Annotated in this window: 51 protein-coding genes, 1 tRNA gene and 1 pseudogene; 40 read left to right on the forward strand and 13 right to left on the reverse strand. The window is 76.3% G+C overall.

Annotated elements, in window-relative coordinates; genetic code table 11:
- The 7 genes and pseudogenes from WDZ17_RS05300 to WDZ17_RS05330 all read left to right on the forward strand — a co-directional run.
- On the forward strand, positions 1 to 633 hold a 633-nt coding region (locus tag WDZ17_RS05300), incomplete at its 5' end, for a methionyl-tRNA formyltransferase (protein ID WP_339574092.1).
- A 413-nt stretch (positions 634 to 1,046) separates the two neighbouring features.
- Positions 1,047 to 2,639, forward strand: a pseudogene (locus WDZ17_RS05305) (RsmB/NOP family class I SAM-dependent RNA methyltransferase); the annotation flags it as partial.
- A gap of 106 nt (positions 2,640 to 2,745) precedes the next feature.
- Positions 2,746 to 3,486, forward strand: a complete 741-nt coding sequence (rpe, locus tag WDZ17_RS05310; RefSeq protein ID WP_339574094.1) for a ribulose-phosphate 3-epimerase — start codon at positions 2,746 to 2,748, stop codon at positions 3,484 to 3,486.
- Entirely contained in the window at positions 3,483 to 4,202 is a 720-nt protein-coding gene (pnuC, locus tag WDZ17_RS05315) for a nicotinamide riboside transporter PnuC (protein ID WP_339574095.1), read from the forward strand. Before rpe ends, pnuC begins: the two co-directional genes overlap by 4 nt.
- Before the next feature lie 62 nt (positions 4,203 to 4,264).
- Entirely contained in the window at positions 4,265 to 4,528 is a 264-nt protein-coding gene (locus WDZ17_RS05320) for a phosphoribosyl-ATP diphosphatase (RefSeq protein ID WP_339574096.1), read from the forward strand.
- Positions 4,529 to 4,681: 153 nt separating this feature from the next.
- A complete protein-coding gene (gene hisG, locus WDZ17_RS05325) occupies positions 4,682 to 5,530 on the forward strand; it encodes an ATP phosphoribosyltransferase (RefSeq protein ID WP_339574097.1) in 849 nt (282 codons plus the stop codon).
- 2 nt (positions 5,531 to 5,532) lie between these two features.
- On the forward strand, positions 5,533 to 6,060 hold the full coding sequence (locus WDZ17_RS05330) for a PH domain-containing protein (RefSeq protein WP_339574098.1): 528 nt from the start codon (positions 5,533 to 5,535) through the stop codon (positions 6,058 to 6,060).
- A 36-nt stretch (positions 6,061 to 6,096) separates the two neighbouring features.
- On the opposite strand, the gene WDZ17_RS05335 is transcribed toward WDZ17_RS05330, so the two are convergent.
- Together WDZ17_RS05335 and WDZ17_RS05340 are read right to left on the reverse strand one after the other, a co-directional pair.
- Complete coding sequence (locus tag WDZ17_RS05335; protein ID WP_339574099.1) at positions 6,097 to 7,233, reverse strand: FUSC family protein; 1,137 nt, start codon at positions 7,231 to 7,233, stop codon at positions 6,097 to 6,099.
- An 86-nt stretch (positions 7,234 to 7,319) separates the two neighbouring features.
- Positions 7,320 to 7,802: a nucleoside/nucleotide kinase family protein gene (locus WDZ17_RS05340; RefSeq protein WP_339574100.1), complete on the reverse strand. Its 483-nt coding sequence runs from the start codon at positions 7,800 to 7,802 to the stop codon at positions 7,320 to 7,322.
- A 69-nt stretch (positions 7,803 to 7,871) separates the two neighbouring features.
- On the opposite strand from WDZ17_RS05340, the gene hisF reads away from it, so the two are divergent.
- A complete protein-coding gene (gene hisF, locus WDZ17_RS05345; protein WP_339574101.1) occupies positions 7,872 to 8,723 on the forward strand; it encodes an imidazole glycerol phosphate synthase subunit HisF in 852 nt (283 codons plus the stop codon).
- 9 nt (positions 8,724 to 8,732) lie between these two features.
- Here hisF and WDZ17_RS05350 read toward each other — a convergent pair whose 3' ends face one another.
- Positions 8,733 to 9,371: a TIGR03085 family metal-binding protein gene (locus WDZ17_RS05350; protein WP_339574102.1), complete on the reverse strand. Its 639-nt coding sequence runs from the start codon at positions 9,369 to 9,371 to the stop codon at positions 8,733 to 8,735.
- 355 nt (positions 9,372 to 9,726) lie between these two features.
- Here WDZ17_RS05350 and WDZ17_RS05355 point away from each other — a divergent pair, with 355 nt between their 5' ends.
- From WDZ17_RS05355 to WDZ17_RS05400, 10 genes are all read left to right on the forward strand, one after another.
- Positions 9,727 to 11,736: an ABC transporter ATP-binding protein gene (locus tag WDZ17_RS05355; RefSeq protein WP_339574103.1), complete on the forward strand. Its 2,010-nt coding sequence runs from the start codon at positions 9,727 to 9,729 to the stop codon at positions 11,734 to 11,736.
- A gap of 245 nt (positions 11,737 to 11,981) precedes the next feature.
- Entirely contained in the window at positions 11,982 to 13,691 is a 1,710-nt protein-coding gene (locus WDZ17_RS05360; RefSeq protein ID WP_422631838.1) for an ABC transporter ATP-binding protein, read from the forward strand.
- A gap of 64 nt (positions 13,692 to 13,755) precedes the next feature.
- A complete protein-coding gene (hisI, locus tag WDZ17_RS05365) occupies positions 13,756 to 14,220 on the forward strand; it encodes a phosphoribosyl-AMP cyclohydrolase (RefSeq protein WP_339574105.1) in 465 nt (154 codons plus the stop codon).
- Entirely contained in the window at positions 14,217 to 15,785 is a 1,569-nt protein-coding gene (locus WDZ17_RS05370) for an anthranilate synthase component I (protein WP_339574106.1), read from the forward strand. The genes hisI and WDZ17_RS05370 overlap by 4 nt, the downstream gene beginning before the upstream one ends.
- Positions 15,782 to 16,555, forward strand: coding sequence for a Trp biosynthesis-associated membrane protein (locus WDZ17_RS05375; protein ID WP_339574107.1), 774 nt, complete (start codon positions 15,782 to 15,784; stop codon positions 16,553 to 16,555). The genes WDZ17_RS05370 and WDZ17_RS05375 overlap by 4 nt, the downstream gene beginning before the upstream one ends.
- Positions 16,556 to 16,721: 166 nt before the next feature.
- Positions 16,722 to 17,129 (forward strand): HGxxPAAW family protein, encoded by a 408-nt coding sequence (locus WDZ17_RS05380; RefSeq protein WP_339574108.1) that lies wholly within the window; start codon positions 16,722 to 16,724, stop codon positions 17,127 to 17,129.
- A gap of 170 nt (positions 17,130 to 17,299) precedes the next feature.
- Positions 17,300 to 17,539, forward strand: a complete 240-nt coding sequence (locus WDZ17_RS05385; protein ID WP_422631821.1) for a hypothetical protein — start codon at positions 17,300 to 17,302, stop codon at positions 17,537 to 17,539.
- A gap of 621 nt (positions 17,540 to 18,160) precedes the next feature.
- Complete coding sequence (locus WDZ17_RS05390; protein WP_339574109.1) at positions 18,161 to 18,793, forward strand: RNA polymerase sigma factor; 633 nt, start codon at positions 18,161 to 18,163, stop codon at positions 18,791 to 18,793.
- A gap of 11 nt (positions 18,794 to 18,804) precedes the next feature.
- Positions 18,805 to 19,593 carry a hypothetical protein gene (locus WDZ17_RS05395; protein WP_339574110.1) on the forward strand — a complete coding sequence of 263 codons (789 nt, stop codon included), beginning with the start codon at positions 18,805 to 18,807 and terminating at the stop codon, positions 19,591 to 19,593.
- Positions 19,594 to 19,847: 254 nt separating this feature from the next.
- The gene (locus tag WDZ17_RS05400) at positions 19,848 to 20,480 is read left to right on the forward strand and encodes a hypothetical protein (protein WP_339574111.1); all 633 of its coding nucleotides are present in this window, start codon (positions 19,848 to 19,850) and stop codon (positions 20,478 to 20,480) included.
- A 184-nt stretch (positions 20,481 to 20,664) separates the two neighbouring features.
- Here WDZ17_RS05400 and WDZ17_RS05405 read toward each other — a convergent pair whose 3' ends face one another.
- Positions 20,665 to 20,790 carry a hypothetical protein gene (locus tag WDZ17_RS05405; protein WP_339574112.1) on the reverse strand — a complete coding sequence of 42 codons (126 nt, stop codon included), beginning with the start codon at positions 20,788 to 20,790 and terminating at the stop codon, positions 20,665 to 20,667.
- A gap of 145 nt (positions 20,791 to 20,935) precedes the next feature.
- Positions 20,936 to 21,109 carry a KOW domain-containing RNA-binding protein gene (locus tag WDZ17_RS05410; RefSeq protein WP_339574113.1) on the reverse strand — a complete coding sequence of 58 codons (174 nt, stop codon included), beginning with the start codon at positions 21,107 to 21,109 and terminating at the stop codon, positions 20,936 to 20,938.
- Positions 21,110 to 21,188: 79 nt separating this feature from the next.
- Here WDZ17_RS05410 and WDZ17_RS05415 point away from each other — a divergent pair, with 79 nt between their 5' ends.
- The 9 genes from WDZ17_RS05415 to WDZ17_RS05455 all read left to right on the forward strand — a co-directional run bounded on the left by WDZ17_RS05415 (position 21,189) and on the right by WDZ17_RS05455 (position 28,685).
- Positions 21,189 to 21,794: a TetR/AcrR family transcriptional regulator gene (locus WDZ17_RS05415; RefSeq protein WP_339574169.1), complete on the forward strand. Its 606-nt coding sequence runs from the start codon at positions 21,189 to 21,191 to the stop codon at positions 21,792 to 21,794.
- 327 nt (positions 21,795 to 22,121) lie between these two features.
- The gene (locus tag WDZ17_RS05420; protein WP_339574114.1) at positions 22,122 to 22,385 is read left to right on the forward strand and encodes a hypothetical protein; all 264 of its coding nucleotides are present in this window, start codon (positions 22,122 to 22,124) and stop codon (positions 22,383 to 22,385) included.
- Positions 22,386 to 22,510: 125 nt separating this feature from the next.
- A complete protein-coding gene (locus WDZ17_RS05425; RefSeq protein ID WP_339574115.1) occupies positions 22,511 to 23,131 on the forward strand; it encodes a TetR family transcriptional regulator in 621 nt (206 codons plus the stop codon).
- A 49-nt stretch (positions 23,132 to 23,180) separates the two neighbouring features.
- On the forward strand, positions 23,181 to 24,167 hold the full coding sequence (locus WDZ17_RS05430; RefSeq protein WP_339574116.1) for an ABC transporter ATP-binding protein: 987 nt from the start codon (positions 23,181 to 23,183) through the stop codon (positions 24,165 to 24,167).
- Positions 24,164 to 25,030, forward strand: a complete 867-nt coding sequence (locus tag WDZ17_RS05435) for an ABC transporter permease subunit (RefSeq protein ID WP_339574117.1) — start codon at positions 24,164 to 24,166, stop codon at positions 25,028 to 25,030. Before WDZ17_RS05430 ends, WDZ17_RS05435 begins: the two co-directional genes overlap by 4 nt.
- An 89-nt stretch (positions 25,031 to 25,119) precedes the next feature.
- Complete coding sequence (locus tag WDZ17_RS05440) at positions 25,120 to 25,488, forward strand: SpoIIAA family protein (RefSeq protein ID WP_339574118.1); 369 nt, start codon at positions 25,120 to 25,122, stop codon at positions 25,486 to 25,488.
- A 110-nt stretch (positions 25,489 to 25,598) separates the two neighbouring features.
- Positions 25,599 to 26,333, forward strand: coding sequence for a heliorhodopsin HeR (gene heR, locus WDZ17_RS05445; protein WP_422631839.1), 735 nt, complete (start codon positions 25,599 to 25,601; stop codon positions 26,331 to 26,333).
- A 334-nt stretch (positions 26,334 to 26,667) separates the two neighbouring features.
- The gene (locus WDZ17_RS05450; RefSeq protein WP_339574170.1) at positions 26,668 to 28,068 is read left to right on the forward strand and encodes a DUF2207 family protein; all 1,401 of its coding nucleotides are present in this window, start codon (positions 26,668 to 26,670) and stop codon (positions 28,066 to 28,068) included.
- 209 nt (positions 28,069 to 28,277) lie between these two features.
- On the forward strand, positions 28,278 to 28,685 hold the full coding sequence (locus tag WDZ17_RS05455; RefSeq protein ID WP_339574120.1) for a hypothetical protein: 408 nt from the start codon (positions 28,278 to 28,280) through the stop codon (positions 28,683 to 28,685).
- A 269-nt stretch (positions 28,686 to 28,954) separates the two neighbouring features.
- On the opposite strand, the gene WDZ17_RS05460 is transcribed toward WDZ17_RS05455, so the two are convergent.
- Complete coding sequence (locus WDZ17_RS05460; protein ID WP_339574121.1) at positions 28,955 to 29,554, reverse strand: hypothetical protein; 600 nt, start codon at positions 29,552 to 29,554, stop codon at positions 28,955 to 28,957.
- A 411-nt stretch (positions 29,555 to 29,965) separates the two neighbouring features.
- On the opposite strand from WDZ17_RS05460, the gene trpC reads away from it, so the two are divergent.
- The 7 genes from trpC to pyk all read left to right on the forward strand — a co-directional run bounded on the left by trpC (position 29,966) and on the right by pyk (position 41,945).
- Positions 29,966 to 30,796, forward strand: coding sequence for an indole-3-glycerol phosphate synthase TrpC (trpC, locus tag WDZ17_RS05465; protein WP_339574122.1), 831 nt, complete (start codon positions 29,966 to 29,968; stop codon positions 30,794 to 30,796).
- Positions 30,793 to 32,226 carry a tryptophan synthase subunit beta gene (trpB, locus tag WDZ17_RS05470; protein ID WP_422631822.1) on the forward strand — a complete coding sequence of 478 codons (1,434 nt, stop codon included), beginning with the start codon at positions 30,793 to 30,795 and terminating at the stop codon, positions 32,224 to 32,226. Before trpC ends, trpB begins: the two co-directional genes overlap by 4 nt.
- A complete protein-coding gene (trpA, locus tag WDZ17_RS05475; protein WP_339574123.1) occupies positions 32,223 to 33,038 on the forward strand; it encodes a tryptophan synthase subunit alpha in 816 nt (271 codons plus the stop codon). Before trpB ends, trpA begins: the two co-directional genes overlap by 4 nt.
- Entirely contained in the window at positions 33,035 to 34,066 is a 1,032-nt protein-coding gene (gene lgt / locus WDZ17_RS05480) for a prolipoprotein diacylglyceryl transferase (protein ID WP_339574124.1), read from the forward strand. Before trpA ends, lgt begins: the two co-directional genes overlap by 4 nt.
- 201 nt (positions 34,067 to 34,267) lie before the next feature.
- Positions 34,268 to 38,866 (forward strand): glutamate synthase large subunit, encoded by a 4,599-nt coding sequence (gltB, locus tag WDZ17_RS05485; protein WP_339574125.1) that lies wholly within the window; start codon positions 34,268 to 34,270, stop codon positions 38,864 to 38,866.
- Positions 38,859 to 40,352, forward strand: coding sequence for a glutamate synthase subunit beta (locus WDZ17_RS05490; RefSeq protein ID WP_339574126.1), 1,494 nt, complete (start codon positions 38,859 to 38,861; stop codon positions 40,350 to 40,352). The genes gltB and WDZ17_RS05490 overlap by 8 nt, the downstream gene beginning before the upstream one ends.
- A 114-nt stretch (positions 40,353 to 40,466) precedes the next feature.
- Positions 40,467 to 41,945, forward strand: coding sequence for a pyruvate kinase (pyk, locus tag WDZ17_RS05495; RefSeq protein WP_339574127.1), 1,479 nt, complete (start codon positions 40,467 to 40,469; stop codon positions 41,943 to 41,945).
- A gap of 229 nt (positions 41,946 to 42,174) precedes the next feature.
- On the opposite strand, the gene WDZ17_RS05500 is transcribed toward pyk, so the two are convergent.
- Positions 42,175 to 42,251: transfer RNA gene (locus tag WDZ17_RS05500), tRNA-Leu, on the reverse strand.
- A 94-nt stretch (positions 42,252 to 42,345) separates the two neighbouring features.
- On the opposite strand from WDZ17_RS05500, the gene WDZ17_RS05505 reads away from it, so the two are divergent.
- On the forward strand, positions 42,346 to 42,981 hold the full coding sequence (locus WDZ17_RS05505; protein ID WP_339574128.1) for an ANTAR domain-containing response regulator: 636 nt from the start codon (positions 42,346 to 42,348) through the stop codon (positions 42,979 to 42,981).
- Positions 42,982 to 43,141: 160 nt separating this feature from the next.
- Complete coding sequence (locus WDZ17_RS05510) at positions 43,142 to 44,494, forward strand: ABC transporter substrate-binding protein (RefSeq protein ID WP_339574129.1); 1,353 nt, start codon at positions 43,142 to 43,144, stop codon at positions 44,492 to 44,494.
- Between the two features lie 129 nt (positions 44,495 to 44,623).
- Here the strand turns inward: WDZ17_RS05510 and WDZ17_RS05515 are convergent, their stop codons facing one another.
- The 4 genes from WDZ17_RS05515 to WDZ17_RS05530 are packed head-to-tail and all read right to left on the reverse strand — an operon-like array spanning position 44,624 to position 48,871.
- A complete protein-coding gene (locus WDZ17_RS05515) occupies positions 44,624 to 45,400 on the reverse strand; it encodes an ABC transporter ATP-binding protein (RefSeq protein WP_339574130.1) in 777 nt (258 codons plus the stop codon).
- A complete protein-coding gene (locus WDZ17_RS05520; protein WP_339574131.1) occupies positions 45,400 to 46,488 on the reverse strand; it encodes an ABC transporter ATP-binding protein in 1,089 nt (362 codons plus the stop codon). The genes WDZ17_RS05515 and WDZ17_RS05520 overlap by 1 nt, the downstream gene beginning before the upstream one ends.
- The gene (locus WDZ17_RS05525) at positions 46,478 to 47,473 is read right to left on the reverse strand and encodes a branched-chain amino acid ABC transporter permease (RefSeq protein WP_339574132.1); all 996 of its coding nucleotides are present in this window, start codon (positions 47,471 to 47,473) and stop codon (positions 46,478 to 46,480) included. Before WDZ17_RS05525 ends, WDZ17_RS05520 begins: the two co-directional genes overlap by 11 nt.
- A gap of 12 nt (positions 47,474 to 47,485) precedes the next feature.
- Positions 47,486 to 48,871 (reverse strand): branched-chain amino acid ABC transporter permease, encoded by a 1,386-nt coding sequence (locus tag WDZ17_RS05530; RefSeq protein ID WP_339574133.1) that lies wholly within the window; start codon positions 48,869 to 48,871, stop codon positions 47,486 to 47,488.
- A 276-nt stretch (positions 48,872 to 49,147) separates the two neighbouring features.
- Between WDZ17_RS05530 and WDZ17_RS05535 the strand changes: the two genes are divergently transcribed.
- Positions 49,148 to 49,828 (forward strand): GNAT family N-acetyltransferase, encoded by a 681-nt coding sequence (locus tag WDZ17_RS05535; RefSeq protein WP_339574134.1) that lies wholly within the window; start codon positions 49,148 to 49,150, stop codon positions 49,826 to 49,828.
- Positions 49,829 to 49,949: 121 nt separating this feature from the next.
- Here WDZ17_RS05535 and WDZ17_RS05540 read toward each other — a convergent pair whose 3' ends face one another.
- Positions 49,950 to 50,393 (reverse strand): hotdog fold thioesterase, encoded by a 444-nt coding sequence (locus WDZ17_RS05540; protein WP_422631840.1) that lies wholly within the window; start codon positions 50,391 to 50,393, stop codon positions 49,950 to 49,952.
- Between the two features lie 277 nt (positions 50,394 to 50,670).
- On the opposite strand from WDZ17_RS05540, the gene polA reads away from it, so the two are divergent.
- Positions 50,671 to 53,475, forward strand: coding sequence for a DNA polymerase I (gene polA, locus WDZ17_RS05545; RefSeq protein WP_422631841.1), 2,805 nt, complete (start codon positions 50,671 to 50,673; stop codon positions 53,473 to 53,475).
- A 3-nt stretch (positions 53,476 to 53,478) separates the two neighbouring features.
- Positions 53,479 to 53,883: a hypothetical protein gene (locus WDZ17_RS05550; protein WP_339574137.1), complete on the forward strand. Its 405-nt coding sequence runs from the start codon at positions 53,479 to 53,481 to the stop codon at positions 53,881 to 53,883.
- 44 nt (positions 53,884 to 53,927) lie between these two features.
- Here the strand turns inward: WDZ17_RS05550 and WDZ17_RS05555 are convergent, their stop codons facing one another.
- Entirely contained in the window at positions 53,928 to 54,782 is an 855-nt protein-coding gene (locus tag WDZ17_RS05555) for a class I SAM-dependent methyltransferase (RefSeq protein WP_422631823.1), read from the reverse strand.
- Positions 54,783 to 55,021: 239 nt separating this feature from the next.
- Here WDZ17_RS05555 and rpsA point away from each other — a divergent pair, with 239 nt between their 5' ends.
- The gene (rpsA, locus tag WDZ17_RS05560; RefSeq protein WP_339574139.1) at positions 55,022 to 56,584 is read left to right on the forward strand and encodes a 30S ribosomal protein S1; all 1,563 of its coding nucleotides are present in this window, start codon (positions 55,022 to 55,024) and stop codon (positions 56,582 to 56,584) included.
- The last annotated feature ends 74 nt before the right edge of the window (positions 56,585 to 56,658 follow it).

The raw sequence follows: 56,658 nt of genomic DNA on the forward strand, positions 1-56,658 counted from the left end.
TGGCGCGGCGCCGCGCCCGTCCAGCACGCGCTGATCGCCGGGGACGCGACGACGGGGGCCTGCGTCTTCCGGCTCGAGGAGGGGCTGGACACCGGGCCCGTGCTCGGGCGGCTCACCGAGCGGGTGGGACCGCGGGACACCGCGGGGGACCTGCTGGAGCGGCTCGCCCCGGCGGGCGCCGACCTGCTCGTCGAGACCCTCGACGCGCTGGAGGACGGCCGTGGCGACGCGGTCCCGCAGCCGGCCGACGGCGTCGTCCTGGCGCCCAAGCTGCGCACCGAGGACGCGCGGGTGCGCTGGGAGGTGCCGGCGGACGACGTCGACCGCCGGGTGCGCGGCTGCACGCCCGCGCCGGGCGCCTGGACGACCGTCCGCGGCGAGCGGCTGCGCCTGCAGCCCGTCGAGCCCGCGGCCGCCGACGTGGCCCCCCTGCCGCCGGGGCGGCTCGCGGTGACCCGGGACGCCGTCCTGGTCGGGACCGGCACGACCCCCGTCCGCCTCACGACGGTGCAGCCCGCGGGCAGGCGCCCCATGGCGGCGCGGGACTGGGCCCGGGGGCTCCGGCCCACCGACGACGAGCAGCTGGGCGACGAGCAGCCGGGTGACGACGAGCGGCCGGGAGGCGGCGCATGAGCGACGAGGGTGCGGGGGACGGGCCGCAGGACCGCGGCGACCGGGGCGGGCAGCGGCGGCCCGGCGTGCGCGGCGGCGCGGGACGGGGACCGGGACGCCACGGTGCCGGCCGACCGCCGGCGGCCGGCCGACGGGCCGACCCGGCCGACGGCGACGGCCACCGGGGGGCCTCCGGACGTCCCCGGTCGTCCGGACGGCCCGGCGCCGACGGGGGGCCCGGGGCGGCGTCCGGGGGTCCCCGGTCGTCAGGGGGCTCCGGGGCGTCCGGAGGTCCCGGCCACGCGCGGCGTCCTGGGGCGGAGGGCGGGCGTGGTGGCGCCGCCGGACGAGGCTCCGGCGCTCCTCGGCGGGGCCCGTCGAGCACCGACCCACGACGTCCCGACCGGGGCGCCGACCGCGCGGCCCCGCCCGCGCGTCCCGACGGCAGCAGCAGGACCGGCAGCACGGGCGGTGCCGGTAGCGAGGGCACCGGGGCGGGGGCCGGCGCACCGGCTCCCCGGAGCGGTCCCGCGCGCCAGCGCTGGTCCACCGCGAAGCCGTCGCAGCGCTCGCGCGGCGGCGGCCCGGCGCGCGAGGTCGCCCTCGACGTGCTCACCGCCGTCCGCGAGGACGACGCGTACGCCAACCTCGTGCTGCCCGGCCTGCTGCGCCGGGCCCGGCTGGACGCGCGCGACGCGGCGCTGGCCACGGAGCTCGCCTACGGCACGCTGCGCGGCCGGGGCCTGTACGACGCCGTCCTGGCGACCTGCTCCGGCCGGCCGCTGGCCCAGGTCGACCCGCCGCTGCTGGACGCCCTGCGGCTCGGCGTCCACCAGCTGCTGGCGACGCGCGTCCCCGCGCACGCGGCCGTGAGCCAGACCGTCGGCCTCGTGCGCACGCGCATCGGCGCGGGACCGGGCGGCTTCGCCAACGCGGTCCTGCGCCGCGTGGCCGAGCGAGACCGGGACGCCTGGCTCGCCGAGGTCGCCCCGGAGGAGGGTGGGCCGGACGGCGGCGACACGACCGAGCGGCTGGCCGTCGCGCACAGCCACCCGGCGTGGGTCGTCCGGGCGCTGCGCGAGGCGCTCGTCGCCCACGGGCGCGACGTCGGCGAGCTCGAGGCGCTGCTGCGCGCGGACAACGCCGCCCCCGAGGTCGTCCTCGCGGCCCGGCCGGGGCTGGCGACGCCGGACGAGCTCGTCGCGCAGGCGCGCGACGTCGTGCTGCGGAGCACCCCCGGCGCCTGGTCGCCGGTCGCGGTGCGGCTCGACGAGGGCGATCCCGGCGCGCTGCCCGCCGTGCGCGAGGGGCGTGCGCGGGTGCAGGACGAGGGCAGCCAGCTCGCGGCGCTCGCCCTCGCCGCGGCGCCGCTGGAGGGCCGCGACGAGCGGTGGCTCGACCTGGCGGCGGGTCCCGGCGGCAAGGCCGCCCTCCTGGCGGCCGTCGGTGCCGGCCGTGGCGCCTCGCTCGTCGCCGTGGAGGTCAGCGAGCACCGTGCCCGGCTCGTGGAGCAGGCGGTCGCGGCGGTCGCGCCGGGCGGTACGGCCGTCGAGGTGCGCACCGCCGACGGCCGGGAGGTCGGCGACGACGAGCCCGGCGCCTACGACCGGGTGCTCGTCGACGCGCCGTGCACCGGCCTGGGGGCGCTGCGCCGGCGCCCGGAGGCGCGCTGGCGTCGTCAGCCGTCCGACCTCGCCGGCCTCGGCCCGCTCCAGCGGGGGCTGCTCGACTCCGCCCTGGCCGCCGTCCGGGTCGGCGGGGTCGTCGCCTACGTGACGTGCTCGCCGCACCCGGCGGAGACCCTCGCCGTCGTCGGGGACGCCGTCCGGCGCCGCTGCGGGACGGTCGAGCTCCTCGACGCCCCCGCGGCGCTCGACGCCGCCGCGGGGTCACCCGTCCCGGGCACGGCGTCCGGCGGGCCGGACGCCACCGGCCCCGAGGGGACGCGCGGCCGCACCGCGCAGCTGTGGCCGCACGCCCACGGCACCGACGCGATGTTCGTCGCCCTGCTCCGCCGGGTCTCCTGACCGCTCGCCCCGACGTGACCGCGCGTCGGGGCGTCGGGGCTCGACCCCGACGTGGCCGATGATCGGGGTGGTGGGCGGGTGCGGGCGGGCTCGTAGGCTCGCCGCCGTGCCCGACCAGCCCGTCCGCCGCCCGCGCGTCCACCCGAGCATCCTGTCGGCGGACTTCACCGACCTGGCGGCGGAGGTGGCGCGGATCAGCACCGCCGACGCCGTCCACGTCGACGTGATGGACAACCACTTCGTCCCGAACCTGACGCTGGGGCTGCCGGTCGTCGAGCGACTGGCCCAGGTGAGCCCGCTGCCGCTGGACTGCCACCTCATGGTCGAGGCGCCCGACCGCTGGGCGCCGGCCTACGCGGAGGCGGGCGCGCAGGGCGTCACCTTCCACGCCGAGGCCGCCGCCGCGCCGGTGCGGCTGGCGCGCGAGCTGCGGCGCCTCGGCGCCCGGGCGGGGGTCGCCCTCAACCCGGCGACGCCGGTCGAGCCGTGGGTCGACCTGCTCGGCGAGGTCGACCTCGTCCTCGTCATGACCGTCGAGCCGGGCTTCGGCGGCCAGTCGTTCCTCGACGTCGTCCTGCCGAAGGTCCGCCGGCTGCGGGCGGCGGTCTCCGCCGCCGGCCTCGACGTGGCCGTGCAGGTGGACGGCGGGGTGAGCGCCGCGACGGTCGAGCGCGCCGCCGAGGCCGGCGCCGACGTCTTCGTGGCCGGCTCGGCCGTCTACGGCGCGGACGACGCGGCGGCCGCGGTCGAGGAGCTGCGCGCGCTCGCGGCAGCGGCGACCCCTGGGTCCGTGCCGGCCGACCCCACCGGTGCCCCCGGCGCCGGCCGTACGAGCCCGCCGGCGTGAGCGACCTCGTCGACGGCCTCGCGTCCGTCCTGGACGCGGCCGTCGTCATCGGCGGCGTCCCGCTGCTGCTGCGCGAGGTCGTCGGCAACCTCTTCGGCCTGGCCTCCGCCGTCGGCGGGATGCGACGGAGGGTGTGGGCCTGGCCCGTGGGCGTGGTCGGCAACGCGCTGCTGTTCACGGTCTTCCTCGGCGGCGTCTTCGCGACCCCGCAGGCCGTCGACCTCTACGGCCAGGCCGGCCGGCAGGTCTTCTTCCTCCTCGTCAGCGTCTACGGCTGGGTCCGCTGGCGCCGCACCCGCCGCACGGGCGGGCCCGACGCCCCCGCCGTCCGGCCGCGGTGGGCGACGGGACGGGAGCGGGCGGTCCTCGTCGCGGCCATGGTGCTCGGGACGCTGCTCATGGCGCAGGTCTTCGCCGCCCTCGACAGCTTCGGGCCCTACCCGGACGCGTGGATCTTCACCGGCTCGCTCCTCGCGACGTACGGGATGGCCCGCGGGTGGACGGACTTCTGGCTCGTGTGGATCGCCGTCGACGTCGTGGGCGTGCCCCTGCTCGTGGCGGCCGGGTACTACCCGTCCGCCGTCCTGTACCTGGTCTACGCGGGCTTCGTGCTGTGGGGCGCCCGGACGTGGGTGCGGGCCCAGCGCCGCGAGCGCCGCACCGACGCGGGGGCGACGGGCGGCCCGGACGACCCGGCCGTCACCGCGCTGGGGTGAGCCCGCCCCGCTGCGGCGCCGGCGCACGGCCGGCCGGCGACGACCACCTAGCCTGGGCGCCCGTGAAGACCTTCGACGCCCTCTTCGCCGAGCTCGCCGCGAAGGCGCAGGAGCGACCCGAGGGCTCGCGCACCGTGGCCGAGCTGGACGCCGGCGTCCACGCCATCGGCAAGAAGGTCGTCGAGGAGGCCGCCGAGGTCTGGATGGCCGCCGAGCACGAGGGCCCCGAGCGCACGGCGGAGGAGGTCTCCCAGCTGCTGTACCACCTGCAGGTGCTGCTCCTCGCCCGCGGCCTCACGCTGGACGACGTGTACGCGCACCTCTGACGCCGCCGACCGCCGACGTCGCGCCGTCCTCGCGGCCCACCCGCACCGCCCCCTGCCTTGCCCCCGCCCGCACCGCCCCCTGCCCTGTCCCCGCTCGCACCGCCCCCTGCCTTGCCCCCGCCCCCTCGGGGCGCCACTCCCGGAGGCCTCCCCGTGCTGCGCATCGCCGTCCCCAACAAGGGCGCCCTGTCCGAGCCCGCCACCACCCTGCTGCGCGAGGCGGGCTACGCCGAGCGGCGGACCGGCCGCGAGCTCGTGCTCGTCGACGCCGACAACGACGTCGAGCTGTACTTCCTGCGGCCCCGCGACATCGCCGTCTACGTCGGCGCGGGTACGCTGGACGCCGGCATCACGGGCCGGGACCTCCTCCTGGACTCCGGGGCCGACGCCGACGAGGTCCTGGAGCTCGGGTTCGCCTCGTCGACCTTCCGGTTCGCCGCGCGCACGGGGGAGGCGCCCGCCGACCTCTCCGGGCTCGCCGGCCGTCGGGTCGCGACGAGCTACGACGGCCTCGTCCGCGCGCACCTCGCCGAGCGCGGCGTCGACGCGCCCGTCGTGCGTCTGGACGGTGCGGTCGAGATCTCCGTGGCCCTCGGCGTCGCCGACGTCATCGCCGACGTCGTGGAGACGGGCTCGACGTTGCGCGCCGCGGGGCTGGAGGTCTTCGGCGACCCGATCCTGCAGTCGCAGGCCGTCCTCGTCGCTCGGCGCGGGGTCCCGTCGCCGCCCGCGCTCGACGTGCTCGTGCGGCGCGTGCAGGGCGTCCTCGTGGCCCGCGACTACGTGATGGTCGACTACGACGTGCACGTCGACCACCTCGACGAGGCCTCGGCCCTGACGCCCGGGCTCGAGTCACCGACGGTCTCCCCGCTGCGGGACGCGAGCTACGTCGCCGTCCGGTCCATGGTGCGGCGCGCCGAGGTGAACGCGGTGATGGACCGGCTCCACGACGTGGGCGCCCGCGCCATCCTCGTGACGACGATCCACGCCTGCCGGATCTGACCGTGGCGCGCGCACGGCCGGGGACGCCGGCGGACGGGCACGACGGGCGGGGGGACGACGGTCGGGGGGACGCCGGTCGGGGGGACGACGGGCGGCGGCAGGAGCGCGAGCGCCTGCACCGGCCCTTCGCCCCGCGCCGAGCCCGCGCCGTGGCCTGGGTGGTCGCCGTCCTCGCCGTCGTCGGCGCGCTGCTGCTCACCGTCCTGGTCCCCGACGTGGCGGCCGGCGACCGGGTCGGGTTCCTCGTCGTCGGTGCCCTCGTCGCCGCCTTCATGGCGCGTCAGGCCGGGGTCCGCGCCGTCCCGGACGAGGAGGGGCTCGCCGTCCGGAACCTCTTCCTGAGCCGCCGGCTCGCGTGGGCGGAGGTCGTCGAGGTCCGGCTCGGGGACGGCCAGCCGTGGGTCCAGCTCGACCTCTCGGACGGCGACGTGCTCGCCGTCATGGCGGTGCAGCGCGCCGACGGGGCCTCCGCGGACGCCGAGGCACGGCGGCTCGCCACGCTCGTCGCACTGCACTCGCCCAGGGGCTGAGGAGCGCGAGGACGTCCCGGGACCGGCGACGGCCGGTCAGCGGACGGGCGGGACGGCGGCCAGCGACTGGGCGTCCGACCAGCCCCCGACCTGCAGCAGGTCGACGACCGTGCTGCGGACCTGCCCGACGCAGACGGCCGCGGACAGGCCGAGCGGGCCGTCCGCCAGGGCACCCGCCCGACGGCCGACCTCGGCGAGGTCGAGGAGGACGTCGTCGTCGCGCCGGGCCTCCAGCACGGCCTCGGACAGCTGCGTGGTCAGCACGGCGAGGTCGTCCAGGAGGCCGCCGAGCTCGGCGGGCAGCGCCTCGCCGGACTGCGCCGCGACGGACAGGCGCCGCAGCAGGACCCGCACGTTGCGCACCCCCCGGTCCAGGGGGACGGCGAGGTCGCGCACCCGCACGAGGCCCGGTCGGTGCCGGTGCCGGAACGGCGACAGGCGCAGCCCGGCGAGGGCCTCGTCGGCCGCGGGCCCCAGCGCCTCGTAGGCGCCCTGGTCCGTGCGCGCGCGCTCCAGCGCTGCCCGGGCGCGCCGGCCGTCGGCGTCGCGGGCGGCGAGCGAGGCCTCGGCCAGCAGCTCGGCGAGCTCGGCCGTCGCCGACGCGGCGAGGCGCCGGGGGCGCTGCAGCGGCGCCGTCGGCAGCAGCGCCGCGACGGCGAGCGCCACGGACCCGCCGACGAGCGCGTCGACCCAGCGGTCGACCCCTGTCGTGACCGGGGCCGCCAGCGCCGTGACGATGGCCGCCTGCACCCCCGCCTGCGTGACGAGCAGCTGCCCGGCGTCGAGCAGGACGGCGAGCGACATGGACAGCGCCACCACGAGCGCCAGCTGCCACACGCCGCTGCCGAGCTGCGAGACGAGCAGCTCGCCGACGCCCACCCCGACCGCGACGCCGACGACGACCTCGGCCGTCCGCCGCAGCCGCCCCTCGTAGGCCTGCCCGAGCGCGACGACGGCCGCCACCGGGGCGAAGAACGGCTGCTCGTGACCGAGCGCGTACCGCGCCAGCGCCCACGCGAGCGTCCCGGCCAGCGCGCACTGGAGGATGTTCGGGCCCCGACGGCGCAGGCGGGCGACCCGGTCGCGCGCGGACCGGCGGCCCCGCGCCCCGACGCGCACCTGCCAGCCCAGCGGCCACGCGTGCGCCACGGCGCGGGGGCGGGGGACGGCCACGCCGGATGCTCCCAGACGCACGGGCCTTGCGGTGGGGACGCCGGCCGGTGGGGGCGCCGGTCGGTGGGGACCTCGGCCGGGGGACGTCAGCCGGTGCGGACGACGACGTCGGCGCGCCCGCGCGGGTCGTGGGCGGCCAGGTGCCGCTCCTCCTGGGCCGCCCACCGCTCCCAGTGCGGCGCGTAGGCGTCGCCGTCGCGGTCCAGCGCACGCCGTCGTCGGACGGCCTCCGGTGCCTGCAGCCACAGCAGGACGTCCCCGGGGCGCGTCGCCCCCCGGGTGCCGGCCCCGACGCCCTCGACGACGAGCAGCGGGGCGGGCGGGACGACGAGCGGGGCCGCGGCGGGCGGGCACCACCGGCCGCGGGCCCAGCTCCAGCGCCGCAGGCGCACCGGCGCGCCGCGCCGGAAGCGGGGGAGCACCTCCTCCTCGAGCCGGCGGGAGCCGGCGGAGAGCCCGTCCCAGCCGGGGTAGAGGTCGTCCATGCGCAGCACGGGGGCGGCCAGCGCCGCCCCGAGCAGGTCGGCCAGCGTCGACTTGCCCGCGCCGCTGCGGCCCTCGACGACCACGAGGCGGGGCGGCCGGGCGTCCCCCGGCGGCCCCGCGCCCGCGGTGAGGGTCCCCCTACGCTGGCCGCCGTGAGCCTCGCCGTCCGTGTCGTGCCCTGCCTCGACGTCGACGCCGGGCGGGTCGTCAAGGGCGTCAACTTCGCCGGGCTCCGCGACGCCGGGGACCCCGTTGAGCTCGCGCGCCAGTACGGCGACGACGGCGCCGACGAGCTCGTGTTCCTCGACGTCACGGCGAGCTCGGACGCGCGGGAGACGACCTACGACGTCGTCGCGCGCACGGCCGAGCAGGTCTTCGTCCCGCTGACGGTCGGCGGCGGCGTCCGCGGCGTCGCGGACGTCGACCGGCTCCTGCGGGCCGGTGCCGACAAGGTCGGCGTCAACACCGCCGCCGTCGCGCGCCCGAGGCTCGTCACCGAGATCGCCGACCGCTTCGGCGCGCAGGTGCTCGTGCTCTCCGTCGACGCCCGGCGCTGCCCGCCGGGCACGCCGCCGTCCGAGCGCACGCCGTCGGGGTTCGAGGTCACGACCCACGGCGGGCGGCGCGGCACCGGCGTCGACGCGCTCGCGTGGGCCGCCGAGGCCGCGCGCCTCGGGGCCGGCGAGATCCTGCTGAACTCGGTCGACGCCGACGGCACGACGGCCGGGTTCGACCTGGAGATGCTGCGGGCCGTCCGCGCCGAGGTGGGCGTGCCGGTCGTCGCGAGCGGCGGCGCCGGGCGGCTGGCGGACTTCGCGCCCGCCGTCGAGGCCGGGGCGGACGCCGTCCTCGCCGCGTCGGTCTTCCACTTCGGCGTCCTGTCGGTCGGCCAGGTCAAGGACGCGCTCGCCGCCGCCGGGCACCCGGTGCGGCGGGCGGGCGCGGCCGTCCACGCGGGCGAGGGCGTCGCCGGGAGGCACGAGGAGCTCGCCCCGCCGCTGTGAGGGCACCGCTCAGACGCTGCGGCGCACGCCCGTGACGACGGCGACGTCCTGGGGCGAGCCGTCCAGCTCGACGTGGGCCACGGCGCCGCGGCCGAACGTGAAGAGGACCACCTCGCCCGCGTCGCCCCGGACGACGACCGTGCCCGCCCCCTCCGGCGCGCGCCGGACGACGGACCGGCCCTCGGGGGTCGCGAGCTCGACGCCGACGGCGGCGCCGCGGTAGAGCCCCCGCGCGCGCAGCCGCACGGTCGCCCAGAGGGCGGAGCGGACGGCGGGGGAGAGGTCGCGCGGCCCGACCGGCGCGTCCCCGGCGCGGCGGACGTCCTCCGCGTGGACGAAGTGCTCGGCGCTGTTGACCGCGGCGTCCAGGGGCGGCACCCGGAACGGGGACAGGCGCGGCGGTCCGTCCGCGAACGAGGCGACGAGGTCGTCGTACGGCTGCCGGCGCACCCGTCGGGTCACGCGCGCGGCGTGCCCTGCGAGCGGGGGGAGCACCATCCCGAGCGCGACGTCGGGGCGGCCCTCCCGGACGACGAGGTGCGCGGCGAGGTCCCGCGTCGTCCACCCCTCGCACAGGGTGGGGGCGTCGGGGCCGGCGGCGGCCAGCGCGGCGGCCAGGACGGCGCGCTCGTCGGAGGAGGCGGTCATCACCCCATCGTGCCCCCTCCCGGTGCGGTGACGTCCCGGTGCGGTGACGTCCCGGTGCGGCGACGTCCCGGTGCGGCGGTCGGGCGCCCACCGCGGTGACGGCCTCGCCACCGCCGCCCCCGGGACGCCGCCCGAGGGCCGCCCGCCGCCCGGGGGCCGCCCGCCGCCCGAAGGCCGGCCGCCGTCGGACCGGCCGCCGGTCGGAGCCGCTGTCGGTGCGCCGTGAGAACGTGACGCGTCCACCCCCGTGGGCCCGCTCGAGAGGACGCCCGTGCACCGCCGCCCCGAACCGACCGACGCGTCGACCCGTACCACCACCCCACCCCGGGGGTCGGGGCCGGAGGTGTCGCCGGAGGTGTCGCAGGGGGTCCCGCGGCAGGCGGACCGCCGCCGGCGGCCCTCGTCCCCGCCGGGGGCGACGCGCCGCGGCGTGCGCGTCGTCGTCCGGGGCGCGAAGGACGAGCCGCGCGTCCTCGGCCTCGCGGTGGCCGTCTCCGCCGTGTACGGCGCCGGCACCGCGGCGGCGGGGTGGCTGCTCGGCCGCACGACCGACGAGGTCCTCGTCCCGCTGTTCGCGGGCGAGCCGGGCGTGAGCCGGGTGGACGCCCTGCTCGCCGGCCTGGCGCTCGCCGGGGTGGCCGTCGTGACCGCCGTCGCCGTGGCCCTGCGCCGCATCGTCGCGGGCCGCGTCTTCGCGAACCTCCAGGCGCGGTACCGGCGCCGGCTGGCGCACCAGTACCTGCGCCTGCCGCTGGCGTGGCACCACCGCCACCCGGCGGGGCAGCTGCTCGCCAACGCCAGCAGCGACGTCGAGGCGAGCTTCGCCATCTTCAACCCGCTCCCGATGGCCCTCGGCGTCGTCGTCATGGCGGTCGTGGCGGCGGTCGCGATGGTGGCGGCCGACCCGGTGCTCGCCGTCGTCGGGCTGCTGACCATCCCCGCGATGGCGGTCGCGAACATCGCCTACCAGAGGGCGATGTCGCCACGGGTCGTGCGGGCGCAGGCGCTGCGCGGCGAGGTGTCCGCGACGGCGCACGAGAGCTTCGACGGCGCCGTGGTCGTCAAGACCCTCGGCCGCGAGGGGGCCGAGACGCGGCGCTTCGGCGGGGCCGCCGACCGGCTGCGCGCCGCCAACGTCGACGTCGGGCGCACGCGGGGCGCCTTCGACCCCGTCGTCGAGGCGCTGCCGAGCCTCGCCAGCCTGGCGGTGCTCGTCGTCGGCGCCGTGCGGGCCGCGTCCGGGGACGTGGGCGTCGGGGACGTCTTCACCGTCGTCTACCTGCTGACCGTGCTCGCCTCGCCCGTGCGCGCCTTCGGCTGGGTGCTCGCCGAGCTGCCCCGGTCCGCCGTCGGGTTCGGCCGCGTGCGCACCGTGCTGGACGCGCGCGGGCGGACGGCGTGGGGCGGACGGCCGCTGCCGGAGGGCGGCCTGGGCCTGCAGATGCGCGGCGTCGCGCTGGCGCACGCGCGCACCGCCGACGAGGACCTCGACGCCGGCGAGGTGACGACCGCGGGCCGGTCCGCCGCCCGGGGGGCCACGGAGGAGGCCGCACCCCGCGCGGCCGTCCCGGCCCTGCGCGGGGTGGACCTCGACGTCCCGGCGGGGTCCACGACGGCGCTGGTCGGGCCCACGGGCTCGGGCAAGTCGACGCTCGCCGCCCTCGCGGTCCGTCTGCTCGACCCCGACGCCGGCGTGGTCCGGCTCGGCGGGGTCGACGTCCGCGACCTGGCGGAGGGCAGCCTGCCGGCGCAGGTCGCGCTCGTGCCGCAGAGCACCTTCGTGTTCGACGACACGGTCTGCGGCAACATCACCCTGGGGGCCGAGGTCACCGAGGAGCGGCTGCGCGACGCCCTCGAGACGGCGCAGGCGGCCGAGTTCGTCGACGCCCTCCCCGACGGCCTCGAGACGCGGGTGGGGGAGCGCGGCACGTCGCTGTCCGGCGGCCAGCGCCAGCGGCTGGCGCTGGCGCGGGCGCTCGTGCGCGACCCCCGCCTGCTCGTGCTCGACGACGCGACGTCCGCGGTCGACCCGGCCGTCGAGGCCCAGATCCTCACGGCGCTGCGCCGGCCGGGCGCGCCGGGGGCGCCGCGCCCGACCGTCCTGCTCGTCGCCTACCGCCGCGCCACCATCGCCCTCGCCGACCGTGTCGCCTGGATGGAGCGCGGCCGCGTCGTCGACGAGGGCACGCACGCCGAGCTCCTCGAGCGCCGGCCCGGCTACCGCCACCTCGTGAACGCCTACGAGGAGGCCGCTCTCGCGGGCGCGAGCCCGCCGGACGACGACGGCGACGGCCACGACTACGACGACGACCGGGCGCCCGCGACCGACCGTGACGGCGCGCGGCCCGCCGGGGGCCGGCGGTGAGCGGCGGCACGCCCCCGCCCGCCGCGCCGCAGCCGCAGCCGAGCCCCGGGGCCGGCGGGACGGAGAGGGCCGGCGGCACGGAGAGGGCCGGCGGCACGGACAGGGCCCTCGCCACGGACCGGAGCGCGGGAGCAGGGCCCGGCGGCCCGGCGCGCCGCGCGCCGGCCGGGACCCGCATCGCGCGGGAGGCCGCCGGCGACGGCGTCGTGGCGACGGTCCGGCGCGGCCTCGCCCTGTCGCCGCTCATGCGCCGCGGGCTGGTCGGCACCCTGCTGCTCGGCGTGCTGGCCACGGCGGGGCGCGTCGTCGTCCCGCTGGCCACCCAGCGCACGATCGACACCGGCATCAACGGGCCCGACGGCCCCGACCCCGGCCTCGTGCTGCGCCTGGCCCTGGTGGGTGTCGTGGTGGTCCTGGCGACCGCCGTCGTCTCCTACGTCGTCAACCGGCGGCTGTTCACCGCGACCGAGGCGGGGCTCGCCGAGCTCCGGACGACCGCCTTCCGCCGCGTGCACGACCTCTCGGCGCTCACCCAGTCCTCGGAGCAGCGCGGCTCGCTCGTCTCCCGGGTGACGACGGACGTCGACACGATCTCCCAGTTCCTCCAGTACGGCGGGCTGCTGCTCGTGCTCTCGCTCGGCCAGGTCGTCGTCGTCGCCGTCATCATCGGCGTGACGTCCTGGCCGCTGCTGCTCGTGGTGCTCGTCTGCTTCGTCCCGGTCGTCCTGTTCGGCCGGTGGATGCAGCCACGCGTCTCCGCGGCCTACGCCGAGGTGCGCGCGCGGGTCGGCCGCGTGCTCGGAGGCGTCTCCGAGACCGTCGTGGGCGCCGACACCATCCGCGCCTACGGCGCGGAGGAGCGCACGCGGACCCGCGTCGACGACGCGGTCGAGGACCAGCGTCAGGCCCAGGTCCGGGCGCAGACCCTCGTCGCGACGTCCTTCTCGACGGCGGTGCTCGGGGCGGGCGTCGTGGTCGCGGCCGTCGTCGTCGTCGGCGCGCTGCTCGGGGTGGACGGCGACCTCACCCTCGGGCAGCTCACGTCCGTGCTGCTGCTGGTCCAGCTGCTCACCGGGCCCGTGCAGAGCCTGACGGAGGTCCTCAACGAGCTCCAGAACGCGGTCGCCGGGTGGCGCCGCGTGCTGGCGCTGCTCGACACGCCCGTGGACCTCGCCGACCCGGGGCCGGGCGGCGTCGACCTGCCGGAGGGGCCGCTGGAGCTGCGGGTCGAGGGCCTCGGGTACGCCTACCCGGGCGGGCCGCCCGCGCTGACCGACGTCGACCTCGCCGTCGCGCCCGGCACGCGCGTCGCCGTCGTCGGGCGCACCGGGTCGGGCAAGACGACGCTGGCGCGCCTGCTCACGCGCCTGCAGGACCCGAGCAGCGGCCGGGTCGTCGTCGGCGGCGCGGACCTGCGCGAGGTCCGCTCCGCGAGCCTGCGCCGTCGCGTCGCGATGGTGCCGCAGGAGGGGTTCCTCTTCGAGGGCACCGTGGCCGACAACGTCGCGCTCGGCCGCGAGGGCGCCACCCGCGAGGACGTCGAGCGGGCCGTGCGCGAGCTCGGGCTCCTGGGCTGGCTCGACGACCTCGCCGACGGCCTGGACACCCGGGTCGGCCAGCGGGGCGAGAGCCTGTCCGCCGGCGAGCGCCAGCTCGTGGCGCTCGCGCGGGCCCGGGTGGCCGACCCGGACGTCCTCGTCCTCGACGAGGCGACCTCGGCGGTCGACCCCGCGCTGGACGTGGCCATCGGCGCCGCGCTCGAGCGGCTGATGGCCGGGCGCACGTCCGTGACGATCGCGCACCGGCTGTCGACCGCCGAGCGCGCCGACCTCGTCGTCGTCGTCGCGGGCGGCCGCGTCGTCGAGACCGGTCGGCACGCCGAGCTCATCGCCGCGGGCGGCACCTACGCCGGCCTGCACGGGGCCTGGTCGGCGCAGCTCGAGCCGGTGCGCTGAGGGGCGACGGCCGCTGCCCGCGGCGGCCGCCGGTCGGCCGGGGGAGCGGTGGGAGGATCGGCCCGTGAGCACGACCACCCCCGCCGACCCCCCGGCCGCCCCCCCGGCCGCGACCTCCGCGCCCTCGTCGCCGGGCACCCCGCCGCCGTCCTCGCTCGACCCGGAGGTGGCCGCGCGCCTGCGCCGCACGTCGGACGGCCTCGTCGCCGCCGTCGTCCAGGAGCACGGCACCGGGGACGTGCTGATGCTGGCCTGGATGGACGACGAGGCCCTCGCCGCCACCCTGACCACGGGGCGGGCGACCTACTGGAGCCGCAGCCGCGGCGAGCTGTGGCGCAAGGGGGACACCTCGGGCCACGTCCAGCACGTGCGCTCGGTCGCGCTCGACTGCGACGGCGACGCCCTGCTCGTCCGCGTCGACCAGGTCGGCCCCGCCTGCCACACCGGGACGCGGACCTGCTTCGACGGCCGCGACCTCGGGGCGCTCGACGTCGCCACGGCGGACGGCGAGCCGGGCGACCACCCGTGAGCGCGGGCCCCGACGGACGGCTCGGCGTCACCTGGCCGGACCTCGACGTCTTCCGCGAGCTCGCCCGCGACCGGCGCGTGGTCCCCGTCGTGCGCCGCGTCCTCGCCGACGGCGAGACGCCGGTCGGGCTCTACCGCAAGCTCTCCGGCGACGCGCCCGGCTCTTTCCTGCTGGAGTCCGCCGAGCACGGCGGTCGCTGGTCGCGCTGGTCCATCGTCGGCGCCCGCTCCGGTGCGATGCTCCTCGGCGAGGAGGGACGCTCTCAGTGGGTCGGCGAGCCGCCGGCGGGCGTGCCCACCGCGGGGGAGCCGACCGAGGTGCTGGCGGCCGTGATGGAGGCCCTGCACACCCCGCGCCTGCCGGGCCTGCCACCGCTGACCGGCGGGATGGTCGGCGTCCTCGGCTACGACGTCGTCCGCGCCTGGGAGCGCCTGCCCGCGCCGCCGCCCGAGGAGCTGCCGGACGAGATCGGCGCGCCGGCGGTGATGATGGCGCTGGCCACCGACGTCGCGGTGCTCGACCACAGCGACGGCACCCTGCTGCTCGTCGCGAACGCGGTGAACGGCGACGGCACCGACGAGCGCGTCGACGAGGCCTGGGCCGACGCCGTGGCCCGGCTGGACCGGATGGTGGGGGAGCTCGCGGCGCCGGCGCCCTCGACGGTCGCCGTGCACGACGGCGGTGGCGGTGAGCCCCCCGCCCCGCGCGAGCGGACCCGGCGCGAGGACTACCTGGCCGCGGTGCGCCGCGGGAAGGAGGCCATCGTCGACGGCGAGGTCTTCCAGGTCGTGCTCTCCCAGCGCTTCGAGCTGGACTGCCCCGCCGACGCCCTCGACGTCTACCGCTGCCTGCGCGCGTCGAACCCGAGCCCGTACATGTACCTGTTCCGCGGCCGGAGGGCGGACGGCAGCGCCGTCGACGTCGTCGGCTCGAGCCCCGAGGCCCTCGTCAAGGTCGAGGCGGGGCGGGTGCTGGCCCACCCGATCGCGGGCACCCGGCCCCGCGGCGCCAAGCCGGAGGACGACGTGCGCCTCGCCGAGGAGCTGCTGGACGACGCCAAGGAGCGCTCCGAGCACCTCATGCTCGTCGACCTCGCCCGCAACGACCTCGCCCGCGTGTGCGACCCGGGCACGGTCGACGTCGTCGAGTTCATGGCCGTGGAGCGCTACAGCCACGTCATGCACCTCGTCTCGACGGTCCTCGGCGAGGCGCGTCCCGGCACGGCCGCGCTGGCCGTCCTGCGGGCCGCCTTCCCGGCGGGGACGCTGTCCGGGGCGCCGAAGCCACGGGCGATGGAGCTGATCGACGCCCTCGAGCCCGTCCGGCGCGGCGTCTACGGCGGCGTCGTCGGGTACCTCGACTTCGCCGGGGACCTCGACATGGCGATCGCCATCCGCACCGCGGTGCTCTCCGGCGGGGTCGCCCACGTGCAGGCCGGTGCGGGCGTCGTCGCCGACTCCGTGCCCGAGGCGGAGGACGCCGAGTGCCGGGCCAAGGCCGCGGCGGTGCTGCGGGCGGTCGCGGCGGCCGTCACGCTGCGCACACCGGGGGAGGCCGCGCCGTGAGCGCCCGGACCGGCGGCGCCCGGACCGGCGGCGCCCGGACCGGCGGCACCCCGAGCGTGGGCGGCGGGCGCTCGCACGGTGACCTCCCGCGCCTGAGCCGGGCGCGCACGGTCCTCGGCCTGCTCCTGCTGGGGGTGCTCGTGCTCGTCGCGAGCGCGCCGGTGTGGACCCGTGCGGAGGTCACCGGCGCGGTGACGGGGGCGGGCCAGGTCGCCGCGAGCGGCGGCGCCGCGTCCCCTCTCGTCCCCGCGCTCGGCCTCGTCGCCCTGGCCGGTGCCGGCGCCGCGAGCACGACCCGCCGCGTGGGCACCCTCGTCGCCACGGCGGTCGTCGCCCTCGCGGGCGCGGGCGTCGCGACGGCGTCCGCGGGCGTCCTGGTGGACCCGGCGGGCGCCACGACCGCCGAGGTGGGGGACGCGCTCGGCGTCACGGCGGCGTCCGTCACGGCGGCCGACGCCACGGCGTCCTTCACGGCCTGGCCGGTCGTCGCCCTGCTGCTCGGCGTCGGGCTCGTGGCGCTCGCGACCGTCGGGGCGGTGGTCTCGCGCCGCTGGCCCTCCGGGCGCCGCTACGAGCCGCCCGCCGTGGTCCGTGACGGCGGTGCCGTCGACGAGGGCTCCGCGGTCGACGAGGACGGCGCCGGCGGACCTCCGGAGGCCGCAGGGTCGCGCGACCCCTCCGCCGAGCGGCTGCGCCTGCGCGGTGAGGCCTTCGACGCGTGGGACTCGATCTCCCGCGGCGAGGACCCCACCGGCGGTCCGCGAGCCTGACCGTCGCCCCCGACGCCCGCGCCGGGACCCGTCCCGGCCGGGCCTGCGGGCGCCGTCGACGGACGCCCGTGCGGCATGATGCGGGCAGCGAGCCGGCGCCCGTCGCCCACGCGACGGGCGCACCGGACAGACCGCACGGCCCCGGCCGTCGCAGGAGAGGAGCCCCATGGCCCAGCACGAGCGGACCGACGGCAGCGGGGCGCGCGAGCACGTCCGGCACAGCGAGCAGGACGCCGGCCAGCAGCGCGGCCCCGTCCTGCCGCCGCACTCCGAGGACCACGGTCACAGCACCGCCGCCTGGACCGGCGTGACGATCTGCATGGTGGGGGCGCTCATCGCCTCCTTCGGCGTGGCGCTCCTGACGTGGTGGATGTTCTGGGCCGGGCTCGGGGTCTTCGCCCTCGGACCCGTGGTGGGTCGCATCCTGTCCGCCAAGGGGTACGGCGCCGTCAAGCTCGAGCAGTCCTCGGACCACCCCCGCGACGCCCCCCACGACGCGCGCGGCCAGGGCACGCAGAAGGCCGGTGGGAGCGGGCCCGAGTCCGGGACCGACACCACCGCGGGTACGCGCTGACCCTGGGCACCGTCCCTCGGCGGCTCCCGCCCCTCGCGCTGGGCGGCGCGGGGGCGGCCGCCGTCGCCGCCGTCGCGCTCCGCGACCCGCACGTCCGCGGCAGCTGGGGCACCTGCCCGGTCCTGCTGCTCACCGGCCTCCCGTGCCCCGGCTGCGGCGGCCTGCGCGCCGTGTCCGACCTGCTCCACGGCGACGTCCTCGCCGCCCTGGCCAGCAACGCCCTCGCGGTCGTGCTCGTCCTCGGCGGCGCCTCCCTCTGGGCCGTGTGGACGACGGCGGCCCTACGACGGCGGTCCATGGGCCTCGTGGAGGCGGTCACCGACCGCCGCGTCGCGGTCGGTGTCGTCTGCCTCGTCGCCTTCACCGTCCTGCGGTGGGTCCCGCCCACCGCGGCGATGCTCGCTCCCTGAGCGATCACCTCGGAGCAGCCGTGGGGGCTCGTCGACCGGTCGCTCGGCCAGGCCGGGGAGCCGCGGCGAACCGTCGTCACGTCGGCGTCGACGCCTCGTGGTCGTGTCCCGGTCCTGGTCCGAGGGGCGAGACCGTCGTCGGCGCTGGTCACACGACGCACGTCGACCGGGACGGCTCTCCGGGCGGGTCTGCTGGGACGCACGTCGCGAGGCGGCGTGCTCACGCCCCTGGCCGGCGACGTCAGCGGTCAGGGGTCGTCTGCTGGGACGGCGGCCGGGGGACGTCCCGGAGGGTCGCGACATCGAGGTCGCAGCCACCGCGGACGCCGTCCGTGACGGCACCCTCGATGTCGTCGCCGGGATGGAGGTCGTCATGACGGTGCCTCGCGCGTGACCGCAGGCGCCATGTCGCGCCGGGTCTGACCGTGGCCCAGGGGTCCGGCCTCATGTCGCAGCCGAAGACGTCGTCCCCGGAGGGGGTGCGCCCAGCTCGGGACCAGCAGCGAGCTCGACACGGTGCACTCGTCGCGGGCCGGCGGTGGTGAGGGCGCCGACGACGACCGCGTTGCACGAGGCGCCCTGCCGACATGGAGGGGTGAGACCACCCGACGGGAGCCCACCGTGCCGATCACCAGCCCTGCCGCCTTCGAGGACCTCTACGGACGCACCGTCGTCGACGTCACCGCCTACGTCCGACGGCGTACCCACCCCGTCCAGGTCGAGGACGTCGTCGCCGAGGTGTACACCACCGCCTGGCGGCGCCGTGACGACATCCCGACCTCGGGCGGTGTCGGTCCCCCGGGGGCCCACGCCGCGACGGGCGGGGACGACCCCGCCCGGGCCTGGCTGTTCGGGGTGGCCCGCAACCACCTGCTGGCGGCCTCCCGCGGCCACCGACGACGGGACCGGCTCGAGATCCGCCTGGCCCCGGAGTCCGCGACCACGGTGCCCGATCCCGCCACCGGCGTGGGCGACCGCGACGACCTGCGACGCGCCTGGGCGGGCCTGGCACCGGGCGAGCAGGAGGTGCTGTCCCTGCACCTGCTCGAAGAGCTGGACGGGGCCGCTGCGGCCCGGGTGCTCGGCTGCTCCCGCGCGGCCTACTCCATGCGCCTGAGCCGGGCCCGACGCCACCTGACCCGGAACCTCACCCGCGGGACCGACGAGCACCCGGCCCGACGGTCCGACGCCCCGGCCGGCCACGGCTCGTCCGAGCCGACCGCTCACCCCTCGACCAGCGCCACCCCCTCGTGAAAGGACCTGCCATGCGCCACGAGCCCTACGACGTCGCCACCCTCCTGCGCAGCGTCGACCCCGGAGCCCCCCAGGCGAGCGACCCCGCGATGCACCAGCGGGTGCGCGCGCGCCTGCCGCTGCACCAGACCGCCCCGGGGCCGACCTCCGCCTCCCCCCGACGCAGCCGTCGCCTGCGCCGCGGGGCCGTCCTCGTCGCGGCCGCGGCCGCGGGCATCACCGCCGTGACCCTGACCGTGACCCAGCCCGCCCCGGCGATGGCCGCCCTGACCCCCGAGGCCAAGGCCAGCGCAGGAGCGACCGCCGAGCCGGCCGGCGACACCACCGCCGAGCGCACCTCGTGCCTGCGCGAGTTCGGCGACGGCATCGCGGACGACCCCAGCGCCACCTACCTGCTCGAGGAGCGCCGCGGCGACCTCACCTCGATGATCGCCGCCTACGGCGACCAGACCGCCTTCTGCATCATCGGCCCCGACGACACCGGCTTGCTCAACTCCATGAGCGGGCTGGACGTCGACGTCACCGACCGCCCCACCACGGGCATCACCGCCGCCGTCTCCGGCGACGACCTCGACGGCCCGCCCGAGAGCCGGTTGCACTACCTCACCGGCCGCTACGGGCCCGACGTGCACGGGATCGACCTCACCCTGGCCGACGGGCGACAGCTGATCGCCTCCCTGCAGGACGGCTGGTTCACCGCCTGGTGGACCGGCACCGCCACCACCCCGGACGCCCAGGTGACCTGGACGACCACCGACGGCACCTCGGCCACCACCCCGTACGCGGACGTCCCCTTCTGAGACGCGGACGCCACCGCACGACACGAGCACCGCCCCGGTCGTCGGAGACGGGGCGGTGCCGTCCCTTCCTCGTCGACCTGGCAAGGGCGGGGTGTCGTCGGGCGCGACGGAGAAGCCCACGACCACCTCCGTGCCCGGCCACGACCCCTCGGCGCTCACGGCGAGGTCGCGTACGGGGCCTGCACCCGGTGCCAGCGGTCGTCGCGCGCGGTCCCTGACGTGACGCGGCCCGGGCCCACCTGGCGGAGTCGAGCGTGCCGGCGGCGGCCGATGCGGTTGTCCGCAGGAAAGGCGCGCGAAGAGCGGGTCCACCGCGGGATGCTGGAGCCGTGCAGCCTGCGATGACCTCGGTAGGCGCCCGTCGCGGCGCGATCGGCGGAGGACTGCTGGCCGGCGCCCTTCCTGCCTCCGCCTTGATCTCCGTCGACGGAGGCCTCTCCGTCGCCATGGCCTTCCTCAACGTCATCACGCTGGGTGTGGCTGCGGTCGGCGCGCTGCTGGGCGCGGTCTGCGGAGCCCTGGCGGGTCATCTGGTCGACGAAGGGCGGACCTGGGTGCAGGCGGCGGTCGCGTCCGGGACGACTGCCGCGGTGCTGGTCCTCGTCTCGTGCTGGCTGGCGACCGGCTTCGAGCTCAGCTGGAGCTTCCTGCTGCCGGCGACGCCGCTCGTCCTGGGCTCGGCCGCTGTCGCCACGTGGCAGTCGTGGTCACTCGCGCGCCGCCAGGACCACCGCTCCTCGGTGGTCGGCCGTCGCGTGGGGCGACCGGCCTCGTCGCACGACCTCGACGAGCGAGCTCCGCGTCGAGGTCGTCCCGGTCCACGATGGTCAGCGGACGACGGCTGGAGGCCCCGACGATCGGGCCCTGCCGAGGGACGCCGTCCCTGAAGGTCCTCGCCAGGAAGGCGACGGCAGCGTCTGCACGCACTCAGGCCTCTTGCTCGTCCGTCCCGGCGTGCTCGGGGTGCTCGAGCCGACCTCCGTCGCGACGTCGCCGTCGATCTCTGCGACCGGCCCGGCAGCGCCAGCGCCGTCCCGCTCGACGACCGTCAGCGGCCTGCGCTGTCGGACGTCATCGAGCTGCGTGGCGGTGGTCCCGTCGGCGTCGAGCAGCGGCCACCAGGGCCAGGACGCCGATGGCGACGAGGAGGACGAGCGCCCCGGCGACGATCGCCTCGCTGGGGTGCGGGATCACCACCTCGACAGGCTCGCTCGGGCCCGCACCGCGGACGGCGTGGCGAAGGCGGTGAGGCCGTGAGGCCGTGAGGCCGTGAGGTCGATGGTTCCCGACGCGAGGAGACCCACTACACCAGTGGTCGCTTCGTCCCGGACGAGAGGGCGGGCTACTTCGTGAAGCGTCGCAGCTCGTCGGCGGCGAAGTAGTTCTGGGTCTGGGGCGTCACGAGCACGAGGTACCTGTCGCGCACCTCGTCGATGGAGATGACCGTCCCCACGTTCCCCGTCATCACCTTCCCGGTCATCTGCACGGTGTCGCCGACGGCGAAGACGTCTGCCATGATCCAACCTCCGGTGCGTTTGATTGGTACAACGTACCAATTAGGCGACCGTAGCGACTGATGAGGAGGTGTGCAAGCGATGCCGAGTGCGCGTGACCGGATCCTCGAGGCGGCCCGGGCGCTGCTCCGGGAGCAACGAGGTGTGCGCCTCACCGTCCGGGCCGTCGCCGCGAGGGCCGAGGTGGGCATCGGGACCCTGCGTCATCACTTCCCGACGCAACGCCACCTCTATGACGCCGTCCTCACGGACATCTACCGGGAGGCGATGCCCGACGACGTCATGCTCGACATGTCTGTCGCCGCGCCCGACCGTCTCGTCGGAAGCCTGCAGCACCTCCTTGCACCCATCGGGGTCGATGATGAGGCCCGGCGGTTCTGGTCGGCGTTCCACGAAGACTTCTTCGCGCCGCTCGAGGCTCGTGCACGTGAGACCTGGCCAGACCTGAGCGCTCAGACCCGACAGCGCATCGAAGGATGGCTGGCTCTGCTGGTGGGCGAGGGAGCTCTCGCCGCCGGAGACAACTCCGCGCGTGCGCGGGTGCTGTTCGCCGTCGTCAACGGGCTCGCGCTCGAGCGTGGGCTTCCGGGCGACGTCTCGGCGCTCGAGCTGGAGACGATGGTCCTGCGGCGGGTCGTCGACGGATTGCTCGACGGCACCGAGCGCCAACCGTCGTGCTCGAGATGAGCTCGTCATGCCGTGTCCCATGACCGGGAGGCGATCCTCCCGGTCGGACGGGCGCCGCTGCTCGGTGCGACATCAGCGGCGGGCGCGCCGGGTGCGCGCCGGATCGGTCGGCCTCGGAGAGCCTCCAGCACCCACGCTCCGGGCCACGTCGACGGAGCTCCGTCTTCGTGTCGTGAACCATGGGCACGCCAGGTACCCGTCGCCCGGGAGCGGTGGCGGTGGGACGGCGGTCCGTCGGAGAGGGGCCTGCGCGGTCGTCGCCTGTGACCACGACGGTGCCGTCCGGGCCGCCGGGTGGGCCTTCTGCAGCAAGGGGAAGAGCACCTGATGAGCACGAGCCAGGGCCTTCTCAGGACGTCCTACGTCGCCCTCGTCGTCGGAGGACCAGGCTCCGTCGTCCTGCGGACGTGGTTCACGCTGATGTCGCAGGCCAACCCCGAGGGCGGGGCGGACATCGGCGGGGGCCTGCTGTGGCTGGTGACCATCGGGGTGATGGTGCTCGGCGTGGTTCTCGGGGTGGTGGCGGCATTCGTGCGTCTGGCCGAGGAGCGACGCGCCGGCACGTCTGAGCCCGCCTCCGTCCCGGGCTGAGGGCAGCACCGACCCGCGAGTGCGAGGTCCGGCTCACGCTCGAGGAGCACTCGGCGACCCCTCAGCGCAGCCAGACGTCTGCGGGCAAGCCACGCCAGGTGGCAGGGCATGCCACGCTGGTGGGCATGTCGTCGTCGATGTCGTCCGGCGTCGCCGTGGGGCGCCGTGAGCGGAAGAAGCTCGAGACCCGTGCCCGGCTGGAGAGCGTCGCCCTGGACCTCTTCGAGGAGCGGGGGTACGACGCGACGACGGTCGAGGACGTCACCGAGAGCGCCGACGTGGCCGTGCGGACCTTCTTCCGGTACTTCCCCTCCAAGGAGGCCCTGCTCGTGGGCCCCACCGGGGAGGCCCTCACCGCTCTGGAAGCCGCGCTGGACGCGCGCCCTGAGGGCGAGACGCCCTACGTGTCCGTCGTGGCGGCGCTGCGGTCGTTGCGGGGGGAGGCGCTGCGGGCGCAGGAGGCCTCCGTCCTGCGCCGCCTGAGGCTCGCGCTGGTGGTGCCCGCGGCTCGGGCGGGGGTCCTGGAGGCCTACCAGCAGTGGGAGGGCGTGCTCGTGCGGCACCTGCGCCGACGTCGTCCGGACGGCGACGTCCTCGAGACGCGCGTCGTCGCGGCGGGCGTCATGGCCGCCTTCCGCGTGGCGGTGGAGTCGTGGGTCGAGGGGGGCGGCGGGGACGACCTCGACGACCTCTTCGACCGTGCCGTCGAGCGGATGGGGACCGGGCTCGCCGACGTCACCTCCTGATCCACCACCATGTGACACGTCGTGCCAACTGGCTTACGCTGCTCGTTGTGTGCACGACAGGGACTCCGGGTGGTGGGTCGTGACGGCGGAGGCGGTCCTCGAGACCAAGCGACTGACGAAGGACTACGGCGGCGTCGGCGTGTTCGACCTCGACCTGTCGGTCCGCCGCGGCGAGGTCTTCGGCTTCCTCGGGCCCAACGGTGCGGGCAAGAGCACGACGATCCGGATGCTGCTGGACTTCGTGCGCCCGGACGCCGGTGAGGTCCGCGTCCTGGGCGCGGACCCCCGCGTCGCCGGGCCCTCGGTACGGGCGCGCACGGGGTTCCTGCCGAGCGAGCTGTCGTTGTGGGGCCGCTCCACAGGTCGGCAGGTGCTCGGGCACCTCGGCCGGTTGCGCGGCGGCCTCGACCGCGCGTGGACCGACGAGCTGTGCCGTCGTCTCGACGTGGAGCTCGACCGGCCGGTGAAGAGCCTGTCGACCGGTAACAAGCAGAAGATCGGGCTGGTGCAGGCCTTCGCCCACCGGCCTGAGCTGGTCGTCCTCGACGAGCCGACCACGGGCCTGGACCCGCTGGTGCAGCAGGAGTTCCAGCGGCTGGTGCGGGAGACCGCCGACGACGGCGTGACCGTGTTCCTGTCCAGCCACACCCTCGCCGAGGTCGAGCGGGTCGCCGACCGCGTCGCGGTCCTGCGGCGCGGGCGGCTGGTGACGACCGAGCGCGTGGCGGCGCTCAAGGAGCTCGCCGTGCGCCGCGTCGTGGCCGAGACCCGCGAGGAGCCGGACCGGCGGGCCTTCGCCGCCCTGGACGGCGTGCGCGACGTGGAGGTCGAGGGTCACCGGGTCAGCGCGACGGTCGAGGGCCACGTCGACGCGCTCGTGAAGGTCCTCGCCCGCCACACGGTGCTGTCCCTGGACGTCGAGGAGGCCGACCTGGAGGAGATCTTCCTCGCCATGTACCAGGACCAGGACCAGGACGACCCCCGGGGAGGCCGGGACCGGAGCAGCGCCGAGCGTAAGCCGCAGGAGGCACGATGAGCACCACGACGACGAGCACGTCGGCGCAGCAGGCGCCGCGGCACGCCGACCGGGGCGTGCGCGCCCCCGCGGTGCTCGCCGAGATGGTGCGCTGGGACGTGCGTCAGCGCTGGCGGCTGTCTGTCGGCGTCGGCGTGGGCCTGGCCGTCGTCGCGGTCATGGTCTTCGCCCTCTACCCCGCGATCGGGGACTCCTTCGCCGGGCTGGCCGAGGAGCTGCCCGAAGGGGTGGCGAACCTGCTCGGCGGCGCCGCGGTGAGCAGCCTCGCGGGGTGGGTCAACCTCGAGGTCGTCAGCATCGTCGGCCCCTTCGCCCTGCTGCTGCTCGGCGGCGCGCTCGGTGCGGCGTGGCTGGCGGGGGCGGAGGAGTCCGGGACCTCGGCGGTGCTGCTGTCGACCCCGGCGACCCGCCGCCAGGTCGTCCTGGCCGCGCTCCTCGCGGGGCTGCCGCTGGTCGTGCTGGTCTCCGCGCTCGAGCTCGTCGGCTTCGTGGTCGGCGACGCGCTGGTCGACGAGGGCGACATCGGCCTGGCCGCGATGGTCGCCACGCACGTGCACCTGGCCGCGATCGGGGTCTTCGGGCTCGCGCTGGCCCTGGCCGTCGGGGCGGTCGTCGCCCGCCGGGTCGTCGCCCTCGCGGTGGTCGGCCTCGTCGGGGTCCTGTCCTTCCTCATCGACGGGTTCGCCCCCACGGTGGACAGCCTGGAGTGGCTGACGAATCTCTCGGCGTTCTCGTGGGCGATCGGCCACGACCCGCTGGCGACCGGCCTGGACGTCGTCGGCCTGCTCGTCCTGCTCGGCGCCTCCGCCGTGCTCGTCGTCGTCGCGCTGGTCGCGCACGACCGGCGCGACCTCACCGTCTGACCCGCGACCCTCCCCTGTCCCACCCGTCCCGCCCATCCACCCTGACGTCGGCGCGGCGCCGGCGGACGAACCCCACCCCTGGAGGAAGCATGCTGACCACCTCGCCCGTCGAGGGCACGAACGTCGTGACCATCCGCCTGTCCGGCGGCGTCACCACCGACGAGGAGCAGGCCGCCAAGCGGCAGCTCGCCGAGGTCGCCGCCGCCCACGGCGGCACCGCGCGCGTGCTGCTCGACTACGACGGCGTCGACCTGGCCGAGGTCGAGCCGAAGGCCGCCTGGGAGGACCTCAAGGGCGCCAAGCTCCTCGACGACGTCGACCGCGCCGCCGTCGTGGGCGCCCCAGGGGCGCTCGAGGCGCTGGCCTCCGCCGGGGCGGCGGTGACCTCCCTGGAGGTCCGCACCTTCGACGCCGGCCGGCGCGACGAGGCCCTCGCCTGGCTCACGAGCAAGGCGTGAGCGCCGCACGGCACGCCGCCGACGAGCCCGTCCAGGACCAGCCCGGACACCACCGTGACGGGCGGGACCAGGGCGCCGAGGCGGAGGCCACCGACCGCGCCCTCGCCCGGCTGCGCCCCTACAACCTCGTCATGGGCGCCGTCCACGCCGCCCAGGTCGTCGCGGTCCTCCTCCTGGCGACCGACTTCGCCCTCCCCGTCACCGGCACCTACCTCGCCGGGCCCCCCGGCTCGACGCTCGGTGAACCGGTCACCCTCTTCGACTCACGGGTCGCCTGGGGCGTCGCGGCGTTCCTGGGCATCTCGGCGCTCGCGCACTGGGTCATCGCGTCCCCGGGCGTCTTCTCCTGGTACACCGCGAACCTGCGCCGCACGAAGAACGTCGCCCGCTGGGTCGAGTACGCGATCAGCTCCTCGATCATGATCGTGCTGATCGCCCAGCTCACCGGCATCAGCGACGCCGCCGCCCTCCTGGCCATCTTCGGCGTCAACGCCTCGATGATCCTCTTCGGCTGGCTGCAGGAGCACTACGAGGCCCCCGGGAGCGGCGGGTGGCTGCCGTTCGTCTTCGGGTGCATCGCCGGGGTCGTGCCCTGGCTCGCCGTCCTGCTGTACGTCGTCGCGCCGGGCTCCACCTCCAGCGCCTCACCGCCCGGGTTCGTGTACGGGATCATCGTGTCGCTGTTCCTCTTCTTCAACGTCTTCGCGCTCAACCAGTGGCTGCAGTACACGAAGGTCGGGCCCTGGCGCGACTACCTCGTGGGGGAGCGCGTCTACGTCCTGCTCAGCCTGGTCGCCAAGTCGGCCCTGGCCTGGCAGGTCTTCGGCGGCACCCTCGCCGGCTGAGGCACCGGCGCGGACAGGGGCCGGGCGGGCGCTGTACCCCGGCGACACGCTCGATGTCGTCGTCGAGATGGAGGTCGTCGTCGAGGAAGTCCCGGCCGAGTGACCACAGGCTCCATCTCGGCCCGACGTGGCACCCGCGGCGCTCGCGGGGGACGGGGCCTGCCGTCGGGGCTGCACGGGAGCTCCTGGGGAGTGACGCCGGGCCGGGCTGCTGCTGCTCCTGGCCGGGCTCGCGGCGACCACGAGCCCCGCCGCTGCGGCGTCGAGCGCCGACCCGGGTGCACCGCCGGGCCTGCGGGCGGACCAGCGCGTCTACGACGAGACGGCAGGCTCCCTGTCGCCGACGCAGACCGACGCGCTGGAGCAGCAGCTCGCCGCGGTGGAGGCGAGCACCGGGGCGGACGTCGTCGCCCTCGTGCGGACGCTGGACGCGACACCCGAGGAGACCCTCGACCAGGTCGAGGCCCTCCAGCAGGCGTGGGTCGCGACGACCGGCGCCGACCAGGACACCGCCGTGGCGTTCCTCGTCAACCGGTCCCCCGAGGACGACACCGACGCCCGCGCCGGCGTCTACGTCGGGCGGACCTTCGAGGAGGGCAACGTCCCCCGCGGGGAGCAGGAGGACATCGTCGCCCAGGCGCTGATCCCGCCGCTGCGCGACGGCGACGTCGCCGCGAGCCTGACCGCAGGGATCGAGCGTCTGAGCCGCAGCACCCAGGACGGCCCGCCGCGCAGCGCCTTCCAGGACTGGTCCGCCGCCTCGGCCGCCGGCTGGCTGCCGTGGACGGGCGCCGCTCTCGCGGTCGCCGGCGCCGTCGGTGCACTGCTCGTGCACCGACGGCGCGAGAGGACCGACGCGCCCGAGCTGCCCCCGGTGACGGCGCGCCCCGGGGACCTGCCGCCCGCCGTGGCCGGGGCCCTCGCCGCGGGCTCCCCCCGACCCTCGGCGGTGCCCGCCGTCGTGCTCGACCTCGCCGCCCGCGGGGCGTTGGCCGTCGAGCCGGAGAAGGAGCCCGGCCGCTTCAGCAAGGGCACCGTGCAGCTGCGCCTGCTGGAGCCGGGCCTGGTGCGCGACGACGTCGAGCGCGCCGTCTGGGACGCTCTCGCCGAGCAGTCCGAGGCAGGCGTGGTCACGAGCTCGGGCCTGCAGAAGGTCGCTCGGGGCAGCGGCGACGTCCGCGACGTCGTCCGGGACGAGCTCCGCGGGCACGGCTGGTGGGACGAGGGCGCGGGGCGCGCGAGGGCGGTGCTCCTCGCCGTCGGGCTGGTCGCCCTCGTCCTGGCCGGGGGCGGGCTCGCCGTCATGATCGCCGGGTCGGCGCCGCTCGCCCTGGTCGCCTGGGTGCCGCTGGCCGTGCTCGGCGTCGGGGCGATGGTCCTGCTCACGACCTACCCGCGGCTCACCGGCGACGGCCAGGCGGCGGCCCGGCCCTGGACCGCCTACCGCGAGGGCCTGGACGAGGACGCCCGGGCCGGGGAGTCCGACGTCGACCTCGACGCCGTCCTGCCCGACGTCGTCGCGCTCGACCTCACCGGCGTCTGGAGGGACCGGCTCGACGAGGCGGCCGAGGCCGGGGCCCTGCGCGCCCTCACGGCCCCCGGCCAGGCCCCGACGCAGGCGGTGGTCTCTCCCTGGGGCGCCTTCGCCGGCGCCTTCGCGACGAGCAGCGGTGGTGCAGCCGGCGTCAGCGGCGTCGGTGCCGGCGGCGGTGGAGGCGCAGCCGGGAGCACCTGAGCGCCGCCCACCGCGGCCTCCGCAGTCCCTCGACGGTCACCGGGCGAGCTCGGACCCGTCCCGCTCGAGGAACGGCAGGCGGTGGGTCGCCGGACGAAGTGCGTCGTGCCGCCCGAACCCCCGTCATGGGCGACGTCGGCCTGGGACCATGACGCATGGCTGCACAGGGTCCTCAGGCGCGCGACGGGGGGCGCCGGTCCCCGGGAGCCGTGGTCGCCGCGGTCGGTGCGACGTCCGGGGGCGTCGGGGTGCTGGCGCTCGTGACCGCCCCTGGCGTCACCCGCGTCGACGAGCTCGCCTACGACACCACCTTCGTCACCGCGTGGTGGTGGCTCGCGTACGCGCTCGTCCCGGTGGCTGCCGTCGTGGCCTGGCGCGTCCGGGCCGGCTACCTCACCTACGTGGCCGTGGGGGCAGCCCTCGTCGTCCCGCACGTCGCTGTCGCCGCCCTCGTCGTGGCCCGCTACCGCTGGAGCGGCTGGTCCGACGGTCTCGAGGTCTTCGCCTTCCTCCACCCCCTCGGGCTCTTCGCCGTCGCGGTGGTCGTCCTCGTCGTCACCGGCGTCGTCGACGCGCTCCGCCGTCGACGACGCACGGACCTCCGGCAGCCTGCCTGAGTGCGCCGGTCGTCGAGCGCCGGGTCGCCACCCGGCGTCGTGCGCCGAGATGGAGGCCTGCGTCACGCAGAGGGCTCTCGGGTAACCGGAGGCCCCATCTCGACCCGCGGGGAGGCGTCCGACGGGCCCGCCCCTCGTGAGCCCCACGGCGTGCTGGCGCGACCGTGCGCCGGAGCAGCGACCGGAGCCACCGCCCGTGGGACGCCGGACGCACGTCGGCCCCCCGTCCTCACCAGGACGCGGGGCCGACGCGACGTGGGCGGGGCGGGTCAGCCCTGGAGGTCCTCCACGTCGGCGTCGACGCCCAGCTCGTCCAGGACGCACTGCGCCTGCTCGGCCTGGGGCACGCCCGTGCACGCCTCGAAGGCGGGCCCCGCCTGGCCGAAGAGGACGCCCCACAGGACGACGCTCACCAGGCCGAGGACGAGGGCGATCGCCGACAGGACCAGCCCCGTCGTGGCCACGCCCTTGTTCGTCGCCTCGCCCCGCGAGGCCCGGCGGCGCCCGAGGACGCCGAGCACGACCCCCACGACCCCCACGACGACGGTGACGACGCCGATGAACGGCAGCAGACCGAGGCACACGGCCAGCAGCGCCACGATGCCGACGACGAGCGCCGCCACCCCGAGGCCGTTGCGGGGCTCGGGCGCCGGCGCCCCGTAGCCCGCCGGCGGCTGCCCGCCGTAGCGCTGGGGGTCCGCACCGGGGCCCTGGCCGTACCCGGGGCTCTCGCCGTACCCGGGGCCGGCCGCGGGGGGGACCCCGTAGCCGGGGGCGGGGCTCTGGTCACCGCCGTAGCGCGGCGGCTCGGCGGCCGGGTCCTGGCCGTGGCGTCCGGGCTCGTCGGGGCGGTCGCTGGGGGTGCTCACGGGTGGGCCTCCAGGGGCGGGGCGACGCGGGCCCAGCGGCCCGAGAGGGCGCGGGACCCGGACGGCCTGTCGCCGGCGTCCCCGGTCGGGGACCCGGCCCGGCCTCCGCGGCCGGGGACCCGACGGTACCGGCGCACCCGCCGACCCCGGGGACGCCGCGCCCACGGGAGCGCCCGGCCCGGCCCGGGCCGTCGGGACCGGTCCGGGGCCGTCCGGACCGGTCCGGGGGCCGTCGGGACCGGTGCCGGCACGCACTAGAGTCGTCGGCGACCGCCGGGTGGACGTGGGCCGGTCGGACGCCGCGGGCCGGCCGCGCACCTCGCCGAGGTCGCCGCAGCACGGCCCCGCCCGCTGGGGCGCGGACCGGTCGGAGCCCGTGGCCACCCGCCGCCCAGGCCGGAGGGAGCCAGCGTGAGCGTGCTCGACGACATCCTCGCCGGCGTCGCCGCCGACCTCGCCGTGCGCCAGGAGCGCACCCCGCTCGCGGAGCTGAAGGAGCGCGCCGGCCGTGCCCCCGCCGCGCTGGACGCCGTCGAGCGGCTGCGCCGGGTGGACGGGGACGAGGACCGCGGCGCCGTGAAGGTGGTCGCCGAGGTCAAGCGCTCCTCGCCGAGCAAGGGCGCGCTCGCCGCGATCGGGGACCCGGCGGGCCTCGCCCGCGACTACGAGGCGGGTGGCGCCTCGGTCATCAGCGTCCTCACCGAGCGACGCCGCTTCGGCGGCAGCCTCGAGGACCTCGACGCCGTGCGGGCCGCCGTCGACGTGCCCGTGCTGCGCAAGGACTTCCTCACGACCTCCTACCAGCTGTGGGAGGCGCGCGCCCACGGCGCGGACGTCGTCCTGCTCATCGTCGCGGCGCTGGAGCAGCCCGCGCTCGTGTCGCTGGTGGAGCGCACGCACTCGCTCGGCATGACGGCGCTCGTCGAGGTCCACGACGTCGAGGAGGTCGCGCGCGCCGTGGACGCCGGCGCGCGGGTCGTCGGCGTCAACGCCCGCGACCTGCGGACGCTGCAGGTCGACCGCGCCACCTTCGCGACGGTGCGACCGGCCGTCCCGTCCGACGTCGTCGTCGTCGCCGAGTCCGGCGTGCGCGGCTCGCACGACGTCTTCGACTACGCCCGCGCGGGCGCCGACGCGGTGCTCGTGGGCGAGGCCCTCGTCACCGGCGGCGACCCGCGGGCGGCCGTGGCCGACCTCGTCGCGGCCGGCAACCACCCCTCGACCCGAGCAGGACGAGCATGAGCACCGAGACCCCGTCCCGCGCGGACGTCACCCCGTCCACCACCGGGCCGACCACCGGCCCGGCGCGCACCGGGCTGCCCGACGGCGCGCCGCTGTCCAGCGCCACCGGCCCCTACTTCGGCGAGTTCGGCGGGCGCTTCGTGCCCGAGGCGCTCGTCGCCGCGCTCGACGAGCTCGACGCCGCCTTCGCGCAGGCCTGGGGCGACCCCGCCTTCCGCGCGGAGCTCGACGAGCTGCACCGCACGTACACCGGCCGGCCGAGCATCCTCACCGAGGCGCCCCGCTTCGCCGCCCACGCGGGGGGCGCGAGGGTCTTCCTCAAGCGCGAGGACCTCAACCACACCGGCTCGCACAAGATCAACAACGTGCTCGGCCAGGCCCTGCTCGCGAGGAGGATGGGCAAGCGCCGTGTCGTCGCCGAGACGGGCGCCGGCCAGCACGGCGTCGCCACGGCCACGGCGGCGGCCCTGCTCGACCTCGAGTGCGTCGTCTACATGGGCGAGCGCGACACCGAGCGCCAGGCGCTGAACGTCGCCCGGATGAGGCTGCTCGGCGCCGAGGTCGTGCCGGTGCGCACCGGCTCGCGGACGCTCAAGGACGCCCTCAACGAGGCGATGCGCGACTGGGTCGCCACCGTCGACCACACGCACTACCTGCTCGGCACGGTCGCCGGACCCCACCCCTTCCCGACGATGGTGCGCGAGCTGCACCGCGTCATCGGCGAGGAGGCCCGGGAGCAGGTGCTCGAGCGGGTCGGCCGCCTGCCCGACGTCGTCGTCGCGTGCGTCGGCGGCGGGTCCAACGCCATGGGGATCTTCCACGCCTTCCTCGACGACCCGCAGGTGGCGCTGCTCGGCCTGGAGGCCGGCGGCGACGGCGTGGCGACCGGCCGCCACGCCTCCTCCATCACCGGCGGCGCGCCGGGCGTCCTGCACGGCGCGCGCTCGATGCTCCTGCAGGACGAGGACGGCCAGACCGTCGAGTCGCACTCGGTCTCGGCGGGCCTGGACTACCCCGGCGTGGGCCCCGAGCACGCGTGGCTCGCCGCGACCGGCCGGGCGCAGTACCGCCCCGTGACCGACGACGCGGCCATGCAGGCGATGCGCCTGCTGTGCCGGACCGAGGGCATCATCCCGGCGATCGAGAGCGCGCACGCCCTCGCCGGGGCGCTGGAGGAGGGCCGACGGCTCGGGCCGGACGGCGTGGTGCTCGTCAACCTCTCGGGCCGCGGGGACAAGGACGTGGACACGGCGGCGCGCTGGTTCGACCTCGTCAGCGACGAGGACCTCGTCGCCGCCGAGGACGTGCGCACCGACCGGGCCGACGAGGGCGCCCACGACGGGCCCGACGTCGTCGCGGGCGGCTCGCCGGCGCAGGAGGGCGTCCCCGCGGACGGCCCCGGCTCGCGCGAGGACCGGGGGGACGCGTGAGCGCCCCCGCGCCGACGACCGCACCCGCCGGCACCAGCCGCACCGCCGCGGCGCTGGACGCCGCCCGCGCCCGGGGCGGCGCCGGCCTCGTCGGCTACCTGCCGGTCGGCTACCCCGACCTCGCGACGTCCGTCGAGGCCGCGCGGGCGATGGTCGCCGAGGGCGTCGGCGTCGTCGAGCTGGGCCTGCCGTACTCGGACCCCGTCATGGACGGCCCCGTCATCCAGGCGGCGGCGCAGGCCGCCCTCGACGGCGGCTTCCGCGTGCGCGACGTCCTGGTCGCGGTTGAGCAGGTCGCCGAGACCGGTGCGGCCGTGCTCGTCATGACCTACTGGAACCCGGTGGTGCGTCACGGGGTCGACGCGTGGGCCCGCGACCTCGCCGCCGCCGGCGGTGCCGGGATGATCACGCCCGACCTCATCCCCGACGAGGGCGCCGACTGGCTCGCCGCGGCCGACGCGCACGACCTCGACCGCGTCTTCCTCGTGGCGCCGTCCTCGACGCCCGCGCGCCTGGCGAGCACCGCCGCGGCGTGCCGGGGCTTCGTCTACGCCGCCTCCACGATGGGCGTGACCGGGGTCCGGTCCTCCGTCGGCGGGGCCGCCGAGCAGCTCGTCGCCGACACGCGCTCGGCCGGGGCCGAGCGGGTCTGCGTCGGGCTCGGGGTGTCCACCGGGGAGCAGGCCGCCGAGGTCGCGCAGTACGCCGACGGCGTCATCGTCGGCTCCGCGCTCGTCCGCGCGCTCGGCGACGGCGGGGTCCCGGCCGTCGGCGCCCTCGCCGCCGAGCTGTCGGCGGGGGTGCGCCGGTGAGCGCCGTCGCGGCGGTGCTCGGTGGGCTGCCCGCCTCCGTGCTGGCGTCCATCCCGAGCCCGCCGACCGGGGTCTGGCACCTCGGCCCGGTGCCGATCCGCGCCTACGCCCTCGCGATCATCCTCGGCGTCGTCGTCGGCGTCCTCGTCGGCGAGCGCCGCCTGCGCGCACGCGGCGGGCCGCCCGGGGCCGTCGTCGACATCGCCGTGTGGGCCGTGCCCTTCGGGATCGTCGGCGCCCGGGTCTACCACGTGCTCACCTCGCCCGAGGCCTACTTCGGCGAGGGCGGCGACCTCGTGCGGGCCCTGTACGTCTGGGAGGGCGGCCTCGGCATCTGGGGCGCCATCGCGGGGGGGTTCCTCGGGGCGCTGGTCGCGATCCGTCAGCTCGGCCTGCGGGTCGGGGTCGTCGCGGACGCCCTCGCCCCCGGGCTGCTGCTCGCGCAGGCGATCGGGCGGTTCGGCAACTACTTCAACCAGGAGCTCTTCGGCCGCCCCACGGACTACCCCTGGGGCCTGGAGATCGCCCCGCAGAACCGGCCGGCCGGCTACGAGGACGCCGCGACGTTCCACCCGACCTTCCTGTACGAGTCGCTGTGGTGCCTCGTCGCCCTCGGCCTCCTGCTGCTGCTCGAGCGGCGGCTGCGCCTGGGCCACGGCCGCGTCTTCCTCACCTACGTCCTGCTCTACGTCCTCGGGCGCGGCGTCATCGAGACGTTCCGCATCGACCAGGCCGAGATCATCGGCGGGCTGCGCCTCAACGTGTGGACGTCCGTCGTCGTCGGGCTCGTGGCCGTCCTGCTCCTGCTCGTCAGCGCGCTCCGGCACCCCGGGCGGGAGGCGACCGCGCTGAAGGACCCCCGCCCCGCCACGGCGGCGGCCGCCGCCGAGGTCGAGGCCCTCGACGCCGGAGACGACCCCGAGGAGGCCGCCCGCGCCGGTGACGCCGCGGGGCAGGAGGCCGCCGCGGGGACGCGCACCGGCGACCCCGACCACCCCGACGGCGGCCGCGGGGCCCCCCCGGCCTGAGCGCCCGGGACCCCGCCGCCGCGGCGCCGGCGGCGCGCCCGTCGCCGGGTCTCGCCGGCTGGGCGGCCCGCCGGGGAGCGGCGCCGCGCGGTGTACCTTCACCCGACCCGGGGGCCGTCACGCCCCCTCCCCGTCCCCCGTCCCGCCGGCGCGCGGGGCACGTCGACCGCACGCGGTCCCCGTGAGGATGGTGCGAGACCCATGAGCCCGACCCCCCCGCCGCAGCAGCCGGTGCCCGAGCCCGCGGGGCCCGGCACCCCCGCCCCCCAGGGCCTGTACGACGGCCGGCACGAGCACGACGCGTGCGGCGTCGCCTTCGTCGCGACGCTGCGCGGCGAGCCCGGCCACGACATCGTCGACGCCGCCCTCACGGCGCTGCGCAACCTCGACCACCGCGGCGCCGTCGGCGCCGAGGAGGACACGGGGGACGGCGCGGGCATCCTCACGCAGGTCCCCGACGACCTGTTCCGCGCCGTGCTCGCCGACCAGGGGGTCGACCTCCCGCCGCGCGGGGCCTACGCGGTCGGCACCGTCTTCCTGCCCGTGGACGAGGACGCGGCGACGGCCGTGCAGGCCCGCGTCGAGGCGCTGGCGCAGGAGGAGGACCTCGTCGTCCTCGCCTGGCGTGACGTGCCGGTGGCCGCCGACCTCGTCGGCCTGACGGCGCGGGCGGCGATGCCGCGGTTCCGGCAGCTGTTCGTCGCCGGCCGCTCGGCGCGGATCACGGGCATGGCCCTCGAGCGCCGCGCCTTCTGCCTGCGCAAGCGCACGGAGCGCGAGGCCGGGACCTACGTGGCCTCGCTGTCCTGCCGCACGATCACCTACAAGGGGATGCTGACCACGGGCCAGCTGGAGCCCTTCTTCCCCGACCTGTCCGACCGGCGGTACACCACCGAGCTGGCCGTCGTGCACTCCCGGTTCTCCACGAACACCTTCCCGTCCTGGCCGCTGGCGCACCCGTTCCGGCTCATCGCCCACAACGGGGAGATCAACACCGTCCAGGGCAACCGGGGCTGGATGCGCGCCCGCGAGAGCATGCTCGCGTCGAGCGTCATCCCCGGTGACCTCCAGCGGCTCTTCCCCGTCGTGACCCCGGGCGCCAGCGACTCCGCGTCCTTCGACGAGGTGCTCGAGCTGCTGCACCTGGGCGGGCGCTCGCTGCCGCACGCGATGCTCATGATGATCCCGGAGGCCTGGGAGAACCACGAGCAGATGGACCCGGCCCGCCGGGCCTTCTACGAGTTCCACTCCATGTTCACCGAGGCCTGGGACGGCCCGGCCGACGTCGTCTTCACCGACGGCACGCTCATCGGCGCCGTCCTGGACCGCAACGGGCTGCGCCCCTCGCGGTACGCCGTCACCGACGACGGGCTCGTCGTCCTCGCGAGCGAGACCGGCGTGCTCGACCTCGACCCCGCCCGGGTGGTCCGGCGGGGCCGGCTCCAGCCCGGCCGGATGCTCCTCGTCGACACCGCCGCCGGGCGGATCGTCGACGACGAGGAGGTCAAGGCCGAGCTCGCGGCCGCGCACCCCTACGACGAGTGGCTGCACGCCGGTCTCGTCAGCCTCGGCGACCTGCCCGAGCGCGAGCACGTCGCGCACACCCACGCCTCCGTGACGCGGCGCCAGCAGACCTTCGGCTACACCGAGGAGGAGCTGCGGCTGCTGGTCGCGCCGATGGCGCGGGCGGGCGCCGAGCCGATCGGCTCGATGGGCACCGACACGCCCATCGCCGTGCTCTCCACCCGGCCGCGGCTGCTCTTCGACTACTTCACGCAGATGTTCGCCCAGGTGACGAACCCGCCGCTGGACGCCATCCGCGAGGAGCTCGTCACCTCGCTGACCACGGGGGTCGGGCCCGAGCAGAACATGCTCGACGCCGGGCCGGCGCACTGCCGCCAGCTCGTCATCCCGTTCCCCGTCATCGACAACGACGAGCTCGCGAAGATCGTCCACGTCAACGCGGACGGCAACCTGCCCGGCTTCCAGACCGTGCGGGTGCGGGGCCTGTACCGCGTCGACGGCGGCGGCGAGGCGCTGGCGGAGCGCCTGGACGAGATCTGCGCCGAGGTGAGCGCGGCGATCGCCGACGGCGCGCGCTTCGTCGTCCTCACCGACCGCGACTCCGACGCCGCGACGGCGCCCATCCCGTCCCTGCTGCTGACCTCTGCCGTCCACCACCACCTGCTGCGCGAGAAGACGAGGACGCAGGTCGGCCTCGTCGTCGAGGCCGGTGACGTGCGGGAGGTCCACCACGTCGCGCTGCTCGTCGGCTACGGGGCGGCCGCCGTCAACCCGTACCTGGCCATGGAGTCCGTCGAGGACCAGGTGCGCTCCGGCGTCGTGCAGGGGCTGGAGCCCGCCGACGCCGTCCGCCGCCTCATCTACGCCCTCGGCAAGGGCGTGCTCAAGGTCATGAGCAAGATGGGCATCTCGACCGTCGCCTCCTACCGCGGCGCGCAGACCTTCGAGGCGATCGGCCTCGCGCAGGACCTCGTCGACCGGTACTTCACCGGGACGACCACCCAGCTCGGCGGCGTCGGCCTCGACGTCCTCGCCGAGGAGGTGGCGCGCCGCCACCGCACCGCGTACCCGCTCGGGGGCATCGCCCCCGCGCACCGCCGGCTCGAGGTCGGCGGGGAGTACCAGTGGCGCCGCGAGGGCGAGCCCCACCTCTTCGACCCCGAGACGGTCTTCCGGCTCCAGCACGCCACGCGCGCCGGACGCTACGACGTGTTCGGCCAGTACACGCGGCGCGTCGACGACACGTCCGAGCGCCTGGCGACGCTGCGGGGTCTCTTCTCCTTCCGCGAGGGCGTGCTGCCGCCGGTCCCGGTCGAGGAGGTCGAGCCGGTCTCGGAGATCGTCAAGCGGTTCTCCACCGGCGCGATGAGCTACGGCTCGATCTCGGAGGAGGCGCACGCGACGCTCGCGGTCGCGATGAACCGCCTCGGCGGCCGCAGCAACACCGGCGAGGGGGGCGAGGACGTCGAGCGGCTCCTCGACCCGGAGCGGCGCAGCGCGGTCAAGCAGGTCGCCTCCGGGCGCTTCGGCGTCACGAGCATGTACCTCACGCACGCCGACGACCTGCAGATCAAGATCGCCCAGGGCGCGAAGCCGGGGGAGGGCGGGCAGCTGCCCGGGCACAAGGTCTACCCGTGGATCGCCCGGACGCGGTACTCGACGCCGGGCGTCGGCCTCATATCGCCGCCGCCGCACCACGACATCTACTCGATCGAGGACATCGCCCAGCTCATCCACGACCTCAAGAACGCCAACCCGTCGGCGCGCGTGCACGTCAAGCTCGTCAGCGAGATCGGTGTCGGGACGGTCGCGGCCGGCGTCAGCAAGGCGCACGCCGACGTCGTGCTCATCTCCGGCCACGACGGCGGCACGGGGGCCAGCCCCCTCACCTCGCTCAAGCACGCGGGCGGCCCGTGGGAGATCGGGCTCGCCGAGGCGCAGCAGACCCTGCTGCTCAACGGGCTGCGCGACCGCATCACCGTGCAGGTCGACGGCCAGCTCAAGACGGGCCGTGACGTCGTCGTCGCCGCGCTGCTGGGCGCCGAGGAGTACGGCTTCTCCACGGCGCCGCTCGTCGTCTCCGGCTGCATCCTCATGCGGGCGTGCCACCTCGACACCTGCCCCGTCGGCATCGCGACGCAGAACCCCGAGCTGCGGGCGCGGTACGGCGGGAAGGCCGAGTTCGTCGTCGCCTTCTTCGAGTTCCTCGCCCAGGAGGTCCGCGAGCACCTCGCGGCGCTCGGCCTGCGGTCGCTCGACGAGGCGGTCGGGCGCAGCGACCTGCTCGACGTGCGCCGCGCGGTCGACCACTGGAAGGCCTCCGGCCTCGACCTCGCGCCCGTCCTGCACCAGGTGCAGCTGGCCCCGGGAGCCTCGCGGCGGCGGACGCAGGACCAGGACCACGGCCTGGAGAAGGCGCTGGACCACCAGCTGATCGCGATGAGCCGTGAGGCGCTGGACCACGGCACCCCCGTGGAGGTGAGCAGCGGCGTCCGCAACGTGAACCGGACGGTCGGCACGATGCTCGGCCACGAGGTGACCCGCCGGTACGGCGCGGACGGCCTGCCCGACGGCACGGTCGACGTGACCCTCACGGGCAGCGCCGGCCAGTCGTTCGGGGCGTTCCTGCCGCGCGGGGTCGTCCTGCGCCTGGTCGGCGACGCCAACGACTACGTGGGCAAGGGGCTGTCCGGCGGCCGCGTCGTCGTCCGGCCGCACCCGTCGGCCCCCTTCGCCGCGGCCGAGAACGTCATCGCCGGCAACACCATCGGCTACGGCGCGACGTCGGGGGAGATGTTCCTGCGCGGCACCGTGGGGGAGAGGTTCTGCGTGCGCAACTCGGGCGCCACGGCCGTCGTCGAGGGCGTGGGCGACCACGCCTGCGAGTACATGACGGGGGGCACGGTGCTCGTGCTGGGGGCGACCGGCCGCAACGTGGGCGCCGGCATGTCCGGCGGCACGGCGTACGTCCTCGACCTGGACGAGGCCGAGGTCAACGCCGCGGCCGTCCGCAGCGGCGAGCTCGGCGTCCACCCGCTCGACGAGGCCGACCGCGTGGTCGTCGGCGACCTGCTCGTGCGGCACCGGGACGAGACGGGCTCCGAGGTCGCCACGGCCCTGCTCGCCGCCGGCGACGCGGGGCTCGACCGCATCACCAAGCTCCTGCCCCGGGAGTTCTCCCGCGTCCTCGCCGTGCGGGCGGAGGCGGCCGAGGAAGGGCTCGACCCGGACGGCGACGTCGTCTGGGGCCGCATCGTGGAGGCGACCCGTGGCTGACCCGAAGGGCTTCCTGACCCAGCGCGAGCGCGAGGAGCCGGCGCGCCGGCCCGTCGACGTCCGGATCATGGACTGGCGCGAGGTGTACGAGCAGCGCGACGAGGGGGCGCTCCTGCGCCAGGCGGGGCGGTGCATGGACTGCGGCATCCCCTTCTGCCACCAGGGCTGCCCGCTGGGCAACCTCATCCCCGAGTGGAACGACCTGACCTGGCGCGGGGACTGGGCCGAGGCCGTCGAGCGGCTGCACGCGACGAACAACTTCCCCGAGGTGACGGGCCGGCTGTGCCCCGCCCCGTGCGAGAGCGCCTGCGTGCTCGGCATCAACCAGCCGCCGGTGACCATCAAGCAGGTCGAGGTGGCGATCGCGGACCGCGCCTTCGACGAGCGCTGGGTGGTCCCGCAGCCGCCGGACCGCCTGACGGGCCGGACGGTGGCCGTCGTGGGCTCGGGGCCCGCGGGCCTCGCCGCGGCGCAGCAGCTCACCCGGGCCGGGCACACCGTCGCCGTGTACGAGCGCGACGACGCCATCGGGGGGCTCCTGCGCTACGGCATCCCCGAGTTCAAGATGGAGAAGGACCTCCTCGACGCCCGGCTGGAGCAGATGCGGGCGGAGGGGACGCGCTTCCGCCCCGGGACCCCCGTGGGCGGCGGCGCCCCGGGCGCCGTGCCGGGGACGGCGCTCGTCGCCCGCTACGACGCGGTCCTGCTCGCGGTCGGGGCGACCGAGCCGCGGGACCTGCCCGTGCCGGGCCGCGAGCTGCCCGGGGTCGTGCCGGCGATGGAGTACCTCGTGCCGGCCAACCGGGCCGCGCGAGGGCACGGGGAGGGCCCCGAGGGCCGGGGCGTGCCCGAGCACCTCGACGCGCGCGGTCGCGACGTCGTCATCATCGGCGGCGGCGACACCGGTGCCGACTGCCTGGGCACCGCGCTGCGCCAGGGGGCCCGGTCGGTGACGCAGCTCGCGCACGGCCCGCAGCCGGCGGCCGAGCGCGGCGCGGGGGAGCCGTGGCCGGTGGACCCGCGCCTGTTCGAGGTGACGAGCGCGCACGAGGAGGGCGGCGAGCGCCGCTTCACCGCCTCGACCACGCGCTTCCTCGCCGGCGAGGACGGGCGGGTCGCCGGGCTGGAGCTCGTGCAGGCCGAGCGGGTGGGTCGCGAGGTCCGCCCCGTCGAGGGCACCGAGGAGGTCGTCGACACCCAGCTCGTGCTCCTCGCGACGGGCTACACCGGTCCCGAGCGCGGCCCCCTGCTGGACGAGCTCGGCGTGGGGCTCGACGAGCGCGGGAACGTCGCGCGGGACGGCTCGTACGCCACCGACGTGCCGGGCGTCTTCGTCGCCGGGGACGCCGGTCGCGGCCAGTCGCTGATCGTCTGGGCGATCGCCGAGGGCCGCGCCGCCGCCGCGGCCGTCGACGCGCACCTCACCGGCCGCCCGAGCACGCTGCCCGCGCCCGTGCGCCCGCACGACCGGCCGCTGGTCGTCTGACGTCCGCCGGGGCTGCGCGCGGGTCCCCGTGCGCAGCCCCGCGGCCGGGGACGCGGCCGCCCCTCCCGGCTCGCCGGTCGGGGCGGAGCGGGTCGTCTCTGTAAGGTGCGTCACATGCGCCGCGCGAAGATCGTCTGCACCCTCGGGCCCGCCGTCTCCTCGGACGAGCAGCTGCGCGCCCTCGTGGACGCGGGCATGGACGTGGCGCGCTTCAACCTCAGCCACGGCTCGCACGCCGAGCACACCGAGCGCCTCCACGCCGTCCGGCGCGCCGCCGAGGAGGCCGGCCGGGCCGTGGCCGTCCTCGTCGACCTGCAGGGCCCGAAGATCCGCCTCGGCCGCTTCGCCGCGGGGCCGCAGGTGCTCGAGGTGGGCGACGCCTTCACGATCACGACCGAGGACGTGCCGGGCGACGCCCGCGAGGTGTCGACGACGCACCGGGGACTGCCCGGCGACGTGAGCCCCGGCGACCTCGTGCTCGTCGACGACGGCAAGGTCTCCCTGCGCGTCACGGCGGTCGACGGCCCCCGGGTCACCACGCAGGTGGTCGTGCCCGGCGTCGTCTCGGACAACAAGGGCCTCAACCTGCCCGGCGTCGCGGTCGGCGTCCCCGCGATGTCGGAGAAGGACGTCGACGACCTGCGCTGGGGCCTGCGCCAGGGGTGCGACCTCGTGGCCCTGTCCTTCGTCCGCGACGCGGCGGACGTCGAGCAGGTGCACGCGATCATGGACGAGGAGGGCGTCCGCGTCCCCGTCATCGCCAAGGTGGAGAAGCCGCAGGCGGTCGAGAACCTCGAGGCCGTCGTGGACGCCTTCGACGGCGTCATGGTCGCGCGCGGCGACCTCGGCGTGGAGCTCCCGCTGGAGCAGGTGCCGATCGTCCAGAAGCACGCCGTCGAGCTCTGCCGGCGCGCCGCCAAGCCGGTCATCGTCGCGACGCAGGTCCTCGAGTCGATGATCTCCGCCCCGCGCCCGACGCGCGCCGAGGCCTCGGACTGCGCCAACGCCGTGCTCGACGGCGCCGACGCCATCATGCTGTCGGGCGAGACGAGCGTCGGCCAGTACCCCGTCGAGGCGGTGCGGACCATGGCGCGGATCATCGAGAGCACCGAGGACCACGGCCTGGACCGGATCCCGCCGCTGGGCACCAACCCGCACACCAAGGGCGGCGCCATCACGCGCGCGGCGCTGGACGTGGGTGTGAACCTCGGCGCCAAGCACCTCGTCGTGTTCACCGCGACGGGGGACTCCGCCCGCCGGATGTCACGGCTGCGCTCGAACATCCCCCTCATCGTCTTCACCCCGGAACCGGCCGTGCGCGCCCAGCTCGCCCTGACCTGGGGCGTGCGGGTCTTCCTCATGCCCTACGTCACGCACACCGACGCGATGGTGCTGGCGATGGACGAGCGCCTCCTGGAGAACGGGGTGGCGGCCGAGGGCGACCTCGTCGTGGTCGTCGCGGGCGCGCCCCCGGGCATCCCCGGCTCCACGAACGCGCTGCGCGCGCACCGCATGGGCGACGCCGTCCACGGCGTCACCCAGGCCTACCGCGACACCCGCGCCGAGGCCGAGGCCTCCGCCCCCTCCGCCTGACCCGCCGACCCCCGACCACACCGTCCCCGACCGCACCGGCCCACCCGGGATCATCACGGGCGACGGTGGGGGCGGCGAGGGGCACGCCGTCGAGGGCGGGGGTGCTCGCAGGGCACGTCAGGCCGGCGCCCGGACCGGCGGCGGACGGGGCCACCGCGCGCCGAGGCAGTGCCCGGAGAGGAGCCCCGTCCTCGGCACCCGCCCCGCTCGTCGGCGCGGGCCGACGGTGTGGTGCCCCGGGTGGGACTCGAACCCACACTGAGTGGATTTTGAGGCCACTTCCTCTGCCGGTTGGGATACCGGGGCGCGACGCGAACGCTAGCGCGTCGCCCGTCGGCGGACCGGGTGGTGGCGCCGCGGCGTCCCCGGGCGAGGAGCACCGGGGGCTAGGGTGACCGGCGTGAGCGAGCAGCCCAGCACCACGAGCAGCAGCGGCGACGGCGCCGGAGAGCAGGACGGTCCGCGGCGGCGCGTCGTCGTCGCGGAGGACGAGGCGATCATCCGGCTCGACGTCGTCGAGACGCTCACGGAGGCGGGCTTCGACGTCGTCGGGGAGGCGGGCGACGGCGAGAGCGCCGTGCGCCTGGTCGAGGAGCAGTCGCCCGACCTGGTCGTCATGGACGTGAAGATGCCGGTGCTGGACGGCATCTCGGCGGCCGAGCGGATCGGTCGCCACGGTCGTTCCGCGGTGGTGCTGCTCACCGCGTTCTCCCAGAAGGAGCTCGTGGACCGGGCGCGCGACGCGGGCGCCATGGCGTACGTCGTCAAGCCGTTCACGTCGGCGGACCTGCTGCCCGCGGTGGAGATCGCGCTCAGCCGGCACGCCGAGTTGCGGGCCCTCGAGGACGAGGTGTCCGACCTCACCGAGCGGTTCGAGACCCGCAAGCGCGTCGAGCGCGCGAAGGGGCTCCTGCAGCAGCAGATGGGGCTGTCCGAGCCCGAGGCGTTCCGGTGGATCCAGAAGACCTCGATGGACCGTCGCCTCACCATGCGCGAGGTGGCCGACGTCGTGCTCGAGCAGGTCGGCAAGGGCTGAGGCGGGCACCCCGCCGGGAGGCGGGGGCGCCGGGTCACGAAGTGGTGACGAGCGGCGCAGGATGCGCGTCCGGGGGTCCGCACGGTGGAGCGCTCGACTACGTTCCGGGCACCCACCAGACCTCGGGGGCGACGAGCCCCCGGGACGAAGGAGCCCTTGCATGAAGCGAACCATCCTGGCCCGGCGGACGGCGGCGCTGGTCGGCGTCTCCGCCCTGGCCCTCGCCGGCTGCGGCGACAGCGGGTCGGACGACGCGTCCGCCCCCGCCGCCTCGGACGCCCCGTCGGCGTCCTCGTCGGCCGCGCCGTCCTCGACCGCGACCGCCGGTGTGGAGGAGTGCGAGCCGGAGACCCCGCCCGAGGCCACCGGTGACGGCGTCCTCACCATCGGGTCGCTCCTGCCGCAGACCGGCAACCTCGCCTTCCTCGGCCCCCCCGAGTTCGCCGGCGTGCAGCTCGCCGTCCAGGAGATCAACGAGAACGGCGGCTACAACGGCCAGGACGTCGCCTACTCCGAGGGCGACTCGGGCGACACGAACACCGACATCGCCTCCACGACGGTGCAGCGCCTGCTGGGCCAGGACGTCGACGCGATCGTGGGTGCCGCCTCCTCCGGCGTCTCGTTCACGGTGATCGACGCGATCACGGGCGCCGGCGTGGTGCAGATCTCGCCCGCCAACACGGCACCCGACTTCACCTGCGCGGAGGACTCGGGCCTGTACTTCCGGACGGCGCCTTCGGACGTCCTCCAGGGACGCGTCATGGGTGACCTCGTGGTCGGTGACGGGTACCTGGACATCGGGGTCATGGCCATCGACGACCCGTACGGCACGGGCCTGGCGGCCAACGTGCAGGAGACCATCGAGGCGGGCGGCGGGAGCATCGCCGGTGGCGAGCCGATCATCTACAACCCGCAGGCGCCGAACTACAGCGCCGAGGTGGCGCAGCTCGCCGAGACCGACCCCGAGGCCATCGTGCTCATCGGCTTCGACGAGTCCCTGCGCGTGATCCCCGAGCTCATCTCCCAGGGGATCGGGCCGAGCGAGGTGCCGCTCTACCTCGTCGACGGGAACCTCGCCAACTACAGCGACGACGGCCTGGAGCCGGGCGCGCTGCTGGGGACGAAGGGCACGCTGCCCGGGGCCGCGTCGACGGGCGACTTCCGCGACCGCCTCCTCGAGGTCGACCCGTCGCTGCAGGACTTCAGCTACGCGCCGGAGTCGTACGACGCGGTCATCATGACGGCGCTCGCGGCCGTCGCCGCGGGCGACGACAGCGGGGCGAGCATCGCGTCCCAGCTCCCGGCCGTGAGCCGTGAGGGCACGGAGTGCTCGACGTACGCCGAGTGCCTCGAGCTCCTCCAGGCCGGCGAGGACATCGACTACCAGGGCGTCTCCGGGCCGGTCGAGTTCTCAGACCTCGGCGACCCGACCGAGGCCACGATCGGCATCTACTCCTACGTGGAGGACAACAGCTACGAGAACGACTCCTACGTGGAGGGCTCGGTCGGCTGACACCGCGACGGCGTACGCGAAGGGCCCCGGTGCTGCGGCACCGGGGCCCTTCGTGCGTGCGGAGCGCGTCCCCGGGGACGCCGGTCCGGGACGTCGGTCCCGGGGGACGTCGGTCCGGGGGACGGCGGCTCAGGCGCCGGCCAGCGTGCCCAGGTAGAGCTGGATGACCTTCGGGTCCTGCGCCAGGTCCTTGCCCGTGCCGCTGTAGGCGTTGCGCCCCTGGTCCAGGACGTAGCCGCGGTCGCAGATCTGCAGGCACCGGCGGGCGTTCTGCTCGACCATGACCACCGAGACGCCCGTGCGGTTGATCTGCCGCGTGCGGATGAAGACCTCGTCCTGCAGTGCGGGGGAGAGGCCCGCGGAGGGCTCGTCGAGGAGCAGGACCTGCGGCTCCATCATGAGCGCCCGGCCCATGGCCACCATCTGCCGCTCTCCGCCCGACAGCGAGCCCGCGCGCTGGCCCCGGCGCTTGCCGAGCGTGGGGAAGAGGTCGACGACGGCGTCGAAGCGCTCGCGGAAGCGCTGCGGGGCCTGGAAGAGCCCCATCTCGAGGTTCTCCGAGATCGTCAGGGACGGGAAGACGTTGTTGTTCTGCGGGACGAAGCCGACGCCGCGGGTGACGAGCTTGTCGGCGCCCATCCCCGTGATGTCGGCGTCCCCGAGGCGCACCGACCCGGACCGGACCTTCACGAGGCCGAAGAGGGCCTTGAGCAGGGTCGACTTGCCTGCGCCGTTGGGGCCGATGATGGCGACGAGCTCGCCCGGCGTCACGTAGAGGTCGCAGCTGTTGAGGATGTTGACCCCCGGCAGGTAGCCGGCGACGACTTCGTCCGCCCGCAGGACGGCTCCCTCGGCGCCGGCGAGGTGCTCGGAGCGGTCCTGGCCCTCGATCTCGCGCGCGCTCATCATCCGACCTCCCGGTCGTGCTCGCGCTCGAGCTCCGCCTCGGCGGCGGCGACCTGCTGCTCCTCGTCCTCCTCGGTGAGGGGGGTGTCGTGGTGGCCCCCGAGGTAGGCGTCGATGACGGCCGGGTCGGCCATGACGGCGTCCGGCGGTCCCTCGGCGACGACGGTGCCCTGCGCCATGACGACCACCCAGTCGGAGATGTCCCGGACCATGTCCATGTCGTGCTCGACGAAGAGCACGGTCATGCCCTGCTCGCGCAGGTCCTTGACGTGACCGAGCAACGACTGCGTGAGGGCCGGGTTCACCCCGGCCATCGGCTCGTCCAGCATCACCATCTGCGGCTCCGTCATGAGGGCCCGGGCCATCTCGAGGAGCTTGCGCTGCCCGCCGGAGAGGCTGCCGGCGAAGTCCTCGCGCTTGGCGTCGAGCTTGAAGCGGCGGAGCAGCTCGTCGGCCCGCCGGGTGTTGGACTCCTCCTGGCCCCGCCACAGCCGGCCGAACATCGCGGACAGGAGCCGCTCGCCGACCTGGCCGGTGGCGCCCAGGCGCATGTTCTCGATGACCGTCAGGCGCGAGAGCGCCTTCGTCAGCTGGAAGGTGCGGACCATGCCGCGCCGCGCGACCCGGTGGGCCGGCACGCGGGCGAGGCTGCGTCCCTCGAAGGTCCACGACCCCTCGTCGGGCCGGTCGAAGCCGGTGAGGAGGTTGAAGAACGTCGTCTTGCCGGCGCCGTTGGGGCCGATGAGGGCCGTGATGGCGCCGCGCTGGACCTCGACGTGCGCCACGTCGACGGCGGTGAGGCCGCCGAAGCGCCGGACGACGCCGTCCGCGACGAGGACCGGGTCGGGCTTCGGCGCGCCGGGGACGTGGGGGACGTCGCGCAGGGCCGCCCGCGCGGCCAGCGCGCGGGGACCGGGACCGGTGGCCTGCGCCGGTGCGCGGTCGTCCTCGAGGTCGGTCACGGGGCCGGCGTCCGCCGTGCCCGCGAGCGGGGTCGCCGGGGACGGCGGCGAGGGCTCGTGGTCCGAGGTCCCCGCCCCCGGTCGGGCCGGGTGCGAGCCGTGCGGGGTCGAGTCGTCAGCGGGCATCGATCGCCAGCTCCCTCCGGTCGCCGAAGATGCCTTGCGGCCTGAAGATCATGAGCAGCATCAGCGCGATGCCCACGAGCATGAAGCGGACCTGCCCCACCTGCGTGGAGCTCATGATGGCCTCCGGGACGTACCCGGCGCCCACCGCCTGCACCAGGACGTTCTCGGTGAGCACGAGGACCACCCAGAAGATCGCGGCGCCGACGACGGGGCCGAGGACGCGGGCGGCCCCGCCGAGGAGCAGCACGGTGTACACGAAGAAGGTCAGCTCGGTGCCGTACAGGTCGGGCTGGACGGAGGCGCGGCCGAGCCCGAAGAGGAAGCCCGCGAGGGCGCCGATGACACCGCCGATGACGAGCGCCTGCATCTTGTAGGCGTAGACGTTCTTGCCGAGGCTGCGGACGGCGTCCTCGTCCTCGCGGATCCCCTTGAGCACCCGCCCCCACGGGCTGCGCATGAGGAGCCAGACGACGAGGCAGCACAGGGCGATGAGCACCCAGCCCACCAGGAGCACCCAGGCGAGCCGCGCGCCGAAGACCCACGGCCCGAAGCCGTAGGAGCCCCCCTGCTCCAGCGGGCTGAGGGCGTAGAACCCCTCGGCGAAGCCGGAGAGGCCGCTCGACCCGCCGGTCTGCTCGCGCAGCGTCGAGCTGCGCACGGTGAGCCGGACGATCTCGGCGGCCGCGATCGTCGCGATGGCGAGGTAGTCGGCGCGCAGCCGCAGCGTCGGGATCCCGAGCAGCACGGCCAGGAGCACGGCTGCGACGAGGCCGACGACGACACCGACGCCGAAGGGCAGGCCGAGGACGGTCACGGTGACGGCGATGCCGTAGGCGCCGACGGCCACGAAGGCGGCCTGGCCGAAGTTCAGCAGGCCGGCGTAGCCGAACTGCACGTTGAGCCCGACGGCGGCGAGCGCGTAGATGACGGTCTCCAGGCCGATGGCCGACCGCGCCGTCTGGGTGAGGATCGAGGACCAGTCCACGGGGGGCTCCGCTCAGCCGACCCGCGACGCGCGGCCCAGGATGCCCTGGGGCCGCACGAGCAGGACGAGGATCAGGACGAGGAGCGCGCCGACGTTCCGCAGCTCGGTGGGGATGACGATCGTGCTCACCTCGAGGAAGACGCCGATGACGAGGGCGCCCACGACGGCGCCGAAGGCCGTCCCGAGGCCGCCGAGGGTCACCGCGGCGAAGACGAGCAGCAGGATCTGGAAGCCCATCTGGTACTGCACCTGCTGGGCGAGGCCCAGCAGGACCCCGGACAGCCCGGCGAGCGCGGCGCCGGAGATCCAGACGGTGCGGATCACCCGGTCGACGTCGATCCCGGAGGCGGCGGCCAGCGCGGGGTTGTCGGAGACGGCGCGGGTGGCCTTGCCGAGCCGCGTGCGCACGAGGACGAGGCCGACGACGACCAGGACGACGGCGGCGAGGCCCATGCTGAAGAGGTCGATGGGCCGCAGGGTGAACAGCCCGAGGTCCAGGCCCCGCTGCCCCTGGTAGTCGGCGTACGTCTGCGTCGAGCCGCCGAACAGGTACAGCCAGAGGTAGCGCAGGAAGAGCGCCAGCCCGATCGAGACGATCATCATGGCGACGAGCCCGGTGCCCCGCCGGCGCAGCGGCTGCCACAGGAGCCGGTCGTTGGCGAGGCCGAAGACGCCCCCGGCCACCACCGCGAGCGGGGCGGCGAGCAGGAAGGGCAGGCCGACGCCGACGTTGAGCGCGTACGTGACGAGCGCCCCGAAGGTGATCAGCTCGCCGTGCGCGAAGTTCGTGAGACCGGTCGTGCCGAAGACCATGGACAGGCCGATCGCGGCCAGCGCGATGATGAGGCCGTAGCGGAGGCCGTTGGCGAGCAGCTGGGCGACCTGCCCGGCGCTGACCCCACCGGCGTCGGCGCCGGCGCCGCCGTCCTCGGAGAGCTGGAAGATGACCGGGTTGGCGCTCCCGGAGGTCACCGACCGCTGCACCGGGTTCTCGCGGGGCAGCAGCTCGGCGGCGGGGCCCGTGAGGGTGTCGACGTCGAGCTGCACCGAGTAGGTGCCGGTCCCGGGGACCACCAGCTCCGCCAGACCCCCGTCGTCCGTCGTCCCCGTCACGGGGTCCACGCCCGCGCTCGTGGCGGTGACGGTGGCCCCGGCGACGTCCTCGCGGTCCGCGGTCCGCACCCGGACGGTGATCGTCTCGCCCTCGGGGTCGCTCTCGGTCGTGACCGCCGGGTCGGGGGTCGCCGCCGACCCGGCCGCGGACGGCGCCGGCGTCGCCGCGGCGGCGCCCGTGGCGCCGACGGCCGGGAGGACGGCGACGAGCGCGAGCACGACGAGGGCCAGCAGCCCTCGCGGGAGGGCCAGCGGCGGTGGCGCCGCTCGGCACGGGTCGGGCACGGGTGGTCTCCCCTCGGCAGGACGGCTCCGCCCACCGCCGCGACGGGCGCCCGGCGGTCGAGCGGGCGTACTCAACCACGAGGCGGCCGTGCGCAGGGCGCACCTCGCCCAACTCGACGACGGGAGCCCGCGCGCCGACCGCGGGAGGGCTGCTCCCACCCGTCCGGGTGGTCGCCGGTCGACGAGGCGGGACGTCGGGGACGGCGCCCGGGACCGCTGCGCCCGGCCGCACTACGCTCCGCCCGCCCGACGCAGGCGACGACGAGGTGGTGGCAGGTGGGCGGCTCGAGGCTGGTGGTACGCACGGCGGGACCGCAGGACGCGGGCGCCGTCCTGGCGCTCGTCGCCGACGTGCGCGCCGGCGCGGCGGGTGCCGCGGGGTCGGCGAGGGACGGGTCCGCACCGGTCGCCGGCGACGCCGGGCCGGGCGCGGGCGGCTCGTCCGGGGACCCGGCCGACGGCCGGCTCCCCGAGGCGGTGGTCGCGAGCGCCCTGTCCCGGCACGACGTCCTCGTCCTGCTCGCCGAGCTGCGCGAGCGCGCCGTGGGCGTCCTGGTCCTGCGGCGCGGCGAGGTCCTGCCGCTGTCCGAGCGCTCCGCCGCGCACGTGGAGCAGCTCGCCGTCGCCCCGGACCAGCGCCGACGAGGGGTGGGCCGGGCCCTCCTCGCCGCCGCCGCGCGCTCGGCCCACGACGACGGGCTCGCGCGCATCGTCGTGTCGGCGCCCCCGAGCGGGCGGGAGGCGCAGCGGTTCCTCGCCCGCCTCGGCTTCTCGCCGCTCGTCGTGCAGCGCAGCGCGTCGGTGGCGGCCCTGCGGGAGGCCCTGCGCGGCCCGCGTCCGACCGCGCCGCCGCCCGTCCTCGACGAGCGCCTCGACGCGGCCGCCTCCCGGCGCGCCGCCGTCGAACGCGTCCTGTCCCGCCGCCGCCGCGAGCGCGGGCTCACCGGCACCCTCTGACCTCCGGCCCGACCTCCGGGGCCTTTCCTCCTGCCCTGACCTCCGGACCCGCCGTGACCTCCGGGCCTGCCCTGCGGGCCTCACGCCTGGTGCGGGGGGCCGGGCCCGGCGAGGGCGGTGGTCACCCGCCGCGGGCGGCCAGCAGCTGGCACGTGAGCCGCGCGGTGCAGACCCGGCGCCCCTGGTCGTCGGTGACGACGACCTCGTAGCTGACGACCCGGCGCCCGACGTGCAGCGGCCGACCGGTCGCGACGACCCAGGCCGAGCGGGCGGGGGTGAGCGCACGGTGGTGGGTCGCGTTGAGGTCGACACCGACGGCGACCACGCCCGGCCCCGCGGCGAGGGTGGCGCCGACGGAGCCGACCGTCTCGGCGAGGGCCGCGGAGGCGCCGCCGTGCAGCAGCCCGGCCGGCTGGGTGTTGCCCGCCACCGGCATCCGGGCGACCACCTGGTCCGGGGCCACGGAGACGAACTCGGTGCCCGTCCGCTCGGCGAGGGTGCCCGCGCACACGGCCGTCGCCGCCCGTGCCGCGGCGGCCGGGTCCTCCGCGGCGAGGGCGCGCAGCGCATCCCAGGCGTCCGGGGTGGGCGGGGCCTCCGGGACGGGCGGAACGTCCGGAGCGGCCTGGGGCGGTGCGCCCCCGTCGCCGGTGGGGCCGTCCGCGCCGGGGTCGTCGTCGGTCACGGCGCCTAGTCTGGCGGGCGTGAGCGACAGCGCCCTCCTGCGTCCCGGTGCCGGCCCCGACGACGACCTCGTGACGCCGTCGTCCGGCGGCCCGGCGGGCTCCCGCGAGGACGCCGCCGGGGACCCGAGGGCGCAGGCGGGCGCCCAGGGCGCCGCGCTGGCGGGGGCCGAGGGCAGCCGTCCGCGGCTGCTGCTCGTCGACGGCCACTCGATGGCCTACCGGGCCTTCTTCGCCCTCCCCGTCGAGAACTTCTCCACGACGACGGGCCAGGTCACCAACGCCGTCTACGGCTTCACGTCGATGCTCATCAACGTGCTGCGGGACGAGGCGCCGACGCACGTCGCCGTCGCCTTCGACGTCTCGCGGGAGACCTTCCGGGCGCAGGAGTACGCCGAGTACAAGGCGGGCCGGGCGAAGACGCCGGCCGAGTTCTCCGGGCAGGTCGGGCTCGTCAAGGAGGTGCTCGCGGCGCTGCGCGTCCCCGTCGTGGAGAAGGAGGGCTTCGAGGCCGACGACGTCATCGCGACCCTCACGACGCAGGCGCGGGCGCAGGGCTTCGAGGTGCTCGTCTCGACGGGGGACCGGGACGCCCTGCAGCTCGTCGACGACGCGACGACCGTCCTCTACCCGCGCAAGGGCGTCTCCGACCTCGTGCGGATGACGCCGGACGCCGTCGAGGAGCGGTACGGGGTCCGCCCGCAGCGCTACCCCGAGCTCGCCGCGCTCGTGGGGGAGACCAGCGACAACCTCCCCGGCGTCCCCGGCGTCGGCCCCAAGACGGCCGCCAAGTGGCTCGCCGCGCACGACGGGCTCGACGGGCTCGTCGCGGAGGTGGACCAGCTGAAGGGGAAGGCGGGCCAGTCGCTGCGCGACCACCTGGACCAGGTGCTGCGCAACCGCCGTCTCAACCGCCTCGTCACCGACCTCGACCTGCCCGTCGTCGTGGACGACCTCGTCGTCGCGCCCTGGGACCGCGAGGAGGTGCACCGCGTCTTCGACGCGCTGGAGTTCCGGGTGCTCCGCGAGCGCCTGTTCGCCACGCTGGCCACCCCCGAGCCGGAGGCCGAGGGCGGCTTCTCCGTCCGGGTCGCCCGTCCGCGGGGCGCCGCCGAGGTTCGTCGGTGGCTGGACGCGCTCGGCGACGCAGCGGTGGGCGTGCACGTGCTCGGCCGCTGGGGCGCCGGCACGGGGGAGGCCACGGGCCTCGCCCTCGCCGCCGCCGACGGCACCGCCGCCTGGTTCTCGCTCGCCGCCGCCGCAGGGAAGGCCGGTACCGACGGAGAGGGCCCGGCCGAGGCGGCGGACGGCCCGGCGGAGGGCTCGGTGCTCGACGACGAGGGCCGTGCGGTGCTGGCGACCTGGTTCGCGGACCCCGGCCGGGCGAAGGTCGTCCACGACGCGAAGGGGCCGCTGCAGGCCCTCGCGGGAGCGGGGCTCGCGGTGGCCGGCCTGGCCGGCGACACGGCGCTGGCGGCCTACCTCTGCCGTCCCGACCAGCGCTCGTACGACCTCGCCGACCTCGCGCTGCGTCACCTGCACCGCGAGCTGCGGGTCGAGGAGGAGGAGCGCGAGCAGGGCGAGGAGGAGCCCCAGCTCACGCTCGACGTCGACGGCCCCGCGACACCCGAGGGGGCGCCGGACCCGGCGCCCGGGGCGGCCGTGCGCGCCGCCGCGGTCGCCGAGCTCGACGACGTCCTGGCCGCCGAGCTGGCCGAGCGCGGCGGGACGGCGCTGCTCGCCGAGCTCGAGCTGCCGCTCGTCGGGGTCCTGGCCCGGATGGAGGCGCGCGGCGTCGCCGCCGACGGTGCGCAGCTGCGAGCCCTGGAGGACCAGTTCGCCGCCACGGTGGAGGAGCAGGCCGAGGCCGCGTACGCCGTCATCGACCGGCGCGTGAACCTCGGCTCGCCGAAGCAGCTCCAGGAGGTGCTCTTCGAGCAGCTGGAGATGCCGCGGACGAAGCGGATCAAGACGGGCTGGACGACCGACGCCGAGGCCCTCGCCGACCTGCTCGTCAAGACGGACGGCCACCCGGGCAGCGGCTTCCTCGTGCACCTGCTGGCGCACCGCGACGCGAGCCGGCTGCGGCAGACGGTCGAGGGCCTGCTCAAGACCGTGGCGCCGGACGGACGCATCCACACGACCTACCAGCAGACGATCGCGGCCACGGGCCGGCTGTCCTCGACCGACCCGAACCTGCAGAACATCCCGATCCGGACCGAGGAGGGGCGTCGCATCCGCCGCGCCTTCGTCGTCGGAGAGGGCTACGAGAGCCTGCTGACGGCGGACTACAGCCAGATCGAGATGCGGATCATGGCGCACCTGTCCGGCGACGAGGGTCTCGTCGAGGCGTTCCGGTCGGGCGAGGACCTGCACTCCTTCGTCGGCAGCCGCGTCTTCGCCGTGGAGCCCGCCGACGTCACCCCGGCGATGCGGAGCAAGATCAAGGCGATGTCGTACGGCCTGGCGTACGGGTTGTCGGCGTTCGGCCTCTCCCGGCAGCTGCGCATCGCCGTCGAGGAGGCCCGCGGCCTCATGGACGAGTACTTCGAGCGCTTCGGCGGGGTGCGCGACTACCTCCGGGGGGTCGTCGACGAGGCGCGCTCGACGGGCTACACCGAGACCATCCTCGGGCGGCGGCGCTACCTGCCCGACCTCACGAGCGACAACCGCCAGCGCCGCGACATGGCCGAGCGGATGGCGCTCAACGCCCCCATCCAGGGCTCGGCGGCGGACGTCATCAAGGTGGCGATGCTCGGCGTCGAACGGGCGGTCGCCGAGCAGGGGCTGCGCTCGCGGATGCTCCTGCAGGTGCACGACGAGCTCGTCCTGGAGGTCGCGCCGGGGGAGCGGGACGCCCTCGAGGCGCTCGTGCGGGAGCAGATGGCCGGCGCCGCCGAGCTGTCCGTGCCGCTCGACGTCTCCGTCGGCGTCGGCACCTCGTGGCACGAGGCCGGTCACTAGCGCATGAGCACCCCTCCGGACGCCACCGGCGCGCAGGTCGAGGACGCGCGGGTCCTGCTGGCCCAGCGCGTCGCCGTGGTCGTGGCCCTGCCGCTCTCCGTCGTGACGGGGGTCGGCCTGCTCGTCGGGGACGCGGTGGCGCTGTGGTTGTCCTTCGCCGCGCTGGACGCCGCGGTCGTGAGCGCGGCGCTCCTGCTGCGGGCGCCGCGCCGGCGCCGCCGCGGCGTCCGCACGGCGCTGCCCTACCTGGCCGTGCTCCTCGGGGCACTCGTCTTCGTCGCCGCCCGGGACGCCCTGCTGGGCACCGGGGTCGGCGCGGTCGCCGCGGCGGTCGGCGGGGCCGCGGCCGGGCTCGGCCTCGCCCTGCCCGCCGCGCTCGACGTGCTCCGGCACCGTCCCGTCGGCTGAGCCCGACCGCCCGTCCGGCACGTCCCGGGGCGGGGCGGCGCCGGTCAGGTGTCCAGCACGCAGACGAAGACGGCCGTGCCGGGCAGCAGGCGGCCGCGCAGCGGGCTCCAGCCTCCCCACACGACCTCCCGGCCCGGGGGCCAGCGCGGCTCGACCAGGTCGACGAGGCGGAAGCCGGCGGCGACCACCTCGCGGACGCGCTGGCCCAGCGTGCGGTGGTGCTCGGCGTAGAGGACCTCGCCCTCCTCGCCCGTCTCCACGTACGGAGTGGTGTCGAAGTAGCTGCTCGTGGCCCGTAGCCCTGCCTCCCCGGGGTCGTCGGGGAACGCCCACCGCACGGGGTGGGTGAGGCTGAAGACCCAGCGGCCACCGGGCCGCAGGACCCTCGCCACCTCGGCGTGCACCCGTTCCGGCTCGGCGGTGAAGGGCAGCGCGCCGTACGCGGAGACGGCGACGTCGACGCACCGGTCGGCCAGGGGGAGGCGGGCGGCGTCGGCCTGCACGAGGACGAGACCGGGGTCCTCCGCCCTGCCCTGCGCGAGCATCCCGGCGGACAGGTCCAGCCCGACCACGTCGGCCCCGGCGTCCTCGAGCCACCGGCTGCCCTGCGCCGCCCCGCAGCCGACCTCGAGGACCCGGCGACCGCGCACGTCCCCCAGCAGGCGGGCGTCGGCCTCCCGCACGCCCTCGGGGCCCCACACCAGGTCCCGCCCCCCGAGGTGGCCGGCGTGCTCGGCGAGGTAGCCCGGCGCCGCCGCGTCCCACCAGCCGCGGTTGGCGCGCACCGTGTCCGGGGCGCCCACGGGGCGGTACCCGACCGCGGCCAGGGCGCTGCGCGCGGGCGCCCGGTCGCCGCCGACGTCGTGGGGGGCAGGCGGCGGGGTGGTCACGCCGGCCATGGTGGACCACGCCCGGGCGGGGCTTTGTGCGCGCGGCGGGGCGGCGCGTACGCTGGCCCGGCGCGTGTCCTGCGCGCGGCTCTCGTCCTCCTCGCCGGACGGGTCCGGCCCCGGCCGGGCGACGCGTCGGCGGAGGCCGTCGGCCGCGGGCGGACGGGCGCAGACCCCTGACCACGCGACGACGCCGCGCCCAGCGGTGCCGCCCGACACCACCGTCCGCATCGGAGCCCACCGACTTCATGACCACCACCACCGAGCGCCCCTCCGGCACCCCCCAGGTCGCGATCAACGACATCGGCACGGCCGAGGACTTCCTCGCCGCGATCGACGCGACCATCAAGTACTTCGACGACGGTGACATCGTCTCCGGGACGATCGTCAAGGTCGACCGCGACGAGGTGCTCCTCGACATCGGCTACAAGACCGAGGGCGTCATCCCCTCGCGCGAGCTGTCGATCAAGCACGACGTCGACCCGGGCGAGGTCGTCGGCGTCGGCGACGAGGTCGAGGCCCTGGTCCTCCAGAAGGAGGACAAGGAGGGCCGGCTGATCCTGTCCAAGAAGCGCGCCCAGTACGAGCGCGCCTGGGGCACGATCGAGCGCATCAAGGACGAGGAGGGTGTCGTCACCGGCACCGTCATCGAGGTCGTCAAGGGCGGCCTCATCCTCGACATCGGCCTCCGCGGCTTCCTGCCCGCCTCGCTGGTGGAGATGCGCCGCGTCCGCGACCTGCAGCCGTACGTCGGCCAGGAGCTCGAGGCGAAGATCATCGAGCTCGACAAGAACCGCAACAACGTGGTCCTCTCCCGCCGCGCCTGGCTCGAGGAGACCCAGTCGGCGGTCCGCCACAACTTCCTGCAGACGCTGCAGAAGGGCCAGGTCCGCTCGGGGAACGTCTCCTCGATCGTCAACTTCGGCGCCTTCGTGGACCTGGGCGGCGTCGACGGGCTCGTCCACGTCTCCGAGCTCTCCTGGAAGCACATCGACCACCCCTCCGAGGTCGTCGAGGTGGGCCAGCCGGTCACCGTCGAGGTGCTCGACGTGGACATGGACCGCGAGCGGGTCTCCCTGTCGCTGAAGGCGACGCAGGAGGACCCGTGGCAGCAGTTCGCCCGCACGCACGCGATCGGGCAGGTCGTGCCGGGCAAGGTCACCAAGCTCGTCCCCTTCGGCGCCTTCGTGCGCGTCGACGAGGGCATCGAGGGCCTCGTGCACATCTCCGAGCTGGCCGTGCGCCACGTCGAGGTGCCGGAGCAGATCGTCTCGGTCGCCGACGAGATCTTCGTCAAGGTGATCGACATCGACCTCGAGCGTCGCCGGATCTCGCTCTCGCTGAAGCAGGCGAACGAGGGGCTGGACCCCACGAGCAGCGAGTTCGACCCGTCGCTGTACGGCATGGCGCAGGAGTACGACGAGGCCGGGAACTACAAGTACCCCGAGGGCTTCGACCCCGAGACGAACGAGTGGCTCGAGGGCTTCGAGGCCCAGCGCGAGGAGTGGGAGCGGCAGTACGCCGAGGCCCAGGCGCGCTGGGAGGCGCACAAGCGCCAGGTCGCCTCGGCGAACGAGGCCGAGGCCGAGGCCGTCACCGCGGGCGACACCCCCGCGACGTCCTACTCCTCGGGCTCCGGCTCGTCGTCCTCCTCGTCCTCCTCGTCGTCGGGCTCCTCCTCCCGCTCGAGCTCGTCGTCGGCCCCCTCGTCGCCGGCCCCGAGCGGCGACGGCGGGAGCAGCGAGGGCACCCTGGCCTCGGACGAGGCGCTGGCGGCCCTGCGCGAGAAGCTCACCGGCTCCGGCAGCTGAGCCCGGTCGTCGGCCCCGGGACGCACCCGGGCGCCGGCGGCACCCAGCACGGCCCGGGGGGGGGGGGGGGGGGG

The organism is Pseudokineococcus basanitobsidens, from assembly GCF_037482545.1.
Taxonomy (GTDB): Bacteria; Actinomycetota; Actinomycetes; order Actinomycetales; family Quadrisphaeraceae; genus Pseudokineococcus; species Pseudokineococcus basanitobsidens.

What these genes read in the sequence shown, in the direction of transcription:
- WDZ17_RS05350 (WP_339574102.1), bottom strand. Translation starts at nt 9,371, where the DNA reads ATGACCGCCTCCTCCGACGAGCGCGCCGTCCTGGCCGCCGCGCTGGCC.
- WDZ17_RS05360 (WP_422631838.1), top strand. Translation starts at nt 11,982, where the DNA reads ATGCGCCGCGGGCTGGTCGGCACCCTGCTGCTCGGCGTGCTGGCCACG.
- WDZ17_RS05380 (WP_339574108.1), top strand. Translation starts at nt 16,722, where the DNA reads ATGGCCCAGCACGAGCGGACCGACGGCAGCGGGGCGCGCGAGCACGTC.
- WDZ17_RS05395 (WP_339574110.1), top strand. Translation starts at nt 18,805, where the DNA reads ATGCGCCACGAGCCCTACGACGTCGCCACCCTCCTGCGCAGCGTCGAC.
- WDZ17_RS05410 (WP_339574113.1), bottom strand. Translation starts at nt 21,109, where the DNA reads ATGGCAGACGTCTTCGCCGTCGGCGACACCGTGCAGATGACCGGGAAG.
- WDZ17_RS05415 (WP_339574169.1), top strand. Translation starts at nt 21,189, where the DNA reads ATGCCGAGTGCGCGTGACCGGATCCTCGAGGCGGCCCGGGCGCTGCTC.
- WDZ17_RS05420 (WP_339574114.1), top strand. Translation starts at nt 22,122, where the DNA reads ATGAGCACGAGCCAGGGCCTTCTCAGGACGTCCTACGTCGCCCTCGTC.
- WDZ17_RS05425 (WP_339574115.1), top strand. Translation starts at nt 22,511, where the DNA reads ATGTCGTCGTCGATGTCGTCCGGCGTCGCCGTGGGGCGCCGTGAGCGG.
- WDZ17_RS05435 (WP_339574117.1), top strand. Translation starts at nt 24,164, where the DNA reads ATGAGCACCACGACGACGAGCACGTCGGCGCAGCAGGCGCCGCGGCAC.
- WDZ17_RS05440 (WP_339574118.1), top strand. Translation starts at nt 25,120, where the DNA reads ATGCTGACCACCTCGCCCGTCGAGGGCACGAACGTCGTGACCATCCGC.
- trpB (WP_422631822.1), top strand. Translation starts at nt 30,793, where the DNA reads ATGAGCACCGAGACCCCGTCCCGCGCGGACGTCACCCCGTCCACCACC.
- gltB (WP_339574125.1), top strand. Translation starts at nt 34,268, where the DNA reads ATGAGCCCGACCCCCCCGCCGCAGCAGCCGGTGCCCGAGCCCGCGGGG.
- pyk (WP_339574127.1), top strand. Translation starts at nt 40,467, where the DNA reads ATGCGCCGCGCGAAGATCGTCTGCACCCTCGGGCCCGCCGTCTCCTCG.
- WDZ17_RS05510 (WP_339574129.1), top strand. Translation starts at nt 43,142, where the DNA reads ATGAAGCGAACCATCCTGGCCCGGCGGACGGCGGCGCTGGTCGGCGTC.
- WDZ17_RS05515 (WP_339574130.1), bottom strand. Translation starts at nt 45,400, where the DNA reads ATGAGCGCGCGCGAGATCGAGGGCCAGGACCGCTCCGAGCACCTCGCC.
- WDZ17_RS05520 (WP_339574131.1), bottom strand. Translation starts at nt 46,488, where the DNA reads ATGCCCGCTGACGACTCGACCCCGCACGGCTCGCACCCGGCCCGACCG.
- WDZ17_RS05550 (WP_339574137.1), top strand. Translation starts at nt 53,479, where the DNA reads ATGAGCACCCCTCCGGACGCCACCGGCGCGCAGGTCGAGGACGCGCGG.
- WDZ17_RS05555 (WP_422631823.1), bottom strand. Translation starts at nt 54,782, where the DNA reads ATGGCCGGCGTGACCACCCCGCCGCCTGCCCCCCACGACGTCGGCGGC.
- rpsA (WP_339574139.1), top strand. Translation starts at nt 55,022, where the DNA reads ATGACCACCACCACCGAGCGCCCCTCCGGCACCCCCCAGGTCGCGATC.